This is a genomic window from Pseudomonas medicaginis, from assembly GCF_965119365.1.
Lineage (GTDB): Bacteria > Pseudomonadota > Gammaproteobacteria > Pseudomonadales > Pseudomonadaceae > Aquipseudomonas.
This window is the reverse complement of record NZ_OZ221631.1, coordinates 282476-339282: the sequence shown is the minus strand read 5'-3', so window position 1 is coordinate 339282 and position 56807 is coordinate 282476. Positions and strand designations below refer to the sequence as shown.

General features: G+C 60.2%; 52 protein-coding genes (2 of these 52 running past the window's edge). 28 read left to right on the top strand and 24 right to left on the bottom strand.

The features are described from left to right. From ACMTA2_RS01545 to ACMTA2_RS01525, 5 genes are all read right to left on the bottom strand, one after another. Positions 1-1187, bottom strand: the 5' portion of a protein-coding gene (locus ACMTA2_RS01545; RefSeq protein WP_413793432.1) for a M16 family metallopeptidase. 205 nt of this gene lie to the left of the window's left edge; only the first 1187 of its 1392 coding nucleotides appear in the window; its start codon is at positions 1185-1187; its stop codon lies beyond the left edge, outside the window. Between the two features lie 186 nt (positions 1188-1373). Further along, positions 1374-3032: a Na/Pi cotransporter family protein gene (locus ACMTA2_RS01540; protein ID WP_413793431.1), complete on the bottom strand. Its 1659-nt coding sequence runs from the start codon at positions 3030-3032 to the stop codon at positions 1374-1376. A 337-nt stretch (positions 3033-3369) separates the two neighbouring features. Further along, entirely contained in the window at positions 3370-4137 is a 768-nt protein-coding gene (locus ACMTA2_RS01535; RefSeq protein ID WP_413793430.1) for a TerC family protein, read from the bottom strand. Between the two features lie 60 nt (positions 4138-4197). Continuing rightward, the gene (locus tag ACMTA2_RS01530; protein WP_413793429.1) at positions 4198-5505 is read right to left on the bottom strand and encodes a CitMHS family transporter; all 1308 of its coding nucleotides are present in this window, start codon (positions 5503-5505) and stop codon (positions 4198-4200) included. A gap of 449 nt (positions 5506-5954) precedes the next feature. Next, complete coding sequence (locus ACMTA2_RS01525) at positions 5955-6293, bottom strand: DOPA 4,5-dioxygenase family protein (protein WP_413793428.1); 339 nt, start codon at positions 6291-6293, stop codon at positions 5955-5957. An 84-nt stretch (positions 6294-6377) separates the two neighbouring features. Between ACMTA2_RS01525 and ACMTA2_RS01520 the strand changes: the two genes are divergently transcribed. Then, positions 6378-7037 (top strand): NAD(P)-dependent oxidoreductase, encoded by a 660-nt coding sequence (locus tag ACMTA2_RS01520; RefSeq protein WP_413793427.1) that lies wholly within the window; start codon positions 6378-6380, stop codon positions 7035-7037. A gap of 60 nt (positions 7038-7097) precedes the next feature. On the opposite strand, the gene ACMTA2_RS01515 is transcribed toward ACMTA2_RS01520, so the two are convergent. Then, the gene (locus tag ACMTA2_RS01515; protein ID WP_014335842.1) at positions 7098-8048 is read right to left on the bottom strand and encodes a choline sulfate utilization transcriptional regulator; all 951 of its coding nucleotides are present in this window, start codon (positions 8046-8048) and stop codon (positions 7098-7100) included. Positions 8049-8162: 114 nt separating this feature from the next. On the opposite strand from ACMTA2_RS01515, the gene betC reads away from it, so the two are divergent. The 3 genes from betC to ACMTA2_RS01500 all read left to right on the top strand — a co-directional run bounded on the left by betC (position 8163) and on the right by ACMTA2_RS01500 (position 12341). Beyond that, on the top strand, positions 8163-9677 hold the full coding sequence (gene betC, locus ACMTA2_RS01510; protein WP_413793426.1) for a choline-sulfatase: 1515 nt from the start codon (positions 8163-8165) through the stop codon (positions 9675-9677). Between the two features lie 16 nt (positions 9678-9693). Next, complete coding sequence (gene choX, locus ACMTA2_RS01505; RefSeq protein WP_014335844.1) at positions 9694-10614, top strand: choline ABC transporter substrate-binding protein; 921 nt, start codon at positions 9694-9696, stop codon at positions 10612-10614. A 158-nt stretch (positions 10615-10772) separates the two neighbouring features. Further along, positions 10773-12341 (top strand): SulP family inorganic anion transporter, encoded by a 1569-nt coding sequence (locus ACMTA2_RS01500; RefSeq protein ID WP_413793425.1) that lies wholly within the window; start codon positions 10773-10775, stop codon positions 12339-12341. A 138-nt stretch (positions 12342-12479) separates the two neighbouring features. On the opposite strand, the gene aroE is transcribed toward ACMTA2_RS01500, so the two are convergent. Beyond that, positions 12480-13301, bottom strand: coding sequence for a shikimate dehydrogenase (gene aroE / locus ACMTA2_RS01495; RefSeq protein ID WP_413793424.1), 822 nt, complete (start codon positions 13299-13301; stop codon positions 12480-12482). A 13-nt stretch (positions 13302-13314) separates the two neighbouring features. After that, complete coding sequence (hemF, locus tag ACMTA2_RS01490) at positions 13315-14229, bottom strand: oxygen-dependent coproporphyrinogen oxidase (RefSeq protein WP_413793423.1); 915 nt, start codon at positions 14227-14229, stop codon at positions 13315-13317. Between the two features lie 164 nt (positions 14230-14393). Here hemF and ACMTA2_RS01485 point away from each other — a divergent pair, with 164 nt between their 5' ends. Continuing rightward, positions 14394-15371 (top strand): NADPH:quinone reductase, encoded by a 978-nt coding sequence (locus ACMTA2_RS01485; RefSeq protein ID WP_413793422.1) that lies wholly within the window; start codon positions 14394-14396, stop codon positions 15369-15371. Between the two features lie 43 nt (positions 15372-15414). Here the strand turns inward: ACMTA2_RS01485 and tsaC are convergent, their stop codons facing one another. The 3 genes from tsaC to ACMTA2_RS01470 form a co-directional block, all read right to left on the bottom strand. Then, complete coding sequence (gene tsaC, locus ACMTA2_RS01480) at positions 15415-15972, bottom strand: L-threonylcarbamoyladenylate synthase type 1 TsaC (protein ID WP_014335849.1); 558 nt, start codon at positions 15970-15972, stop codon at positions 15415-15417. A 61-nt stretch (positions 15973-16033) separates the two neighbouring features. After that, a complete protein-coding gene (gene dprA, locus ACMTA2_RS01475; protein WP_413793421.1) occupies positions 16034-17128 on the bottom strand; it encodes a DNA-processing protein DprA in 1095 nt (364 codons plus the stop codon). Positions 17129-17208: 80 nt separating this feature from the next. Next, the gene (locus ACMTA2_RS01470; protein WP_413793420.1) at positions 17209-18234 is read right to left on the bottom strand and encodes a LysM peptidoglycan-binding domain-containing protein; all 1026 of its coding nucleotides are present in this window, start codon (positions 18232-18234) and stop codon (positions 17209-17211) included. A gap of 153 nt (positions 18235-18387) precedes the next feature. On the opposite strand from ACMTA2_RS01470, the gene def reads away from it, so the two are divergent. From def to trkA, 4 genes are all read left to right on the top strand, one after another. Next, on the top strand, positions 18388-18894 hold the full coding sequence (gene def / locus ACMTA2_RS01465) for a peptide deformylase (RefSeq protein ID WP_042731214.1): 507 nt from the start codon (positions 18388-18390) through the stop codon (positions 18892-18894). 71 nt (positions 18895-18965) lie between these two features. Further along, on the top strand, positions 18966-19925 hold the full coding sequence (gene fmt, locus ACMTA2_RS01460) for a methionyl-tRNA formyltransferase (RefSeq protein ID WP_413793419.1): 960 nt from the start codon (positions 18966-18968) through the stop codon (positions 19923-19925). Then, complete coding sequence (gene rsmB, locus ACMTA2_RS01455) at positions 19922-21232, top strand: 16S rRNA (cytosine(967)-C(5))-methyltransferase RsmB (protein ID WP_413793418.1); 1311 nt, start codon at positions 19922-19924, stop codon at positions 21230-21232. The genes fmt and rsmB overlap by 4 nt, the downstream gene beginning before the upstream one ends. Positions 21233-21256: 24 nt before the next feature. Next, complete coding sequence (gene trkA / locus ACMTA2_RS01450) at positions 21257-22630, top strand: Trk system potassium transporter TrkA (protein WP_413793417.1); 1374 nt, start codon at positions 21257-21259, stop codon at positions 22628-22630. A gap of 157 nt (positions 22631-22787) precedes the next feature. On the opposite strand, the gene katE is transcribed toward trkA, so the two are convergent. Next, on the bottom strand, positions 22788-25004 hold the full coding sequence (gene katE / locus ACMTA2_RS01445) for a catalase HPII (RefSeq protein ID WP_413793416.1): 2217 nt from the start codon (positions 25002-25004) through the stop codon (positions 22788-22790). A gap of 186 nt (positions 25005-25190) precedes the next feature. On the opposite strand from katE, the gene ACMTA2_RS01440 reads away from it, so the two are divergent. The 4 genes from ACMTA2_RS01440 to ACMTA2_RS01425 all read left to right on the top strand — a co-directional run bounded on the left by ACMTA2_RS01440 (position 25191) and on the right by ACMTA2_RS01425 (position 29606). Next, positions 25191-26198, top strand: a complete 1008-nt coding sequence (locus ACMTA2_RS01440) for a methionine ABC transporter ATP-binding protein (protein ID WP_413793415.1) — start codon at positions 25191-25193, stop codon at positions 26196-26198. Continuing rightward, a complete protein-coding gene (locus ACMTA2_RS01435; RefSeq protein WP_003196204.1) occupies positions 26198-26872 on the top strand; it encodes a methionine ABC transporter permease in 675 nt (224 codons plus the stop codon). The genes ACMTA2_RS01440 and ACMTA2_RS01435 overlap by 1 nt, the downstream gene beginning before the upstream one ends. Positions 26873-26951: 79 nt before the next feature. Then, entirely contained in the window at positions 26952-27722 is a 771-nt protein-coding gene (locus ACMTA2_RS01430) for a MetQ/NlpA family ABC transporter substrate-binding protein (RefSeq protein ID WP_413793414.1), read from the top strand. Between the two features lie 1332 nt (positions 27723-29054). Next, entirely contained in the window at positions 29055-29606 is a 552-nt protein-coding gene (locus ACMTA2_RS01425) for a hypothetical protein (RefSeq protein ID WP_413793413.1), read from the top strand. A 182-nt stretch (positions 29607-29788) separates the two neighbouring features. Here the strand turns inward: ACMTA2_RS01425 and ACMTA2_RS01420 are convergent, their stop codons facing one another. After that, positions 29789-30148: a DUF6124 family protein gene (locus ACMTA2_RS01420; RefSeq protein WP_413793412.1), complete on the bottom strand. Its 360-nt coding sequence runs from the start codon at positions 30146-30148 to the stop codon at positions 29789-29791. A gap of 695 nt (positions 30149-30843) precedes the next feature. Here ACMTA2_RS01420 and ACMTA2_RS01415 point away from each other — a divergent pair. Together ACMTA2_RS01415 and ACMTA2_RS01410 are read left to right on the top strand one after the other, a co-directional pair. After that, positions 30844-31482, top strand: coding sequence for a YajG family lipoprotein (locus ACMTA2_RS01415; protein ID WP_413793411.1), 639 nt, complete (start codon positions 30844-30846; stop codon positions 31480-31482). Positions 31483-31845: 363 nt separating this feature from the next. Next, on the top strand, positions 31846-32220 hold the full coding sequence (locus tag ACMTA2_RS01410; protein ID WP_033062452.1) for a lysozyme inhibitor LprI family protein: 375 nt from the start codon (positions 31846-31848) through the stop codon (positions 32218-32220). A 76-nt stretch (positions 32221-32296) separates the two neighbouring features. Here the strand turns inward: ACMTA2_RS01410 and ACMTA2_RS01405 are convergent, their stop codons facing one another. Next, positions 32297-32992, bottom strand: a complete 696-nt coding sequence (locus tag ACMTA2_RS01405; protein ID WP_413793410.1) for a glutathione S-transferase — start codon at positions 32990-32992, stop codon at positions 32297-32299. 151 nt (positions 32993-33143) lie between these two features. Between ACMTA2_RS01405 and ACMTA2_RS01400 the strand changes: the two genes are divergently transcribed. The 4 genes from ACMTA2_RS01400 (at position 33144) to ACMTA2_RS01385 (ending at position 36173) form a co-directional block, all read left to right on the top strand. Further along, positions 33144-33707, top strand: coding sequence for a TetR/AcrR family transcriptional regulator (locus tag ACMTA2_RS01400; protein ID WP_413793409.1), 564 nt, complete (start codon positions 33144-33146; stop codon positions 33705-33707). Between the two features lie 209 nt (positions 33708-33916). Next, positions 33917-35041 (top strand): GGDEF domain-containing protein, encoded by a 1125-nt coding sequence (locus ACMTA2_RS01395; RefSeq protein ID WP_413793408.1) that lies wholly within the window; start codon positions 33917-33919, stop codon positions 35039-35041. 390 nt (positions 35042-35431) lie between these two features. Beyond that, complete coding sequence (locus ACMTA2_RS01390) at positions 35432-35851, top strand: organic hydroperoxide resistance protein (protein WP_030139009.1); 420 nt, start codon at positions 35432-35434, stop codon at positions 35849-35851. Positions 35852-35882: 31 nt separating this feature from the next. Then, a complete protein-coding gene (locus ACMTA2_RS01385; RefSeq protein ID WP_413793407.1) occupies positions 35883-36173 on the top strand; it encodes a hypothetical protein in 291 nt (96 codons plus the stop codon). A gap of 116 nt (positions 36174-36289) precedes the next feature. On the opposite strand, the gene ACMTA2_RS01380 is transcribed toward ACMTA2_RS01385, so the two are convergent. From ACMTA2_RS01380 to ACMTA2_RS01365, 4 genes are all read right to left on the bottom strand, one after another. Continuing rightward, a complete protein-coding gene (locus ACMTA2_RS01380; protein WP_413793406.1) occupies positions 36290-37078 on the bottom strand; it encodes an SDR family NAD(P)-dependent oxidoreductase in 789 nt (262 codons plus the stop codon). A 269-nt stretch (positions 37079-37347) separates the two neighbouring features. Continuing rightward, complete coding sequence (locus ACMTA2_RS01375) at positions 37348-38073, bottom strand: hypothetical protein (RefSeq protein ID WP_413793405.1); 726 nt, start codon at positions 38071-38073, stop codon at positions 37348-37350. A gap of 349 nt (positions 38074-38422) precedes the next feature. Next, entirely contained in the window at positions 38423-39310 is an 888-nt protein-coding gene (locus ACMTA2_RS01370) for a lysophospholipid acyltransferase (protein WP_003196168.1), read from the bottom strand. A gap of 43 nt (positions 39311-39353) precedes the next feature. Further along, complete coding sequence (locus tag ACMTA2_RS01365) at positions 39354-39911, bottom strand: DNA-3-methyladenine glycosylase I (RefSeq protein WP_413793404.1); 558 nt, start codon at positions 39909-39911, stop codon at positions 39354-39356. An 81-nt stretch (positions 39912-39992) separates the two neighbouring features. Between ACMTA2_RS01365 and glyQ the strand changes: the two genes are divergently transcribed. From glyQ to ACMTA2_RS01345, 4 genes are all read left to right on the top strand, one after another. Then, the gene (gene glyQ, locus ACMTA2_RS01360) at positions 39993-40946 is read left to right on the top strand and encodes a glycine--tRNA ligase subunit alpha (protein WP_003177094.1); all 954 of its coding nucleotides are present in this window, start codon (positions 39993-39995) and stop codon (positions 40944-40946) included. Beyond that, positions 40943-42997 (top strand): glycine--tRNA ligase subunit beta, encoded by a 2055-nt coding sequence (glyS, locus tag ACMTA2_RS01355; protein WP_413793403.1) that lies wholly within the window; start codon positions 40943-40945, stop codon positions 42995-42997. Before glyQ ends, glyS begins: the two co-directional genes overlap by 4 nt. 3 nt (positions 42998-43000) lie before the next feature. Next, the gene (gene gmhB / locus ACMTA2_RS01350; protein ID WP_413793402.1) at positions 43001-43534 is read left to right on the top strand and encodes a D-glycero-beta-D-manno-heptose 1,7-bisphosphate 7-phosphatase; all 534 of its coding nucleotides are present in this window, start codon (positions 43001-43003) and stop codon (positions 43532-43534) included. Between the two features lie 80 nt (positions 43535-43614). Continuing rightward, positions 43615-44394 carry a lysophospholipid acyltransferase family protein gene (locus tag ACMTA2_RS01345; RefSeq protein WP_413793401.1) on the top strand — a complete coding sequence of 260 codons (780 nt, stop codon included), beginning with the start codon at positions 43615-43617 and terminating at the stop codon, positions 44392-44394. A gap of 169 nt (positions 44395-44563) precedes the next feature. On the opposite strand, the gene ACMTA2_RS01340 is transcribed toward ACMTA2_RS01345, so the two are convergent. Then, on the bottom strand, positions 44564-46078 hold the full coding sequence (locus ACMTA2_RS01340) for a sensor histidine kinase (RefSeq protein WP_413793400.1): 1515 nt from the start codon (positions 46076-46078) through the stop codon (positions 44564-44566). A 217-nt stretch (positions 46079-46295) separates the two neighbouring features. On the opposite strand from ACMTA2_RS01340, the gene ACMTA2_RS01335 reads away from it, so the two are divergent. Beyond that, positions 46296-47030 carry a response regulator transcription factor gene (locus ACMTA2_RS01335; RefSeq protein ID WP_413793399.1) on the top strand — a complete coding sequence of 245 codons (735 nt, stop codon included), beginning with the start codon at positions 46296-46298 and terminating at the stop codon, positions 47028-47030. A 149-nt stretch (positions 47031-47179) separates the two neighbouring features. Here the strand turns inward: ACMTA2_RS01335 and gabP are convergent, their stop codons facing one another. The 5 genes from gabP to dnaA all read right to left on the bottom strand — a co-directional run bounded on the left by gabP (position 47180) and on the right by dnaA (position 55091). Then, positions 47180-48574: a GABA permease gene (gene gabP / locus ACMTA2_RS01330; RefSeq protein ID WP_413793398.1), complete on the bottom strand. Its 1395-nt coding sequence runs from the start codon at positions 48572-48574 to the stop codon at positions 47180-47182. 300 nt (positions 48575-48874) lie between these two features. Then, positions 48875-51292 carry a DNA topoisomerase (ATP-hydrolyzing) subunit B gene (gene gyrB / locus ACMTA2_RS01325; protein WP_413793397.1) on the bottom strand — a complete coding sequence of 806 codons (2418 nt, stop codon included), beginning with the start codon at positions 51290-51292 and terminating at the stop codon, positions 48875-48877. Positions 51293-51297: 5 nt separating this feature from the next. Further along, a complete protein-coding gene (gene recF / locus ACMTA2_RS01320) occupies positions 51298-52401 on the bottom strand; it encodes a DNA replication/repair protein RecF (protein WP_003196148.1) in 1104 nt (367 codons plus the stop codon). 20 nt (positions 52402-52421) lie between these two features. Further along, positions 52422-53525: a DNA polymerase III subunit beta gene (gene dnaN / locus ACMTA2_RS01315; protein ID WP_003196145.1), complete on the bottom strand. Its 1104-nt coding sequence runs from the start codon at positions 53523-53525 to the stop codon at positions 52422-52424. 39 nt (positions 53526-53564) lie between these two features. Continuing rightward, on the bottom strand, positions 53565-55091 hold the full coding sequence (gene dnaA, locus ACMTA2_RS01310) for a chromosomal replication initiator protein DnaA (RefSeq protein ID WP_413793396.1): 1527 nt from the start codon (positions 55089-55091) through the stop codon (positions 53565-53567). A gap of 566 nt (positions 55092-55657) precedes the next feature. Between dnaA and rpmH the strand changes: the two genes are divergently transcribed. The 4 genes in view from rpmH to yidC are tightly spaced (at most 16 nt apart) and all read left to right on the top strand, a layout consistent with a single transcriptional unit that may run on beyond the window. Then, on the top strand, positions 55658-55792 hold the full coding sequence (rpmH, locus tag ACMTA2_RS01305) for a 50S ribosomal protein L34 (protein WP_003213577.1): 135 nt from the start codon (positions 55658-55660) through the stop codon (positions 55790-55792). A gap of 16 nt (positions 55793-55808) precedes the next feature. Further along, positions 55809-56210, top strand: a complete 402-nt coding sequence (gene rnpA, locus ACMTA2_RS01300; RefSeq protein ID WP_003207107.1) for a ribonuclease P protein component — start codon at positions 55809-55811, stop codon at positions 56208-56210. Continuing rightward, the gene (yidD, locus tag ACMTA2_RS01295) at positions 56203-56448 is read left to right on the top strand and encodes a membrane protein insertion efficiency factor YidD (RefSeq protein ID WP_010465488.1); all 246 of its coding nucleotides are present in this window, start codon (positions 56203-56205) and stop codon (positions 56446-56448) included. The genes rnpA and yidD overlap by 8 nt, the downstream gene beginning before the upstream one ends. A gap of 2 nt (positions 56449-56450) precedes the next feature. Further along, positions 56451-56807, top strand: the 5' portion of a protein-coding gene (gene yidC, locus ACMTA2_RS01290) for a membrane protein insertase YidC (RefSeq protein ID WP_413793395.1). Its footprint extends 1326 nt past the window's final position; the window shows 357 of its 1683 coding nt (coding positions 1-357); its start codon is at positions 56451-56453; the stop codon falls past the right edge of the window.

Below are 56807 nucleotides of genomic sequence, written 5' to 3'. Positions count from 1 at the left end.
GGGTTGGCGAAGCGGCCGTCTTCATAGTCGCCCAGGGCGCCCCAGTAATAATCGGCCAGTGCGCTGTTGCCTTGAACCGCCCAGGACTGATGGGCGATGGCCGCTCGTTTGATGCGCACGAAACTGGCGGGGTCCAAGCCATCCTTGAGCAGGGTCTTGCGCAGTGCTTCGAGGGCCTGTTCGGCTTCGGGCAAGTCTTCGCGGGACAGGTCGGCGTTCAGGCTGAAGAAGCCGACCCCGCCGAACACTTCGCGCTCGGTCCACGGCCCGTAGGACAGGCCGCGGGCCAGGCGCAGCTGGCGATACAGCGCCCAGTCCAGGTAATCCTTGAGCAGGTCGAAGGTCTCGTCATGCTGTTCATCCAGCACTGGCTCCGGGAACAGCCAGTGCAACTTGGCGCTGTCGCCGGCCAGGCCACGGATCAGGTTGCGCTTGGTGACCGCCTTGTAGCGGATCTGCGGCAGCGCCTCGTGGGCACTGGGCTCCACCGGCTCGAGTCGGCCGAAGGTACGCTCCAGATAGGCGGGCAGCAGTCGGTCGAGATCCCCGACCACGATCAGCGTCATGTTGTTCGGTGCGTACCAGGTCTTGCGCACGTGTTCGAGGCGGGCGAGGGTATGGCGCTGGACCTCGGCCCGCTCCGCGCAGCGCAGGCCCAGCTCAACGGCCAATTGGTTGCTGGCCTTGTGGCCCAGTTCCTGGTGATCGAGCCAGCGTTGCAGATGGGTGTAGTGGCCACCGTCCTCGCGCTCCACCACTCGCTTGGCGGCTTCCAGCGCTTTTTCGTCGATACGGGTGCGGGTCAATAGCGCCAACAGCAGGTCCAGGACTTTGCGTTGATTGCGCGCCGGCGCCTCGATGACGAACGTGGTGTCGGCGTTGCTGGTGAAGGCGTTCCATTCGCCACCCAAGGCCTGCATGCGCTCTTCCAGGCCGCCCTCACCACTGTCATCGAGGCCGCTGAACAGCAAGTGTTCGAGCAGGTGGGGCAGTTCCTTATCGTCGCAACTGAAGTCGTCCAGGCCCACGCCGACCACCAGCCGGATCGCCACGTGCCCGCGCTCGGTGCCGGGCTTGAGCATCAGTTGCATGCCGTTGCGCAGCGTATAGCCTTCGACCTGGAACCGGTCCAGGGCGACCACCGGCAGTGAGCCGAGCAAAAGAAAGGCGAGCATCAGACAACGCATAAGGGCTTCCTGGCGGCTGAGTGGCGGTCCATGGTGCCGGGCAGGCCGTCATCGGCGGAGCATCGCCCGGACTCGGCTCGCTCCCCCTATCGAATCTATGCGGTGTTCATGACAACGGGAGCTGGCGGGCCGGTGAACGGTTTCAGGCCCGAGCCATTGTTACTGACTGACCAATGCGCCAGTCGTTCACGGCGAATGGGTAATGTCGGAGATTTCATCGACCGCCAGCGCGCCGATCTCGGACGTCTCCAGCACCACGTAGGCACTGCCGCAAAACAGCGAATTGAGACGTCTCATGTCGGCGATGAGCTCCAGGTGCAGGGAACTGGTCTCCAGGCTTTGTACGACTTTGCGTTGCAAACGGCTGACATGGGCATGGGCCATGCGCCGTTCCTGCGCCCGAAAGCGACGTTTCTCACGCAGCAACTGGCGGGCGCTTTCCCGGTCGGCACTGAGGAATACCGACAATCCCAGACGCAGGTTGGCGATCAAGTGGCTGTGCAGCCCCGCCAACTCTTCCAGGCCCACATCGGAAAAGGAGCGGCGTTGCGAGGTCTTCTGCTGCTGGACCTTGCGCAACATGCGTTCGATAAGGTCGCTGGCCAGCTTGAGGTTGATCGCCAGCTCGATGATTTCCGCCCAGCGGCGGCTGTCCTGTTCGCTGAGGTCTTCACGGGGCATTTGCGCCATGTACAACTTGATCGCACTGCACAGTGCCTCGACGTCATCACTCATGCGCCGTACATCCTGGGTCACCGCCGTTTGCGCACCGCGCAGCACGTCCAGCATGGCTTCGAGCATGTTTTCGATCAGGTCGCCAATGCGCAAGGTTTCCCGGGCCGCGTTTGCCAGCGCCAGGCTCGGGGTGGCGAGAGCCGCGGGGTCCAGGTGACGGGGCTTGGCCGTGCCGTTGGTCTCGGGCCGTTCCGGCAGCAGCCAGGCACAGAGCCTGGCCATCGGTGCGACGCTGGGCAGCAGCACCAGGCACCGCACGGTGTTGTAGAGCAGATGAAAACCGATCACCGTTTCCTGCGGGCTGAAATCCAGGCTGTCCAGCCAGCCCACCAGCAGATCGAGTACCGGAATGATCAAGACCAGCCCGATCAACTTGTACAACAGGCTGCCCAGCGCCACCTGGCGCCCGGCGGTGTTCTGCATGTTGGTGCTGAGAAAGGCCAGTATGCCGCTGCCGATGTTCGCACCGATCACCAGGCCGATGGCCACCGGCAGGCTGATCACCGCGGCCCCGGCCAGTGTCGCGGTCAGCAGCACGGCGGCCAGGCTGGAATAGGAGATCATTGCGAACAGCGCACCGACCAGCGCATCGAGCAGGATGTCGCCGGTCAGCGACGCAAAGATCACTTTCACACCTTGGGCATGGGTGATGGGCGCGGCGGCCTCGACGATCAATTGCAGGGCCAGGATGATCAGGCCCAGGCCGATACCGACCCGGCCCATTTGCCCGGCGCGGGTCTGTTTGCGCGAGAGGAAAAAAATCACCCCGAGGAAAATCAGCAGCGGCGACAGCCACGACAGATCGAGGGTCAGCACCCGGGCCATCAGCGCGGTGCCGACATCGGCGCCGAGCATGGTCGCCAGGGCCGGGGTCAGCGCCATCAGGCCCTGGCCGACGAACGAGGTGACGAGCATGGCCGTGGCGTTGCTGCTCTGGACCATGGCCGTGACCATGATCCCCGCGATGAACGCCAGCCAGCGCCGGGACATGTTCTGGCCGATGACATGGCGCAGGTTCGAGCCATAGACCCGCAAGATGCCGGTACGCACGATGTGCGTGCCCCAGATCAGCAGGGCCACGGCGGAGAGCAAATTCAGCAGGGTCAGCATGAGAGGCCCCCTGTTAGCGTCCCAAAGGAACAAATTAACAATGCCACATTCTTCTTTCTTGTACTTAAGCTGTAGTTGGCGAACGGTTCGGGCGCCAGCATTGCACAGCTAAAGAATCGATTGAAACAAAACTGTCATGAAAAATGCCCCCTCGAAAACACTCACCTCCCTGTGGGAGCGAGCTTGCTCGCGATAGCGGCCTGACAGCCACCGAAGATGCCAAATGTCAGGCCATCATCGCGAGCAAGCTCGCTCCCACAGGTTTTGTATCCGGCCCCTTTTTCGCAGGCATGAAAAAGGGGCTCCAAGAGCCCCTTCATTCATCGTCCCAATGCCGTTACTGCCCCGGCATGTCCTTGCGCAGTTTCACCGGATCCTGCTGCTTGCGCTTGCGTGCAATCGCGGTGCGCATCTTGATGTTGATCGCTTCCACCGCCAGGGAGAACGCCATGGCGAAGTAGACGTAGCCTTTTGGCACGTGCACGTCGAACGACTCGGCGATCAGCACGGTGCCGACCACCAGCAGGAACGACAGCGCCAGCATCTTCAGCGACGGGTGCTTGTCGATGAACGTGCTGATGGTGCCCGAAGCCAGCATCATCACCAGCACGGCGACGACGATTGCCGCCACCATCACCGGGACATGGGAGACCATGCCGACTGCGGTAATGACCGAGTCCAGGGAGAACACGATGTCGATGATCGCGATCTGGATGATGGTGTAGATGAAATTGCCGCCCTTGCCTGACGGTTCTTCGTTGGTTTCATCTTCGCCTTCCAGGGCGTGGTACATCTCCTGGGAGCTTTTCCACAGCAGGAACAGGCCACCGAAGAACAGGATCAGGTCACGACCGGAGATGCCCTGGCCGAACACTTCGAACAAGTCTGCCGTCAGGCGCATGACCCAGGTGATGGACAGCAGCAACAGGATCCGCGTGACCATGGCCAGCGCCAGGCCGAAGATCCGGGTGCGCGCCTGCATGTGCTTGGGCATGCGGCTGACCAGGATCGAGATCATGATGATGTTGTCGATGCCCAGGACGATTTCCAGGGCGGTCAGGGTAAAGAAGGCAACCCAGATTTCCGGGTTGGTCAGCCATTCCATGTGAGTTCCTTTGAGCGAGTGTTAGGCCGCGCCGCCGAGACGGCGCAGCGGGCATTGCTTTTATAGAGTGCTGAACAGCGGAAAAATCCCCATCAGCAAGGCGGCGAACATTATGCATAGGCAAACCAGTACTGCCCACTTCAGGGTGAAGCGCTGGTGGTCGCCGAACTCGATCCCGGCCAAGGCTACCAGCAGGTAGGTCGACGGAACCAGCGGGCTTAACAGGTGGACGGGCTGGCCGACGATGGAGGCACGGGCCATTTCAACGCCGGTGATACCGTAATGGCTAGCTGCCTCGGCGAGAACCGGTAACACCCCGTAATAAAATGCATCGTTCGACATGAAGAATGTGAACGGCATGCTCACCAGCGCGGTAATCACTGCCAGGTAGGGGCCAAGGAAGTCCGGGATCACTGCGAGCAAGCTCTTGGACATGGCGTCGACCATGCCGGTGCCGGACAGGATGCCGGTGAAGATCCCCGCCGCGAAAATCAACCCGACCACCGCCAACACGCTGCCGGCGTGTGCTGCGACGCGGTCTTTCTGCTGTTGCAGGCACGGGTAGTTGACGATCATCGCGATACTGAAGGCCACCATGAACAGTACCGGCAGCGGCAACAGACCGGCGATCAGAGTGCACATCAGCACCAGGGTCAGCGCGCCGTTGAACCAGATCAGCTTCGGACGACGGGCGTCCGGGAACTGGGACACGCTGATTTCGCTGTGGTCGATCTCGTCGCCCGCCAGGTGCAATTCACCCAAGCGTGCACGCTCGCGTTTGCCGTACATGTAGGAAATCGCCAGGATCGCCACGACCCCGGCCAGCATTGCCGGAATCATGGGCACGAAGATGTCGGAGGGGTCCACATGCAGCGCACTGGCCGCCCGGGCCGTCGGGCCGCCCCACGGGGTCATGTTCATCACGCCGCCGGCGAGGATGATCAGGCCAGCCATGATGCGTGGGCTCATGCCGATGCGGCTGTAGAGCGGCAGCATCGCGGCCACGCAGATCATGTAAGTGGTCGCGCCGTCACCATCGAGGGAGACGACGAGCGCCAGAACGGCGGTACCGACCGAAACTTTCAACGGGTCGCCCTTGACCAGCTTGAGGATCTTGCGCACGGCCGGGTCGAACAGGCCGGAGTCGATCATCAGGGCGAAATACAGAATCGCAAACATCAGCATGACCCCGGTCGGGGCGAGCTTGGTGATGCCTTCGAGCATCATCGGGCCGATTTTCGGCGCGAAGCCACCGAACAGGGCGAACAGGATCGGGATGATGATCAGGGCAATCAGCGCGGACAGGCGCTTGGTCATGATCAGGAACATGAACGTGATGACCATGGCGAAGCCAAGGAAAGTCAGCATGGGAAATACTCCAGGCGTAGCGCGGCTATGAAAGGCGAACCGGACAGGTCAGCGCAGGATGCAAGGCTCGGGACGGACGGATGGAGTGGGTGCAGCGGGGTGAGAAGCAGCGGACATCGGAATCACCATTGTTGTTGTTAAAACGGCCATGCGAGCATCAGAAAACTCGCATCTGGCCACCGGTCTTTTGCCGGTAGGTGGGGCGATCCTAATCGCGCAAGCTTTCAGCAGCCTTTCGCAGGGTAAATGGACGACGAGCGCAGATGATGACCTGTCTAGCAGCACTCCTGTGGCGAGGGGATTTATCCCCGCTGGGGCGCGAAGCGGCCCTGAAACCCGTCATCCTGCAATATCTGGAGAGTGCATTCTGTCCCTTCGGGCCTGCTGCGCAGTCCAGCGGGGATAAATCCCCTCGCCACAGAACCATGTCTCTGGTCTAAACAAAGCAATCAGGTGCTTGCCTTAAACGCTGAAAGATCCAACGGCCGCACCGCGCCCATCCAGATCGCATGCTCGGTGTGGTCGATCAGGTCGTCGCCGGTGTCCGGGTGCAGGAAAATCACCAGACCCTTGCGATTGAGGGCCAGCCACGGCAAGACCACGCCAATGTATTGCGGATCGAACGCCAGCTGACAGCTCCAGTCCGGATGCGGGCCGACCGGGCGTTCATGGACGCGCCCCATTTTCAGCGGGAACAGTTGCGCCGCTTCCTCGCACAGGGCCCGCGCCTGGTCGAGGGTGTTGGCGTCGAAATACACGTGGGCGTGGTAACCCTTGATCCGTTGCATCGGACACTCCTTGAAAAGAGGCCGAACCCTCGCCATTTGCCGCGGGTCAGAGCCTTTACATGGGGGATAAAGAGGAAAACAGCCATGAAAAACGCCGAAACCCCGGTCATCAAAGTGGTGCTTTATGGTGCCATGAGCAGCCTCGGCAGTGCGTTGATGGCTGAACTGCTGCGGCGCCAGCATGAAGTCATCGCCATTCTCGACGATCTTACCGCCCTGGCTCCACGCCCCGGCCTGCGGACCAAGGCCGGCGATCTGTTCGACCCCGAGCGGGTCAAGCAAAGTGTCGCCGGTGCCAGCGCCGTGGTGTGCCTGTTGAACGCGCCGGGGTTGCCGATGAACAGCGAACACGTGGAACACACGTTGATTCCTGGCCCGGTGGAGCAAGTCCTGGCGGTGGACGCACTGATCGCCGGCATGCAGGCGGTGAACATTGCACGGCTGTTCCTGGTGGGCGACTTTGCGATGCTCGACGAAGAACAGGCCGACGACGATTTACAGCGCCATGCCGCCGAAGAAGTGCTCGACGCCCTGAAGAACAGCACGCTGCGGTGGACCTTGATCAACGCGCCCTATGCCGCGCCTGGCCTGGGCATCGAGCATTTCAGCCAGGTCAGCACCAGCCTCGAACCTGGCGTGGCTGAATCCTTGGAGCGTCTCAACCGTGTGGCGGTTGGCATTGCCGATGAGCTGCGCCTGAACCTGCATGTGGGCGAGCACGTCAGTTTTGTCGCGGCCGAGTAGCGCGCGGTGGTTATCCACAGCCCCGGAAGACGGCTGAGCACTGGCTTCCTCGCCACGGACTCAAACGGCAATCGACGGCAGCGGCAACCCCGTGAGTGACTCCGCACTGTTGGCTTGTTCTTCCATCAGCCAATCGACGAATTGCCTGATCAACACACCGCGCCGTTTACGCTGGGGCAAGACCACGTAATACCCCAGCCGCGACAACACCGTTTCAGCGATGGGACGGCACAGCAGCCCTTGCGCCAATAAGTTATCCACAAGGTGTCGCCAGCCGATGGCGACGCCTTGGCCGCCAATCGCAGCCTGGATGAGCAGCGTGTAATTGTCGAAACGCAGTTGCCCAGGCGCTGGTGGCGAGGTGATGCCCAGCTCGCGGAATACGCCACTCCAGTCGAACCAGCTGTTGCTGTTGCCCGCACGCAGGTGCAGCAATGGGAATTCCGCCAAGGCCTGGGCGGACAAGGGCAGGGGACGCTCCTTGAGCAGCAGCGGGCTGCAGACGGGGAAGACTTCTTCGCTGAACAACCAGCGACTTTCGCCCTGTTTGAAGCGACCGTCGCCGAACAGCACGGCAACGTCGATATCGGTGCGCAGCATGTTGTGGTTGCGTTCGCTGGTCACCAGGCTGACGTCCACCTGCGGGTTGGCGGCGTGGAAACGATGCAGGCGTGGCATCAGCCAATAGGCGGCGAAGGCGAAGTCCGTGGCCACTTGCAACACCTCATGCTGGTGTTGGGCGGTGATCGCGCTCAGCCCGGCATCGATGCTCTGCAAACCGGCCTGCACCTGCTCGAACAGGATCGTCCCGGCCTCGGTCAGTTCAATGCCGCGGTAGATGCGGTCGAACAGCCGGGTACCCAGTTGTTCTTCCAGGCGCTTGATCTGCTGGCTGATGGCCGGTTGCGTGGTGCCCAGCTCAATCGCCGCCGCCGTGAAGCTCTGTTGGCGGGCCGCGGCTTCAAAGGCACGGAACAGTTCGAGGGACAGGTTACCCAACGCGTCATACATAAGCTGTGCTTATCCTAGTCATTATCCTGCATGGGCTTTACCCCAAAACCCTGGGGCTACATGCTCAATCGCAGCAATGTCGCATAACTGCCTACTATGGAATGCCGCGAATACATGAAGCGCAAGAACATTCTTTTCATCATGGCCGATCAAATGGCCGCGCCAATGTTGCCGATCTACGGTCCTTCGCCGATCAAGCTGCCGAACCTGTCGCGCCTGGCCGACGAGGGCGTGGTGTTCGACGCCGCCTATTGCAACAGCCCGCTGTGTGCGCCGTCGCGGTTTACCCTGGTGAGCGGCCAGTTGCCGAGCAAGATCGGCGCGTACGACAACGCCGCGGACTTTCCCGCAGACGTGCCGACCTACGCCCATTACCTGCGCCGCCTCGGCTACCGCACGGCATTGTCCGGCAAGATGCACTTTTGCGGCCCTGACCAACTGCACGGCTACGAAGAGCGCCTGACCAGCGACATTTATCCGGCCGATTACGGGTGGGCAGTGAACTGGGACGAGCCGGACGTGCGGCCGAGCTGGTACCACAACATGTCGTCGGTGCTACAGGCCGGCCCTTGCGTGCGCACCAACCAGCTGGATTTCGATGAAGAGGTGGTGTTCAAGGCCCAGCAGTACCTGTTTGACCATATCCGCGAGGACGGTGACCAGCCGTTTTGCCTCACCGTGTCGATGACCCACCCACACGACCCGTACACGATTCCCAAGGCATTTTGGGATCTGTATGACGACAACGACATCCCTTTGCCACAGACCCCGGCGCAAACAGACCTCGACCCCCATGCCCAGCGGCTGCTGAAGGTCTATGACCTGTGGGACAAGCCACTGCCTGTGGATAAGATTCGTGATGCCCGCCGCGCCTATTTCGGCGCGTGCAGCTACATCGACAGCAACGTCGGCAAGCTGCTGCAGACCCTGGAAGACACCGGTCTGCTGGACGACACGATCATCGTGTTCTCCGGTGATCATGGGGACATGCTCGGCGAAAAGGGCCTCTGGTACAAAATGCACTGGTTCGAAATGGCCGCCCGCGTGCCGTTGTTGATCAGCGCACCGGGGCAGTTCGCCAGCGGCCGGGTGGGCGCGGCCGTGTCCACTGCCGACTTGCTGCCGACCCTGGTGGAACTGGCCGGCGGTACGCTGGAGCCGGGCTTGCCGCTGGACGGTCGCTCGTTGGTGCCGCACCTGCAAGGGCAGGGCGGGCATGATGAAGTCTTCGGCGAATACATGGCCGAAGGCACCATCAGCCCCTTGATGATGATTCGTCGTGGCCCGTGGAAATTCATCTACAGCGAAGATGACCCTTGCCTGCTGTTCGACGTACGCAACGATCCGAAGGAACTGGAAGATCTCAGCCGATCTGCGGAGCATCAATCCGTTTTCGCCGATTTTCTCGCCGAAGCCCGCGCCAAGTGGGATATTCCGACGATTCACCAACAGGTGCTCGCCAGCCAGCGACGCCGCCGTTTCGTCGCCCAGGCGCTGACCCTGGGCAAACTCAAGAGCTGGGACCACCAGCCGCTGGTGGACGCCAGCCAGCAGTACATGCGTAACCACATCGACCTCGACGATCTGGAGCGCAAGGCCCGTTATCCACAACCCTGCCAAAACCAATAACGTAAGGGGCACGCACATGCAAAAGTTATCCACAGTACTGACCGCCGGGCTGTTGGCATTGAGCAGTGTTTCGGCTTGGGCCGAGCAAAGCTGCGAAACCGTGAAGATGGCCGATCCGGGCTGGAGCGACATCGCCGCGACCAATGCCATCACCGGTTTCCTGCTGGACGGGATGGGCTACAAGGCCAAGGTCGACACCCTCGCGGTGCCGATCACCTTCGGTGGCCTCAAGGACGGCCAGGTGGATGTGTTCCTGGGTAACTGGATGCCGGCGCAGCAGGGTTTTTATGACAAGTTCGTGGCCAATGGCGACGTCACGCAACTGGCCAAGAACCTGGACGGCACCGAGTTCACCCTGGCGGTCCCGGATTACGTCTGGGACGCGGGTGTGCATAACTTTGCCGATTTGAACAAGTTCGCCGACAAGTTCGATAAGAAGATTTATGGCATTGGTTCCGGCGCCCCGGCCAACCTCTCCCTGAAAGAAATCATCAAGACCAATGACTTCGGCATGGGCGAGTGGAAACTGGTGGAGTCCAGCGAGCAGGCGATGCTGGCGGAAGTCTCCCGGGCGGTGAAAAAACAGAAGTTCGTGACCTTCCTGGGCTGGACACCGCACCCGATGAACGTGCAATTGAAAATGCACTACCTCAAGGGCGGCGAGAAATACTTCGGCGACACAGGCAGTGTCTACACCCTGACCCGCAAGGGTTATGCACAGGCCTGCCCGAACGTGGGCAAACTGCTGACCAACCTGAGTTTCACCCAGGAGATGGAAAACAGCATCATGGCTGAGGTGGTGAACAACAAGGTCAGCAATGCCGATGCGGCCAAGGCCTGGATCAAGGCCAACCCGGCGGTGCTGGATAAATGGCTGGACGGCGTGAAGACCCTGGATGGCAAGGATGCGTTGGCGGCGGTGAAGGCCAAGCTCTGACAGCCCCGCTGTTTTGCGTGTTCTTTCTGAGGGCGCGGAGCACGGTCACGAGGCAATTTATGTGGGAGCAAGCTTTGCTCCCACATAAATCCCCTCGCCACAATGAGAGCAGTGCCTTGTCCTGATACTCTTGCGCCAAACCCCATCCTTGAGGCCCCATGGCATTCCCCACGCGCCATTCACTCTTGCCTTTCCTGAGCTGGCTGCCCCGGCAGACCCGCGCCAGTGTCGGTCGAGACCTGATCGTCGGCCTGAGCGGCGCGATTCTCGCGTTGCCGCAGTCCATCGCCTACGCCCTGATTGCCGGTTTACCCCCCGAGTACGGTTTGTATGCGGCAATCGTACCGGTACTGATCGCCTGCCTTTGGGGCTCCTCCTGGCACCTGATTTGCGGTCCCACGGCGGCGATTTCCATCGTCCTGTACGCCACCGTCAGCCCTTTGGCCGTGCCTGCCAGCCAGGACTACATCACCTTGATCCTGCTGCTGACGGTGCTGGCGGGTATCTTCCAATGGTTGCTGGGCTTGCTGCGTTTCGGTGCTTTGGTGAATTTCGTCTCGCACTCGGTGGTGCTGGGTTTCACCCTGGGCGCGGCGGTGGTCATCGCCCTGGGGCAGTTGCCGAACCTGCTGGGCCTCGACCTGCCGAATGAGGCGACGGCGCTGAGGGGCCTGCTGATGCTGGTCGACCACCTCGGGGCTGTGGATAAACCCTCGCTGCTGTTGGGGGTGGGCACGCTGATGCTGGGCGTCGTGCTCAAGCGCTTGCTGCCGCGCTGGCCGAGCCTGTTGATCACTTTGGTCATCAGCAGCCTGGTGGCCTGGTTATGGCCGGCGATGTTCGGGCATGTGGCGCTGGTCAGCGCCTTCACCGGGCGCCTGCCGCCGTTCACGCTGCTGCCGCTGGACCTGGAACTGATCCTGCGCCTGCTGCCCGGGGCCGTCGCGGTGGGCATGCTCGGGTTGGTCACCAGCTTGTCCATCGCCCGCTCGTTGTCGGTACGTTCCGGGCAATTGCTCGATGCGAATCAAGAGGTGAGGGCGCAAGGGCTTTCCAACATCGTTGGCGGATTCTTCTCCGGATCGTTGTCGGCCGGTTCCTTTACCCGCTCCGGCCTCAGCTATGAAGCCGGGGCCTGCTCGCCTCTCGCCGGGGTGTTCTCGGCCTTGTGGGTGGCGTTGTTTGCCGTCGCCGGGGCGAGACTGATCGCGCATATCCCGATTCCGGCCATGGCCGGCAGCATCTTGTTGATCGCCTGGGGGCTGGTGGACCACCGGGGTATCCGGGCGCTGTTCCGGGTGAGCCGCGCCGAATTCATGGTGATGAGCCTGACCTGCCTGGCCACGCTGCTGCTGGAGCTGCAAACCGCGATCTACGCAGGGGTGCTGGCCTCGCTGTTCTTCTACCTCAAGCGCACCTCACAGCCGCGGGTGCAGCACGTTCGCGAGGGGGAGGCAGAGATCCTGCGGGTGGGGGGCTCGATCTTTTTTGGCGCCAGCCATTACCTGCAAGTGCGCCTGCAACGGTTGCAGGCGCAGCGGGTGGTTATCGAGGCCCAGCAGATCAACTTCATCGATTATTCCGGGGTGGAAATGCTCCACCAGGAAGCCCGGCGCCTGCGCAGCCAGGGCCGAAGCCTGACCTTGCGCCAAGCCCGGCCCCAGGTGGTCGAGGAGTTGTTGAAGCTGGAGGGGGCGCAGAAGTGCCCGATTCACTTCGAGGATTAAAAACTGTAGGGGACTTGAGGCAGACACATACCTGTGGCGAGGGGATTTATCCCCGTTGGGACGCGAAGCGGCCCTGCTTTTTTGGGACTGCTTCGCAGTCCAACGGGGATAAATCCCCTCGCCACAACAGCCTGAAGCCTACAGCGCGAGCTGGCGGCGCAACTCGGCCAGCACCGGCGCGGTATCCGGGCGCACCCCACGCCACAGGTAGAAGGCTTCGCCCGCCTGCTCGGCGAGCATGCCCAGGCCATCCATCGCCACCGCCGCCCCGTGTTCGCTGGCCCAACGGCAGAATGAGGTCGGTTCCTTGCCGTACATCATGTCGTAGCAGAACGTCTTGCCGGGCTCGATCAGGCTCGCGGCAATCGGCGGTACATCCCCTGACAGGCTCGCGGACGTGGCGTTGATGATCAGGTCCACCGGCTCTTGCAGCCAGTCGAACCCACTGGCCGAGACCGGGCCCAGGTCGGCGAACAACTCGGCCAGCCGTTCGGCTTTTTCCACCGTGCGATTGGCGATGATCACCGAGGCCGGCGCTTCGGCGAGCAACGGTTCCAGGGCACCGCGCACCGCGCCACCGGCGCCCAGCAACAGGATGCGCTTGCCCTTGAGGCTGAAGCCGGCATTGACGGTCAGGTCCCGGACCAGCCCGGCGCCGTCGGTGTTGTCCCCCAACAGGAGACCGTCGGCCAGTTTGCTCAACGTGTTGACCGCCCCGGCCCGCTGGGCTCGTTCGGTCAGGGTGTCGGCCAGGCGGAAGGCGTCTTCCTTGAACGGCACCGTGACATTCGCCCCACGCCCCTCGCGGAAAAATGCCCGGGCGCAACCGGAGAAATCCTCCAGGGGTGCCAGCAGCGTGCTGTAGTCCAGGGTCTGCCCCGTCTGCTCGGCAAACAGGCGATGGATCAACGGCGACTTGCTGTGGCCGATCGGGTTACCCATTACAACGTAGCGGTCCATGGACAATCCTCGTTCAGGCCGTCGCCAGCCAATCGCGATCCTGCAGGAAGTACTCCGTCAGCCGCGCTTCTTCGCTGCCCGGCTCGGCTTTCCAGTCATATCCCCAGCGCACTTGTGGCGGCAGGGACATAAGGATCGATTCGGTACGCCCGCCCGATTGCAGCCCGAACAGGGTGCCACGGTCGTAGACCAGGTTGAATTCCACGTAGCGCCCACGGCGAAACTCCTGGAATTCCCGTTGCTGGGCGGTGAACGCATCGTGCTTGCGGCGGCGCACGATCGGCAGGTAGGCGTCGATGTAGGCGTCGCCGATGGCGCGGATGAAGGCGAAGCAGGTGTCGAAATCCCACTCGTTCAGGTCGTCGAAAAACAGGCCGCCGATGCCCCGGGGTTCGTTGCGATGCTTGAGGTGGAAGTAGCTGTCGCACCAAGCCTTGTAGCGCGGGTACACGTCGGGGCCGAACGGCGCGCAGGCCTGCTCGGCGACGCGGTGCCAATGCACGCAATCTTCCTCCACGCCGTAATAAGGCGTCAGGTCGAAACCACCACCGAACCACCAGACGGCTTCTTCGCCTTCCTTTTCGGCGATGAAGAAGCGCACGTTGGCGTGGGAGGTCGGCACGTGGGGATTGTGCGGGTGAATCACCAGCGACACGCCCAAGGCTTCGAAGCCGCGACCGGCCAGTTCTGGTCGATGGGCACTGGCTGAGGGGGGGAGACCGCTGCCGAAGACGTGGGAAAAGTTGACGCCGCCCTTTTCGATCACCGTGCCGTTCTCGATCACCCGCGTGCGACCGCCGCCCCCGGCCGGCCGGGTCCAGGCATCTTCGACAAAGCGCGTGCCGCCGTCCTCGGTTTCCAGGGCGGCGCAGATTCGGTCTTGCAGGTCGAGCAGGTAGGCTTTCACGGCCTCGGTGCGGGTGGACATGACATCACCTTGATCAGGGCTACGCTACGCGGCGTATAGCGGGCCGGTGGCAAATGGGCGCACAGGATACCACCCCACTTGCCCACGCCACAGTTGACGACGGTCAAGCTTAGGAGTCCGATAGCAGGCTTGGTAAAAAGCCCTGCGACAAGGAGAAAGTGAAGATGGCCAAACGTATCCAGTTCAGTTCCCACGGCGGTCCCGAAGTGCTCGAGTACATCGACTACCAGCCGGCCGAGCCGGGCCCGCAGCAGGTGCGCGTCAGCAACAAGGCGATCGGCCTGAATTTCATCGACACCTACTACCGCAGCGGTCTGTATTCGCCGCCGGCGCTGCCTTCGGGCCTGGGTGCCGAGGGCGCGGGCGTGGTCGAGGCGGTCGGCTTGGACGTCACGCGGTTCAAGGTCGGCGACCGGGTGGCGTACGGCAGCGGCCCGCTGGGGGCCTACAGCGATGTGCATGTGTTGCCCGAAGCCAACCTGGTGCACCTGCCGGACTCCATCAGTTTCGAACAGGCCGCCGGTGTGATGCTCAAGGGCCTGACCGTGCAGTATCTGCTACGCCAGACCTATGAGCTCAAGGGCGGCGAAACCATCCTGTTCCACGCCGCCGCCGGTGGCGTGGGTTCCCTGGCCTGCCAGTGGGCCAAGGCCTTGGGTGTGAAGCTGATCGGCACCGTCAGCTCGCCGGAAAAGGCCGCCATCGCCAAATCCCACGGCGCTTGGGAAACCATCGACTACAGCAAGGAAAACGTCGCACAGCGAGTGCTGGAACTGACTGACGGCAAGAAGGTGCCCGTGGTGTACGACGGGGTTGGCAAGGACACTTGGTTGACGTCGCTGGACAGCGTCGCCCCCCGTGGCCTGGTGGTGAGCTTCGGCAATGCCTCGGGTGCGGTGGACGGTGTGAACCTGGGGATTCTCTCGGCCAAGGGCTCGCTGTACGTCACCCGACCGACCCTGGCGACGTACGCCAACAACGCCGAAAACCTGCAGCGCATGGCGGATGAGCTGTTTGGGATGATCGCCAGCGGCAAGCTCACGGTGGACATCAACCAGCGTTATCCACTGGCCGAAGCGGCCAAGGCCCAGACCGAACTGTCGGCGCGGCGGACGACGGGATCGACCATCCTCCTGCCATAAGCCAACAGCTTTTGTGGGGGCTCCCTTACCTCACCACAAAGACCTAGTCCGGGCGCACGACCTTGCCGGTCGCCAAGTCGCGAATCACGCTGGGGTTCTTGCGCCCGCCCAGGTTGCCGCCGAGCACCAGATCGATCTGCCCGCGGAAATACTGCTCGACACGAATCCGCGTGCGCGCCGCCGGGCGGCCCTGGGGGTTGGCCGAGGTGGACACCAGCGGGCCCACCAGCGAGCACAGGTCGCGCACGGTGGGGTGATCGCTGACTCGCAGCGCGACGGTGTCGTGCACGCCGGTGATCCATTCCGGCAGCAGGTTCTGGTGTGGCACCAGCCAAGTGTTGGGCCCCGGCCAGGTGCTGGCCATGCGGTCCATCCAGGTTTCCGGGAAGTCCTCGAACAGAAAGTCGAACTGGTGAATGTTGTCCGCCACCAGGATCAGGCCTTTGTCGGGCAGCCGCGACTTGATCGCCAACAGGCGCTCCACCGCTTCCTCGTTCCACGGATCGCAGCCCAGGCCCCAGACCGCTTCGGTTGGATAGGCAATCACCGCCCCGGCGCGAATTTCTCGCGCGGCTTGTTGCACACGCCAACTGTTGACCATGAAAGATTCTCCCGCAACGCAAATAAGGCTGTGGGCAGTTTACCGATCTTGCACATAAAACCTAGCGGGCAAACCACCGTCCGCTGTCGCAGATGGCGCGGCCCTCCATTTCCAGCTCGGTCAGCGCCGCCAGCACCTTGGGCAGGCCCCAGCCACTGGCATCGGCCAGCGCCTCGCTACTCAGTGGTGCGGCGTGGAGCAGGCGCAGCAGCGGATGAGTGACCGGCGTGGGCTGTGCGACCACGGGTAAGCGCTGCCAGCCGCGCAACGCCTCGAGGATGTGCTCGACGGTCTCGACCAACGCCGCACCGTCACGGATCAGCTGATGACAGCCGCGGGCGCCGGGGTGATGGATGGAGCCGGGAATCGCATAGACCTCGCGCCCCTGTTCCGCGGCCAGTCGTGCGGTGATCAACGAGCCGCTGGCGACACTGGCCTCCACCACCAGCACCCCCAGGGACAAGCCACTGATGATCCGGTTGCGGCGCGGAAAGTTGCTGGCATGGGGCGGCGCGTCCAACGGGAACTCCGACAGCACCGCACTGCCCTGGGCAATCATCGCGTCCGCCAGCCGACGATTGCGCTGTGGATAAAAATTTTCCAGGCCGGTGCCCAGCACCCCGACGGTGCGTCCGCCAGCGTCCAGCGCCGCCTGATGGGCCGCCGCGTCGATGCCCAGGGCCAGGCCGCTGGTGATGACAAAACCGGCCCCGGCCAGGCTGCGGGAAAACGCTGCCGCAGTGTCCATGCCCGGCCGTGATGCCCGGCGGCTGCCGACCATCGCCAACTGGGGTTTTTCCAGGATCGAGGCGTCGCCGGCGGCGAACAGCAGCGGCGGCGCGTCGCTGATCTGCGCCAGCAACGCCGGGTAGTCGGGCTGGTCCCACATCAGTAAATGCTGGCCCGCACGCTCAAGCCAGGCCAATGCATGGGCGGCGCCGTCACGCACATCCGGGTTGCGCCGTGCCTCGGCGCAGGCCACGGGCAGGCCCAGCGCTCGCCAGGCGCTGGCCGGTGCACTGATGGCCTTGGAGGCCGAGCCGAAGGCCTCCATCAGGTTCATGAAGCGCTTGGGTCCCAGCTCCGGCAAGCGGTGAAGGCGTAGCCGGGCCTCCAGTTCCGCAGGGGAAACCGGAGCAGATTCAGGTAATGACATGCGATCATCCTTGACCGTTACAAGCCCCGTTCAAACGGGAACAAGCTGTGGATAACTCTGTTGGTAACTTGTGAGACCCGTTAAGGATTACGGACCTTGTCGAGCACCGACAACGAGCGTGAGGCGTACAGCACCAGACCGTAGCTGAGCTTGTCGTAAGTGCGGAACACCATCAGCAGGCCGGCCCGCTCATCGGGGATTTTCACCGGTTCGCCGGTGATGCGGTCACGCACGGTTTCACCGGTCTTCATCACCGCCAGCACGTTGCCTTCGACCAGCCCGTCGCGACGGCCCTTGTTCAGGGTGACCACGTCAAGCGCGCCGATCTGGGTCACGCCCCGAGGCACGTCGAGGATCAGCCCGTTGATGTCCGATTTCGGCGCGCTGGGCATGAAGGTCGAGTTGATCGAGCGCTCTTCGCCGCTGAACAGGCGATCACCCAGGCGCACTTCCTGGGTGGTGCGTTGCAGGGCCAGGGTGGTGACATCACCCTCGGTGGCGACCACTTCGCCGCCGCCGATATCGTCGGCGTTGATGCCCAAGAATTCCTTGGTCTCGGGGTCGGTGTAGACCTTGCCCTGGCGAAAGATGCCGTAGGCCGACTGGTTCGAGTCGAAGGTGCCGCGGGCAAAGACCCGGTCCCCCATGCCGCTGAGCACACGCTCGGCATTGCCGGCGACGACGTAGGGGGCCTTGTTGAAATCCTCAGGCGTGTCGACGATGCGGTTGCTCAGCAGGAAACTGTTGATGGCTTGCAGTGGAATGCTCGGGATGGCGTCGGCCACTGGCGAACTGCGAATGCGCGGTGACAGCTTGATGGTGCCCCGCGAGGCGCCGCGATTGAGGGTCAGGCGCGGCTGGCCGTTGACGTAGACCAGCGACAGGGTATCGCCCGGATAGATCAGGTTGGGGTTTTCGATCTGCGGGTTGGCCTGCCAGAGTTCGGGCCATTTCCACGGCTCGCGCAGGTATTTGCCGGAAATGTCCCACAGTGTGTCCCCCGTCACCACTGTGTATTGCTGGGGAAAACCTTCCCGAAGTTGCACTTGCCCATGCGCGATACCGGCCGAGGCCAGGAGCAGCAGGGCGAGTAGTGATTTCCTCATGCGGTGAATCCCTTTATTATGTGCGTTCGCGTAAAACGCCAGAGCTCCCGTGGCTCGCTCCGTGAGGAGCTACGTTTTACAACGGTAGCCTGCATCCCAAGACACGCCAGGCCAGCCACCCGACTTTACTTCACACGTGCATTTATCAAGCTTATGGCCATTTTGAACATTCTCGAATTTCCGGACCCGCGCCTGCGCACGATCGCCAAACCGGTGGCCGTAGTGGACGACGAAGTGCGTCAGTTGGTCGATGACATGTTTGAAACAATGTATGAGGCGCCAGGCATCGGCCTCGCCGCGACCCAGGTCAACGTGCACAAGCGTATCGTCGTGATGGACCTTTCCGAAGACCGCAGCGAGCCGCGGGTGTTCATCAACCCCGAGTTCGAAACCCTGACCGACGAGATGGAGCAATACCAGGAAGGCTGCCTCTCGGTACCGGGTTTCTACGAAAACGTCGACCGCCCGCAGAAAGTCAAGATCAAGGCCCTGGACCGTGACGGCCAGCCTTATGAACTGATCGCCGAAGGCTTGCTGGCGGTGTGCATCCAGCACGAGTGCGACCACCTCAACGGCAAGCTGTTCGTGGATTACCTGTCTACGCTCAAGCGTGACCGGATCAAGAAAAAACTGGAAAAACTTCATCGCCAGAATGCTTGATGCCCCCCTTCAAAGGCTTGCCGCGGCAAGCCTTTTTCTTTTTGCGACTGCTTTGTAATTGAGAGCTTCCCATGACTGAGCCCCTGCGCATCGTCTTTGCCGGCACTCCCGAATTTGCCGCCGAACATCTCAAGGCCCTGCTGGCCAGCCCCCACGACATCGTTGCGGTCTACACCCAGCCGGACCGGCCGGCCGGTCGCGGGCAAAAACTGATGCCCAGCCCGGTCAAGCAGCTGGCCCTGGAGCACGGCATCGAGGTGTTGCAGCCGCCGACCCTGCGTGATGCCCAAGCCCAGGCCGAACTGGCGGCGCTGCAGCCGGACTTGATGGTGGTGGTCGCCTACGGCCTGATCCTGCCCCAAGTGGTGCTGGACATCCCTCGCCTGGGTTGCATCAACAGCCACGCCTCGCTGCTGCCGCGCTGGCGCGGTGCGGCGCCGATCCAGCGCGCCGTGGAAGCGGGCGACGCGATGAGCGGCGTGACCGTGATGCGCATGGAAGCCGGCCTGGACACCGGGCCGATGCTGCTCAAGGTCAGCACCCCCATCAGCGCCGAAGACACCGGCGGCAGCCTGCACGACCGCCTTGCGCTCATCGGCCCGCCGGCCGTGGTCGAGGCCATTGCCGGCCTGGCTGCCGGCACGCTGGAAGGTGAAGTGCAGGATGACAGCCTGGCCACTTACGCCCACAAGTTGAACAAGGACGAGGCCCGCATCGACTGGAGCCGCCCGGCCGTCGAGCTGGAGCGCCTGGTGCGCGCCTTCAATCCGTGGCCGATCTGCCACAGCACCTTGAACGGCGAAGCCCTGAAAGTGCTGTCGGCCAGTTACGCCGAAGGGAAGGGCGCACCCGGTGAAATCCTCGGCGCCAGCAAGGACGGTCTCGTCGTCGCCTGCGGTGAGCAGGCGCTGTGCCTGACACGTCTGCAATTGCCCGGTGGCAAGGCGCTGAACTTCAGCGACTTGTTCAACAGCCGCCGTGAGAAATTTGCCGTCGGCACCCTTCTGGGCCAAGCGGCGGACGCCTCATGAACCCGCGTCTGGCCGCCGCGAAGGCCCTGGCCGCTGTCCTCGGTGGGAAAGCCTCGCTGAACAGTTCCCTGCCGACGCAATTGGACAAGGTCGACGACCGTGACCGCGGCTTCACCCAGGACCTGGCCTTCGGCACCGCCCGTTGGCAGCCACGGTTGTCGGCCCTGGCGGCCAAGCTGTTGCAGAAGCCGTTCAAGGCTGCCGATGCCGACGTCCAAGCGCTGCTGCTGGTGGGGCTCTACCAACTGCTCTACACCCGCGTCCCGGCCCACGCCGCCATTGGCGAAACCGTGGGCTGCGCCGACAAGCTGAAAAAGCCCTGGGCCAAGGCCCTGCTCAATGCCGTGCTGCGCCGCGCCCAGCGGGAGAGCGAAGCCCTGCTGGCCGAACTCGAACACGACCCGGTGGTGCGCACCGCCCACCCGCGCTGGTTGCAGAAATCCCTGAAGGCTTTCTGGCCCGAGCAATGGGAAGCGATCTGCGCGGCCAACAATGCCCATCCGCCGATGATCCTGCGGGTCAACCGTCGCCACCATACCCGCGACGCCTACCTGGCGTTGCTGGGCGAGGCAGGCATCCCGGCCATCCCGTGCCAGTACAGCCGCGACGGCATCGTGCTCGAAACCCCAGGTGACGTACGCGCGCTGCCGGGTTTCGCCGAGGGCTGGATCAGCGTCCAGGACGAAGCCGCGCAACTGGCCGCCGACCTGCTGGAGCTGGCGCCCGGGCAACGGGTGCTGGACGCCTGCTGCGCGCCGGGCGGCAAGACCTGTCACATCCTCGAGGTCGAGCCGAAACTGGCCGGCGTGGTGGCGGTGGACCTGGAAGCCAAGCGTTTGGTACGGGTGAAAGAAAACCTCGAACGCCTGGGCCTGGACGCCGAACTGATCGCCGCCGATGGCCGCGACACCGCGACCTGGTGGGACGGCAAGCCGTTCCAGCGCATCCTCCTGGACGCGCCGTGCTCGGCCACCGGCGTAATCCGTCGGCACCCGGACATCAAGCTCACCCGCCAGCCGGACGACATCGCTGCATTGGCCGTGTTGCAAGGTGAACTGCTCGATGCCCTATGGCCAACCCTGGACGTGGGCGGCATGCTGCTCTACGCCACCTGCTCGACCTTGCCGACCGAGAACACCGAAGTGATCGAGGCCTTCCTCGCCCGCACTCCGGGCGCCCGGGAACTGGACATCGCCAGCCAGGCCGGCCTCAAGCAGCCCCATGGTCGCCAGTTGCTGGCCCAGGAAGGCGGGCACGATGGTTTCTACTACGCCAAGTTGATCAAAATAGCCGCCGCACGCGGTTAAAACCGATTCGATAGGAGTGACTGGATGAAAATCATCATCCTCGGTGCAGGGCAGGTCGGCGGTTCGCTGGCGGAACACCTGGCCAGCGAGGCCAACGACATCACCGTGGTCGACACCGACGGCGAACGCCTGCGCGACCTGGGCGACCGACTCGACATCCGCACCGTGCAAGGCCGTGGGTCGTTGCCGACGGTACTGCGCCAGGCCGGTGCCGACGATGCCGACATGCTGGTGGCCGTCACCAACAGCGATGAAACCAACATGGTCGCCTGCCAGGTCGCCCACACGTTGTTCCACACCCCGACCAAGATCGCCCGGGTGCGCGAAGCGGCCTACCTGACCCGTGCCGACCTGTTCGACAACGAAGCGATCCCCGTGGACGTGCTGATCAGCCCCGAGCAGGTGGTGACCAACTACATCAAGCGCCTGATCGAGCACCCCGGCGCCTTGCAGGTGATCGACTTTGCCGAGGGCAAGGCGCAACTGGTGGCGGTCAAGGCCTACTACGGCGGGCCGTTGGTGGGCCAGCAACTGCGTCAATTGCGCGAGCACATGCCGAATGTGGAAACCCGGGTCGCGGCGATTTTCCGCCGTGACCGGCCGATCCTGCCCCAGGGCGACACGGTGATCGAGGCCGACGACGAGGTGTTTCTCATCGCCGCCAAGGCGAACATTCGCGCGGTCATGAGCGAAATGCGTCGCCTCGACGAGAACTACAAACGCATCGTCATCGCCGGTGGCGGGCAGATCGGCGAGCGCCTGGCCGAAGCCATCGAAAGCCGTTACCAGGTGAAGATCATCGAGATGAACCCGGCTCGCTGCCGCTACCTCTCGGACACCCTCGACAGCACCGTGGTGCTGCAAGGCAGTGCCTCGGACCGTGACCTGCTGCTGGAAGAAAACATCGCCGACGCCGACATCTTCCTGGCCCTGACCAACGACGACGAAGCCAACATCATGTCCTCGCTACTGGCCAAGCGCCTGGGGGCGAAGAAGGTCATGACCATCATCAACAACCCAGCCTACGTCGACCTAATCCAGGGCGGCGACATCGACATCGCCATCAGCCCGCAACTGGCGACCATCGGCACCTTGCTCGCCCACGTGCGTCGCGGCGACATCGTCAGCGTGCACTCCCTGCGCCGTGGCGCGGCCGAAGCCATCGAGGCCATTGCCCACGGCGATGCCAAGTCCAGCAAAGTGATCGGCAAGGCCATCCGCGACATCGGCCTGCCCCCCGGCACCACCATCGGCGCGATCATCCGCGACGAACAAGTGCTGATCGCCCACGACGACACCACCATCCAGACCGGCGACCATGTGATCCTGTTCCTGGTGGACAAGAAACACATTCGCGATGTCGAGAAACTGTTCCATGTGGGGTTGAGCTTCTTCTGACCCTGGATGTGCGGTGATGCCAAAGCCTCATCGCGAGCAGGCTCGCTCCCACGAGATTCGCTGTCGCTCACAAAATTGTGAGCCATGGCGATCCCCTGTGGGTGCGAGCCCGCTCGCGAAAGCGTCCTATCGGTCGCCCAACCTTTTCAGGCGGCCATCAAGCCGGGATCGCCTTGGCCTTGGGCTCCCGCGCCCACATGCGGTGTTGGGCAATCGCATCGAAGAATGCCGAAAACGTGTTGGCATCCGCATCGGGAATCAGCCCGGCATCCGCCTCCAGCTTCAACAGCACCAGCAACTGCCGGGCCTCGCCATTCAGCGCAATGGCCTTCAGGTGCTTGTAGGCTTCCAGCAAGTAATGCAACGCCACGCCATCGTTACTCAGCGCTTGGATGGACTGCGCGCCGCCCGGGACAAACACTGCGTCAAAGGCAATCGACGGCATCCCTTCCATGGACGCATCCACCGCCAGCGTCTGCCCGTCGGCCGTGGTGACCGGCGCCGAGGTCGGCCCCAGCACTTTGGCGTGAGCGCCCTCAGCTTCGAGGGCCTGCTTGAGCGCATCGATGATCGCCCCATCGACCCCGTTGGCCACCAACACCGCCACCTTGCGCGTCTTGATGTCGCCGGACAGCAGGTTCGCCTGGCTCAAGGCCGGCGATTGTTCCAATGAGGGCTTCGGTACGTCGACGGTACCAGCGGTAGGTGCCGGCAACCCCAGGTTCTTGGCGACACGCCCGGCCAGCTCCAAGTCGATGTTGGCGAGGATCTCATTGACCTGCCGTGCCCGGATGAATTCCCGCTCCACCTTGCCCAACTCAAAGCTGTAGGCGGCGATGATGTGCTCTTTTTCGTGGGGGCTCATGCTCTTGTAGAACAGTCGCGCCTGGGAGAAATGATCGGCGAACGAATCGCTGCGTTGGCGGATCTTGTAGGCGTCGATACGCTCTGGATAACTCTCGAAGCCACCGTCTTCCGGGCCCGGCGGGGTTTCCTTCGGCCAGCCACCGTCAATGGAGTTCGGCTCATAGGACGCACGCCCCTTGTCGATGGTGGTGCGGTGCATCGCATCCCGCTGGCCATTGTGCACGGGCGTGATGGCACGGTTGATTGGCAGCTCATGAAAATTCGGCCCACCGAGTCGGCTGATTTGCGTATCGGTGTACGAAAACAGCCGGCCCTGCAGCAACGGATCGTTGGAAAAATCAATGCCCGGCACGATGTGCCCGGGGCAGAACGCAACTTGCTCGACTTCTGCGAAGAAATTGTCCGGGTTGCGATTCAGCACCATTTTGCCCAGGGGCGTGATGGGCACCAGCTCTTCAGGGATGATCTTGGTCGGGTCGAGCAGGTCGAAGTCAAACTTATGCTCGTCCTCCTCGGCAACAATCTGCACGCCAAACTCCCACTCCGGGTAGTCGCCCATCTCGATCGACTCCCAGAGATCGCGACGGTGGTAGTCCGTATCTTTACCCGCCAGCTTCTGGGCTTCGTCCCATACCAACGAGCAGGTGCCGACCGTAGGGCGCCAGTGGAATTTGACGAAGCTGCTTTTGCCTTCGGCGTTGATCATGCGGAAGGTGTGCACACCGAAACCCTGCATCGTGCGTAGGCTTTTTGGAATGGCCCGGTCGGACATCGCCCAGATCACCATGTGAGCCGATTCCGGCACCAGCGAGACAAAATCCCAGAACGTGTCGTGGGCCGAGCCGCCTGTAGGAATTTCGTTATGGGGCTCGGGTTTGACCGCGTGGACAAAGTCCGGAAACTTCACCGCGTCCTGAATGAAAAACACTGGCATGTTGTTGCCCACCAGGTCGAAGTTGCCCTCTTCGGTAAAGAACTTCACCGCAAAGCCGCGCACATCCCGCACCGTGTCGCCGGAGCCCCGCGGGCCTTGCACAGTGGAAAAACGCACGAACACCGGGGTTTTCTTACTCGGATCCTGTAGGAAACCGGCCTTGGTCAGCGCCGAATGCGCCTCATAGCTCTGGAAGTAGCCATGGGCGCCGGTCCCGCGGGCGTGCACGATACGCTCGGGGATACGCTCATGGTCAAAGTGCGTGATTTTTTCACGCATGATGAAGTCTTCCAGCAGCGAGGGCCCGCGGGGGCCGGCGCGCAGGGTGTTCTGGTTATCGGCGATCTTCACGCCCTGGTTGGTGCGCAACGCCTGTTCGGTGGCATCGGAACGGAACTGTTCCAGGCTTTCGAGCTTGGCGTTGGTGTTGCCGCGATCCAGGGTGTCGGTCCCGGCCAGTTGGCTCTTGTTGACCGTGGGCTTGTTGATACTCATCAGGCATGACTCCTCTTTACGTTCCTCGCCGTGGCCAGGACTCTTGAGTTCGATGCCGCAGGCACATGACCTCGGCATTTCAAGTGGCTTAATGAGTGACCGACGCCGTTTGGCCGTGTTCCTTTTTTATGTCCTTTGATCGCGTTATTGCCAAATGACTGGTCCGATCGCAAATAAATGCTAAGAACCTCTATACGGACAGGCTAAAATGCGCGCCCGGCTAACCGCTGATCCTTTTCCAACGCGCCCCACAAGGTTCGCTACGTGATCGAGTTTCAAGACGTCCATAAAACCTACCGAGTCGCCGGTAGGGATATTCCCGCCCTGCATCCGACCAGTCTGACGATTGAGAACGGTCAGGTCTTCGGCCTGATTGGCCATTCCGGAGCGGGAAAAAGTACCCTGCTGCGCCTGATCAATCGCCTGGAAGAATCCACTGGCGGCAAGATCATCGTCGATGGCGAAGAAGTCACCGCCCTGGACGCCAGCGGCCTGCGCCGCTTCCGCCAACAGGTCGGGATGATCTTCCAGCACTTCAACCTGCTGGCGTCCAAGACCGTGGCCGATAACGTGGCCCTGCCACTGACGTTGGCCGGCGAATTGTCCCGCAGCGAAATCGACCAGCGCGTCGCCGAGTTGCTGGCGCGGGTGGGGCTGTCCGACCACGCCCGCAAATACCCGGCGCAATTGTCCGGCGGCCAGAAGCAACGCGTCGGCATCGCCCGCGCCCTGGCGACCCAACCCAAGATCCTGCTGTGCGACGAAGCCACCAGCGCCCTCGACCCGCAGACCACCGCCTCGGTCCTGCAACTGCTGGCGGAAATCAACCGCGAGCTGAAGCTGACCATCGTGCTGATCACCCATGAAATGGACGTGATCCGCCGCGTTTGCGATCAAGTGGCGGTGATGGACGCTGGCGTCATCGTCGAGCAAGGCCCGGTGGCCGAGGTGTTCCTGCACCCCAAGCACCCGACCACCAAGCGTTTTGTCCAGGAAGACGAGCAGATCGACGAAAGCGAACAGCGCGACGATTTCGCCCACGTCCCAGGGCGCATCGTGCGTCTGACATTCCAGGGCGAAGCGACCTACGCGCCGCTGCTCGGCACCATCGCCCGGGAAACCGGCGTGGACTACAGCATCCTGGCCGGTCGCATCGACCGCATCAAAGACACCCCCTACGGGCAACTGACCCTCGCCATCACCGGCGGTGACATGGAGGCGGCGTTTGCCCGCTTCACCGCGGCCGATGTCCACATGGAGGTGCTGCGCTAATGGAACTGTTGAGTTCGTTCTTCTCCAACATCGACTGGCTGGAAATCTGGCTGGCCACCGGCGACACCTTCCTGATGCTGTTCGGTTCGCTGCTGTTCACCGTGCTGCTTGGCTTGCCCCTGGGCGTGCTGCTGTTCCTGTGCAGCCCGCGCCAGTTGCTCGAAGCCCGGGGCGTGTATGCGCTGCTGTCGCTGATCGTGAACATCCTGCGTTCGCTGCCGTTCATCATCCTGTTGATCGTGATGATCCCGTTCACGGTATTGATTACTGGCACCTCCCTGGGGGTGGCCGGCGCGATCCCACCACTGGTGGTCGGCGCCACACCGTTCTTCGCCCGCCTGGTGGAAACCGCCCTGCGCGAAGTCGACCGCGGCATCATCGAAGCGACCCAGGCCATGGGCGCCACGACGCGGCAGATCATCGTCAACGCCTTGCTGCCGGAAGCCCGCCCAGGCATTTTTGCAGCAATTACGGTGACAGCGATCACGCTGGTGTCCTACACCGCCATGGCCGGTGTGGTCGGCGCCGGTGGTTTGGGCGACCTGGCGATCCGCTTCGGCTACCAGCGTTTCCAGACCGACGTCATGGTGGTCACGGTGGTGTTGCTGCTGGTGCTGGTCCAGGTCCTGCAAACCGTGGGCGACAAACTGGTTGTGCATTTCTCTAGAAAATAAGGCCTCGCGCCTCATAAACCATGAGCCAGCCATTCGCTGGCAGGCGCCGAGAGCGGGCGCCCAAAAAGGAGTTAGCTGAATGAAGAAGTTACTGGTTGCCTTCGCTGCCGCTGCAGCGTTTTCCGCCCACGCCGACACCCTGACCGTCGCCGCAACGCCGGTGCCGCACGCGGAAATCCTCGAATTCGTCAAACCGGCATTGGCGAAAGAAGGCGTCGACCTCAAGGTCAAGGTCTTCACCGACTACATCCAGCCGAACGTACAGGTCGCGGAAAAGCGCCTGGACGCCAACTTCTTCCAGCACCAGCCGTACCTGGATGAGTTCAACAAAGCCAAGGGCACACATCTTGTGAGTGTGGCCGGTGTGCACCTGGAGCCCCTGGGCGCGTATTCCAGCAAGTACAAGAAGCTCGACGAACTGCCAGGCGGCGCCAACGTGGTGATCCCCAACGACGCAACAAACGGCGGTCGTGCGCTGTTGCTGCTGGCCAAGGCCGGGGTGATCAAGTTGAAGGATTCGAACAACATCCTGTCGACCACCAAGGACATCACCGAGAACACCAAGGACCTGAAATTCCGTGAGCTGGAAGCCGCGACCATCCCGCGCGTGCTGACCCAAGTGGATCTGGCGTTGATCAATACCAACTATGCGTTGGAAGCCAAGCTTGATCCTTCCAAGGATGCGCTGGTGATTGAAGGTAACGACTCGCCTTATGTGAACATCCTGGTGGCTCGTGAGGATGACAAGGACAGTGAGGCGATGAAGAAGCTGGTTGCGGCGTTGCATACGCCGGAAGTGAAGGCTTTTATTCTTGAGAAGTACAAAGGCGCGGTTTTGCCGGCGTTTTGATCTGATCAGGTGGTGAAAAAACGGGGCTGCGTGGGAATGCAGGCCCGTTTTTTTATGCTCGGAATGTCGAGAAGCTCATGGATAGCTCACTTTCGCCGTCGAGAGAGCGAACCGATTAGCTTCATAGTGCTATTGCAGCCTGTGCAATTGGCCATGTGTGGACAGTGGACAAGGTGATGGCAAATGGATAGCATCATTATCAGCTAGCAAGGCTTGTCGTCATCTATCTCGTGTTTCTTCCCTGACTAATGTCACGTTTGCCAGGGCCAGCTTCGAGCTAGACAGGGTGTTGTAGAAAAAAGACACTTTTTACGAGCGCGCCATCAATGACAAGAACACAACAATCACATACCGCCCAGTAGTGGTTGTAAACCGGTGAGATGTGGTAATAATCACCGCGCTGTTAGAAGAGGCCCTAGAAAAAATCATGTTATTTTATTTGACACGATTGTTTTTACATCACCTTCCTGACGCGCTCTTCCAGCTCCATCTATAGTATTACGCTCAACATACACCGCTCGCTCCGCTCAAGGTATTCGCAAAGCTATAATTTTGTTCGTCTGTAGCTCGACCGTAAAAAAATAGGAGTTCCAGTGAAAAACTTTGATCCATTCATGAAAAAATCATGGCTCATCCTAGTAACTAGCGGGGTGATGATTAGCATTCTACCCTCAACAATATCCTACTCAGTAGGTTTTCTTTTAATAAGTTCAGTCTGGTTAGCCATCTACATTGCCTTTGTTATATTTTCATTGAATAAATTAGCCACCGAAGACGGTCTTCTAAAAACAAAAAAACCTATAACGATTTGGGGCTATATTTGGCGTTCAATTATTGTGTACTGGACTTCATGGATTCTAGCCATGTTCCCAGCCCTCATGATCATTGGGACACAACCGTACCCGTCAAACCCGTCAATTCCTGCTTTCCTTTTTATAAGCACACTTCAAGCGCTGTTCTCCATAATCGTGATATGGGCCATTTTTTCGAACGATAGAAAGTCTCAGATTCGGTGGCTTATCTCGTTGGGTCGTGGTTATTGATTTTTACTGGATAAAGTCGTTTCGCTTCGTTTAATGGGGCTGGATAAAGCCAGCCCACGGCAAAGTAGTTATCTCCTAGAGAATTTTTCCCGCAACCAGTTTTATAAAAAAGGCTAGTGGCTTTATTGGAAGCGATTGAACTCGGATAAAAGCCTGCTTTGAGGAACGATGACTTAGAATTGCTTGTGGGGAGGGAATAAGTTATGAACTTGATTATCAAAAAACTCCGCATTTGTCTGAGCAATTGAGGGCTGTTTATGCTACGACATATAAAAACAAGGAGCGACAAATGAAGAATAGTAGCTTTCAAAGAGTTGTACTAAAATCGCTATCAGGCCTAGAATATTTAAGACCATTGTATCGCCAGGCACTTCAGCTGAATGTCATTTTTTTGTTTTCGCTTCTTATATCGGGTTGTTTGAGCGCCGAGCATATAGACCCCTATATTTCCGATGAAGTTCGACAACACCCTATGTCGGATACGGCCGTTTTTTCAGCGGTTCAATTCTCTGGAAATATCTTGGGGCAAATAATTAGTGTAGACGGTGTTGAGACAAGCTGTTGGAGGGCTGGTTGCCCTGGTTGGGTACGGGTAACGCCGGGTGATCACGTATTCAAGGTAAGATTTAGCATTTTTTACGGTATCAACTCATACAAGCACGGAGAGGACGATTTGCATATAACGCATATGGAAGCTAAGCACGTCTATGACACTGTGTTTACCTATCAAGACAATCAGTTTTCCGTGGCGCCTAGAGACTTGGGTGAGGAACCTGAGTACGGAATGAATGTCGGGCTCAAGGGAGTCAACCAACGATATGTTCCGGTGCGTTTTAAGTGATTCCAGAATTTCCATGTTATTTACACCCTAATTAAAGAACGGATTGTAGAACAATTAAAAAACGTGACGGATTTATTCCCACCCTAGAGCAAATGCATTATTGAGTTATGCGGGCTGTCGGCGCCAAATAACAAACCCGCCACGAGGTGTCGGGTTCGCTTTTATCGACAGATGTCTATCTGCTATCGCGGATCAACGTTATCCAACACCCGGTTCGCCAGCAATGAACTCAATTCAATCAACTGCTGGATGCCGAGGAGGATGTGACGGCGAGGGCCTTCCAGGTCGAAGGCCAAGTTGCTGACCATCGCGTCGGCTGCCGCCAGGGTTTCGCTGAGGTTGGCGAGGAGGGATTCGTTATCGGCGTTTTTTGCGACGGTGAAGAGCTGGCCCGGTTGGGACGCATCCTCTGATTTTTCCGATTTTGGTAGCAGGTAATAATCCAAGACGCGATTGGTGGCTTCGTCGTGTTTCTTGGCTTTGGATTTGGTTCGCGAGGAAGCTTGGTCCGCCTCTGGCGGATTCGGTGTAGGTTTGAACATGTGCTGATTACTCCATGGTTAAGCCGCAACCTCTTCCCTACTAAAAGAAGGGTGGCGGCTGTACGCAGGTTAGTAGACCGGGGAGATCAGCATTGCCGGCGCGCCGAAGCGCCCTGCGCACAGCCACCATCAAGGGCAAAGTGAGAACCTGCCTGGATGGAGAGCTCATGCATCTTACTGACACAACCGCGGGCTACTAAACCCGACCACTGATGGGCAGTGGCAGGAAAACGATAGAGCCCAGGGGCAAGGTGCACAAGCGGGCGGATTCTGGCGTAGTTGTAGGTAATGGCGCAAGGTTGGGTAGCCTGGTGGACGGTTAGCGGCGGGAGGATAAACAGGGCTTGGTTTTGGCCTGTAAATCGGGACTAGGCGGGTTTGCGGGTGGGGTTTGAAGTGGCTGTTGCGGGTTTTGTCTGTAGGAGTTTTTCGGGGTGGTTGGGGCTGCTTTGCAGCCCAGCGGGAGCAAGCTCCCTCGCCACGGGGTGTGGGTTGTTCAGAGGATTGGGGCTGCAATGCAGCCGACGGGGATAAGTCCCCTCGCCACGATTGATCTCATTGGATTGGCTGTCACCGGCAGCGGTAATTCGGTTGTTTGTGCTGATGGCACGATGCCACAATGGCTTTGGTTTACCAAGATTCGCCGGGCCATGTAGAAGCCTGGCATCCAGGACAAGCACAACTCAGGAGCAACCATGTCTTATTTCAAAGCAACCGCCGTCGTTATTGCCTTTGCCTCGCTGGTGGGATGCGCGACAAACCGATCCGAGGTCGACGTAACCGGCCCCGCGCCGCAAGCGGGCATGTCGGGCCAAGGTCAGCAGGTGTACATCAACGCCTTGGACGAACGGGTCTTCCAGATCGACCCACCCAGCGCCGATATCCCTTCGCTGAAAAACGATGAAGAAGTGAACGATACCAGCGTCACTCATCGCGCTATCGGCCGAAAGCGCAACGGCTTCGGCAAAGGGCTGGGCGATGTGGTGCTGCCCTCGGGTCGTACCGTTTCGCAACTGGTGGGCAATGCAGTGGCGACGGCCTATCAGCAGGCCGGCTATCAGGTTGTGACAACGCCAACGCCGAGTGCCGCAGCGGTGAATGTGCACATTATCGAGTACTGGTCGTGGTTCTCTCCCGGTGCGTTCACCGTGGCGGTGAACAACAAGGCCCACTTGAAAATCGAAGCCCCTGGCGCAGCGCCGCTTGAGGTGATTACCACTGCGCGCGACAGCATGCAGATAGCCACCGACGGTGACTGGAAAAAGATCAACGAGCAGGGCCTCAATACCATCGTCGCCGAGACCGGCAAGCAACTGGGCAAAGCCAAGCCATAAGGCTACACGACAGCCAGAATCAATCTGGCGCGCCGATACGTAGCGTTGCTCTAAAAGAGGGGCCAAGGGCAAATTGCAGTCGCGAATGAACTTGCCCCTTTTTATCCCGAGTGCCGGCATGATACGGACCACGTAAGGGCGTTCGGATTCTCTTGGTGCGGAAACTACATCGTTGCGGCGTGCGGCAGTGATTTCGATCTTTGGTCGAGAAATTCCAAGCTGTAGCGACTGGCCGTCGCGGCTGATTGTGGGCCGTGAAAAACAGGAAGGATCCCCAGGATCTGCTTCATTGTTCTCCAACCCTCATGATAAATTCCCCGCCGCGACCTCTAATCAATAGAGGGCATTCAGGGAGAGAAGTAAGTGATCAAGTCTTTGTTGGTTGGGGCATTGCTGGCAATGGCATCAGCATCGGCATCTGCGATGAGTTGCGATAACCCAAGAAACGCCTATGACAGAACCTATTGCGCGTCGCTGAAAATGGTTCAGTCAGATCAGGACATCAATGATCAATACAAGAAGACCATGAGTGCCCTGAACCCGGATCAAAAGAAAAAAGTGAAAGCCGCTCAAATCCAGTGGATCAAAAATCGTGACAGCGCCTGCTCCAACGATGGCCTGCTCTACCTGGACTGCGCCAATGAGAAAACCGAGGCGCGTATCGTCATACTCAAAGCTGTCGAGCGCGAGTGCCGTGCTGCCGGTTGCGACGACGCCAAGCTGTCGCAAGTCGAGTAACCCGTAAACAACGTCGGCTTGCAGTCGTATCCCACGAAAAACCCGACGTAAAGCGTCGGGTTTTTCATTATCAGTGCTACGCAGCGCCACGCTCGACCATGGCACGCCATGTCTGGACGCTGGGGCGTTCCTGCATCCTGGCGTGCCAGGCTCGAAGCGCCACGCATTCTTCAGGCACGGGAAGTTGCACCAGCGAGGCGAAGATCATGCCGCCCAATACCGCAATGTCGGCCATCGAAAACTTGTCGCCCGCCACAAAGAGCCGGTCTTTGAGAAGGTTATCGAAATAGCGCATGCCCCTGATCGCCTTATCGCCCATCCGGGCGCCCCACTCGGCATTCTGGTACAGCTCGACATCTGGGCCGAGGCCCGGCGTGGCATGGTGGAAGTAGGTGCTGACGGCATCGAGAAACTCGATTTCGGCACGCTTGGTCATCATGTGGATGATGCCTTTTTCAACAGGCGTTTCGCCCGTCAGCGTCGGATGACCGTCCAGGCTATCCAGGTATTGGGTGATCGCCGTGCACTCGGCGATCCGCGTCCCATCGTTCAGCTCCAGCACGGGCAGTGTCCCGGAGTAATTGATGGCCAGGAACTCGGGTTGCTTGTGCTCACCGACCCAAAGATTCACCGGTACGAATTCGATGTTCGGCAGCAATCCTTTTTCCGCCAGCGCAATGCGGACGCGGGCGGGGTAGGGGCCGTTGAACCAATCGTAGATTTTCATCGTAGGAACAGTGGAAACGTCAACGCGCTGCTGTGAAGAAGTCATGATTCAATCACCTGCCTGTCAATTGGTAGGCAAAGATTGAGCCGACACTCAGGGGCTGTCAACCCCCTACCTGTCAATTGGCAGGTAAATGGATCTGCGCGTAGAATCGCGGCTACCTGAGTGAACCGAAATCTCGAAACGAGGCTGCAACGTGAACGAAAATGCTCGAGAAGCCATCTTGGCGGCAGCGAAAGCCGCTGCCCAACAGCACGGTTACAGCGGTATCAATTTCCGTAGTATTGCCGACCAAGTGGGCATCAAGAACGCCAGCATTTACTACCACTTTCCAAGCAAGGCAGGCCTGGCTGCGGCGGTTGCTGAACGCTACTGGCAGGACGCACTGCGCATGCTTGAAGAGATACGCGCCGCCCATTCCGATCCGAAGGCGTGCGTGCGGCTGTATCCCTCCATTTTTCGAAAGTCGCTTGAGGACGGCAACAGGCTTTGTCTGTCCAGCTTCATGGCAGCCGAATACGAAGATCTTCCCGATGAAGTGTCGCGAGAGATCAGGGCTTTTGCGGACGTTAACGTGGAGTGGCTCGCCCAGGTGTTGGCAGATGCCGGAGTGGGCAGCGCAGCAGAATGTGAACGCCGAGCGCGGGCCATTTATACCGCTGTTGCGGGAGCTCAGTTGATTGCGCGGACTCGAGCGGATCTCGGCCTGTTCGATGATTTGATATTGAGCTACCGGGAAGCGGGGTTGATTCCAGCCTGATTGCTCGTTTCTTAAACAAATGACACGGTTGGTCTGTTGGAATGCTTGGGGCTGCTTCGCAGCCCAGCGGGAGCAAGCTCCCTCGCCACGGGGGTGTTCCTGCATAGCGTTTGGGGATAAATCCCCTCGTCACAGTAATTCAGTTGTTTACGGTAATGGCGGGGTGCCACAATCGTTTTTTTTTGTTGCGTCATACCCAGGTGGTTCAAATGTATGGCCCAAGATTGCGCAATGGCCAGGATTTTGTAATAGCCGAGCAGGTGCGCACCGACCGATTGCAGCAGCTGTTTCGTCAATCCGTTTCTGCGGTTTTTGGTAGTTACCTTGCTGCCATCATGCTGAGTTGGCTGTGTTGGGATCGTTTTGAGCACAGCGCTATTTTTTGGTGGATGGCCATCCTGACCGCATCGACGCTATTGCGTATCGCGATGTTCGTTGCCTATTTCCGCAGCGACGAAAGTCAGCGCACGCCTCAACATTGGGAGCGTAAATACTGGGTCACACTGGTGCTATCCGCCAGTATCTGGGGCGGCGGGGCGTTCGTTCTCATGCCGGCGGACGATCTGTTGTCCCAGGCGTTGGTCATGCTCTTTACGGTCGGCATGTCCGTCAGCGCGGTGTCCTGCTACTCGGCCTATCGCGATATGACCCTGGTCTCCATTGGCGTGGTGCTGTTGCCGTGCACGATCTGGCTGCTGTTTCAACCGTCCCCGATTCAAGTCGGCATGGCCCTTTCGATTCTGGTGTTCGCAGCATTTGCGGCCCGCGCCACGCACAAAATGTCCCAGGCACTGGAAATCGCCTTTCGACTCACCCGTGAAATGGAACAGGCGAACAGCATTTCAACCCGCGCCGCTCAGACCGATGAACTGACCGGCCTGAAGAGTCGACGGGCGTTTTTCGAGCATGCCCAGCAGCTTTACGACGAATGCAAGGCCAAGCGGCAAGGGTTGTGCGCGGTCATGTTGGACATGGATCACTTCAAGCACATCAACGACACCTACGGCCATCAGGTCGGCGATCAGGTTTTGCGCCAGATGGGAGCGGTCATCAGTTCGTCATTTCGGGCAACGGATATCCACGGTCGGCTCGGGGGCGAAGAGTTCGCCATTCTGCTCCCGGACACTTCCATCGAGGTTGCCACCCAGATTGCAGAACGGCTCATCGATACGATCGCGGGCTTGATGATCGAGCCTGTTCACCATATATCAGCCAGCCTCGGCGTCGCGTCGACGGAGGCCTGCAATAAGGATCTTCACAGCTTGATGAACGATGCGGATAAAGCCCTGTATCGTGCGAAGGCGTTGGGGCGCAATCGAGTGGCTGTTGCTTAGTCGGATTGGCTTTGCATCATTAGCCAGAATTTGATCACCCCCGCGCTCTACCTCACATCCCAGAAGCGTCCCTGGCGGCGTTCCCACGCGGGGGCGCGGGAACGATCGAGAACCCCGAACGCCCTCTCTTCGAAGGCCAGCAATTGCGCGGGCACTGATTCCCTGACATCTCCTTCCTCCTTGGCTCACCCAGCGGTGGGTGATGATGCGCTTTCAGAAAAATAAATTCCCTTATGGATCAATTGGTTAATTCAGTACCGATAATTTATTGAAAATTTATCTTGCGCGCAAAGTATTTGAGCGTTAACTTTATCGCAACTGGTTAGCGCGCAAACATTTAGCGCAAACCAAAACCAAGCTCGATCAGCCCATTCAGCAAGAGGAAACACCATGAACGTTCTCTATACCGCAGTCGCAACCTCTACCGGTGGCCGTGATGGCCGTGCTGTTTCCAGCGACAAGATTCTCGACGTGAAACTGGCCACGCCAAAAGCCTTGGGTGGTGCCGGTGGTGAAGCCACCAACCCTGAGCAACTGTTCGCAGCCGGCTACTCGGCCTGCTTCATCGGCGCACTGAAATTTGTCGCCAGCCAGAGCAAACGCAGCATTCCTGCCGACGCCTCGATCACGGCACACGTCGGCATCGGCCAGATCCCTGGCGGTTTCGGTCTGGACATCGACCTGCACATCAGCCTGCCAGGTCTGGATCAAGCCGATGCCCAGGCGCTGGTCGACGCGGCTCACCAGGTTTGCCCGTACTCCAACGCCACACGCGGCAACGTCGACGTCCGTTTGCACGTCACCGTCTAACTCACCCACATACGAATAAAAGGATCAGGACATGAACACTTTCCGCAAAACACTCGTTGGTTCGCTTCTGGCACTGTCCCTCGGCAATGCGTTCGCGACTTCTTTTGTTCAACCTACGTTCGCTGAGGGTGGTTCGGATCGACTGATCGAAAAACGCGTAGCCGAAGGCGGCTCGGATCGCCTGATCGAAAACCGCGTAGCCGAAGGCGGCTCGGATCGCCTGATCGAAAACCGCGTAGCCGAAGGCGGCTCGGATCGCCTGATCGAAAACCGCGTAGCCGAAGGCGGCTCGGATCGCCTGATGGAAAACAGAGTGGGCTGAACAATTCCTTCACCCCTCCAAAGCCGGTCGAATCAACCCATGTTGCTTCCAAAACAAAAAACGCCGCTTATCTCTCATGAGAAAGCGGCGTTTTTTTGTAACGTGTCATAGGCACCCTAAACGATGCTATCCACCACACCTCCATCAACACGCAACGCCGCACCCGTGGTGGCCGAGGCCTGCTCCGAGCTGGCGTAGATGATCATGTTGGCGACCTCCTCGACACGCGCCGCGCGCTGGATGATCGAGGTGCTGCGGTGCTGGTTGACGAAATCTGCCGCGACCTTTTCCAGGCTGTCCCCGGTGCGCTCGACGTCTGCCTGGAGCATCTGGGCAACGCCTTCGGAAAGCGTCGGCCCAGGCAGCACCGAGTTTACCGTCACGCCCGTGCCGGCGAGACGCTTGGCCAGGCCGCGAGCGATTGAGAGTTGGGCGGTTTTAGTGAAGCCGTAGTGGATCATGTCAGCGGGAATGTTCACCCCGGATTCCGACGAGACAAACACAATCCGCCCCCAACCGCGCTCAACCATGCCCGGCGCGTAGGCCCTGGAAACACGCACGCCGGACATCACGTTGGTTTCGAAGAAGCGCTGCCATTCGCTGTCCGGCGTTTCGAAGAAGTCTTCCAGCTTGAAGATGCCCAGGTTGTTGATGACGATATCGAAGCGTGGATATTTGGCGACCAGTGCCTGGCAGCCCGGCGCGTTGCTCAGATCGCCAACAAATCCATCGGCCCTTGAAGCGAGGGCGCCCAAGCGCTGCAACGCGTCCTCCACGCTGCTCCCGCTGCGACCGTTGATGACCACGTGGGCGCCGGCTTCCAGAAAGCCTTTGGCGGTTGCAAAGCCGATCCCACTGGTGGACCCGGTGACCAACACGTGACGGCCGGTGAAGTCGATGTTCATGAGGGGACTCCTTGATTAATGAACCAGAGGAAGTGCGATATTTCTGACTGGACGGTAGTCCGACGGATTTAGGGATGACTTTGCCATCCCAGCGTCGCCGATATCGCAGGCCCTTAATCATGGACACGATTGAGGCTTTGCGCCTCCTCGTGATCAATCAACCATCAGGAAGCCGACCACACGGCCAGCTCATAGCTGGTCATGGGGAAGGACTGCTACGCAGCCCGGCGGGAGCAAGCTCCCTCGCCACACGATTTGGTAGACCCGGCTTAGGCCTGCGCGCTGAATCGCTGCGCAGCACGCCGTTCAAGCATCGCGGCTTCCGTCTCTTGGGTCGCCAGTTCGCCTTTGTGCGCCAATTGATTGAAGAACAGCCCGTCCGAAAACTCCTGGGGCGGCACCGAGCCGGAGCGCTTGAGCAGCGGTGCCAGGTCGATGGTGCTGGCGAAGTTTTCCTTGGTCAGGTTGTAGCGGCCCAGGTAGCTGCCAGACCAAGGCGAGTCGGCATCCACCATGTCGATGGAAGCATCGCGGAAGGCGCTGGCGGCGGCCTTCAGGTCACTGGAGTCATTGAGCAAAGCGGAGAGCCGCTGGGTTTCCGAGCTGCTGAGCTGGCCGGCCGTGTTGAGCACTTTCAGCTTGCCATCGGCCTCGACGGTGAAGCCGTATTTCTTGCTGGCCAAATCCGGGTGGGTCGCTGACAACGTTGATTGGAATGTCTCGAAGGAGGTTTTCAACGTGTTTTTCGCGCTCTCGGTGATCGCGACATAGCGAGGAAAATCTGGCGATTGGGATCGACCGACCCAGGTGGTAATAGCCACCAGCGGTTGCTCCACGGTCTGGGTTTCTTCATTCGGGTGGTAGATGGCCGCTGGGCCAGCGCTTGCCAGTTCCTTTACGGAGCCCGTTGGAGGATGAGTGACCAACTTCTGATCGGAACGGGTGAGATGGGTGTTGGCGGGTGCAATAGAGGTAGCGCTAAGGGAGAGTTCCATTTCATCGGTCCATGATTGGCGGATACATCGGGTTATCGACAGCCGGGGGCCGAGCTTTAGGAGGGGAGATGGCGTGGGGTGAAGTCAGTTAGTGATGTGGCGGCTGTTAGGGCGCTATCGCGAGCAAGCTCGCTCCCACAGGAATTTATGATGAACCAATGTCTGTAAACAGCCCGGAAACATGGTGGGAGCGAGCTTGCTCGCGATAGCGGTCGGTCTGCTTGCATCGACGTTGGGTGTGCCGCCGTCATCGCGAGCAAGCTCGGCTCCCACATGGGTACTTGGGTGCTCACAGATCCCGCATCCACGACAAACCCAAGCACCCCCGCTCATATGAAACAACAAGTCTTCAGTACCACCGCGCCTCGCCCGGCGGGCGTTTCTTGAAGCGTTTCATGCTCCACATGTACTGGCTCGGGTAGGCGCGCACGTAGCGTTCGACCACTTGGCTCATGGCCGCGCAGGCGGTTTCGGTATCGGTGCTGTACATGGCCTCTGGCGCGGCTTCGAGTATGACCTTGTAACCCGAGCCGTCCGGCAGGCGCAGGGCATGGAGGAAGACGCCGACCGCTTTGCCGCCGGCGAGCATGTTAGGCACGAACTTGCTGGTCAGGGCCTGGGTGGCAAAGAAGGGCACGAAGATACCGGCGGATTCGGCCGGTTCCGGATCGGCGGGGATGCCCACCTGGCCGCCCTTGCGCACTTCCTTGATGACGCTGAGGATGCCTTCCTTGGTCGATGCGGCGACTTTGTTGCCCAGTTGCACGCGCTGTTTGCGCAGCAATTCATCCACCGCCTTGAGCTTGGGCGGACGGTAGAAAATGATCGGTTTGCACTGGCTGCAATAGAAGTGGTTGAGCACTTCCCAGTTGCCCAGGTGGCTGGTGATGCCGACCACGCCTTTGCCGGAGGCCAGCGCTTCTTTCAGCACCTCCAGGCCTTCGACTTCACGCACCAGGTCGATGGAGCGCTGGGCCGGCCAGATCCAGGCGCAGGCGCTTTCGGTCAGGGATTTGCCGATGTCCTTGAGGCTCTGGCCCACCAGGCGTTCACGCTCGGCCGGGTCCATCTCGGGAAAACATTTGGCGAGGTTGATCCGCACCACGTCGCGGGAGCGGTTGGGCAGCTTCCACATGAACCAGCCAATGGCCGAGCCCACCGCTTGCACCGCCCGCCAGGGCAGCAGCGCAAACAACCGCAGAGCGCCGACCAGCAAGGCGCCTTTCAACTTATCCACAGGTCACTCCTGAATGTATGGGCCGTGTTGCGAGCCGGCTATTCTAACCGCCGTTTACCAACTCGGCGTAGCGGTCGCAATCCTGGGTGTGGTCCATGACCATGCCCGAGGCCTGCATCAGCGCATAACAGATGGTCGGCCCGACGAAAGTGAACCCGGCTTTTTTCAGGCCTTTGCTCATCGCCAATGCCTCGGGCGTGATGGCCGGCACTTCGGTGCGGTCCTTGAAATGGTTGACGATGGGTTTGTCGCCCACGAACGACCAGAGGAACGCCACCGGGTCTTCCAGCGCCAGCCAGGCCTGGGCGTTGCGGCGGGCGGCCTTGAGCTTGAGGCGGTTGCGGATGATGCCGGGGTCGAGCATCAGCTCATCGATTTCGGCGTCGCTCATCTGCGCCACGCGCTGCACGTCAAAGCCGTACAACACTTCCCGGTAGCGCTCGCGTTTGCGCAAAACGGTGATCCAGGACAACCCGGCCTGGAACCCTTCAAGCAAAAGCAACTCGAACAAACCCTGCGCATCGCGCAGCGGCGTGCCCCACTCCTGATCGTGATAAGCCATGTACAACGGATCGTCAGAACACCAAAAGCAGCGTGGCATAAGGCTCCAGGGGGCGTGCGCACGAACGAATCGGGTATACTCCCGCTCTTTAAATCGCAGCCCAAGAAACAGGTGAATTTCGTGAGCCAGCCTACGCCAGCCGTGCGTACCTTCCAAGACTTGATCCTCGCCCTCCAGCAATACTGGGCCGAGCAAGGTTGTGTGGTACTTCAGCCCTACGATATGGAAGTAGGCGCCGGCACTTTCCACACTGCCACGTTTCTGCGTGCCATCGGCCCGGAAACCTGGAACGCCGCTTATGTGCAGCCCAGCCGCCGCCCGACTGACGGCCGCTACGGCGAAAACCCGAACCGCCTGCAGCACTACTACCAGTTCCAGGTGGTCCTGAAGCCGAACCCGGAAAACTTCCAGGAACTGTACCTGGGCTCCCTCAAGCATGTCGGCCTCGACCCGCTGGTGCACGACATCCGTTTCGTCGAAGACAACTGGGAGTCGCCAACCCTGGGCGCCTGGGGCCTGGGCTGGGAAGTCTGGCTCAACGGCATGGAAGTGACCCAGTTCACCTATTTCCAGCAAGCGGGCGGCATCGAGTGCTACCCGGTCACCGGCGAGATCACCTACGGCCTCGAACGCCTGGCCATGTACCTGCAGGGCGTGGACTCGGTCTACGACCTGGTCTGGGCCGACGGGCCGTTCGGCAAGGTGACCTACGGTGACGTGTTCCACCAGAACGAAGTGGAACAGTCGACCTACAACTTCGAACACGCCAACGTCGAGAAGCTGTTCGAACTGTTCGATTTCTACGAAAGCGAAGCCAAGCGCCTGATCGAGCTGGACCAGCCGCTGCCGTTGCCGAGCTATGAAATGGTGTTGAAGGCGTCCCACACCTTCAACCTGCTGGATGCACGCCGGGCGATTTCCGTGACCGCGCGCCAGCAATACATCCTGCGTGTACGCACCCTGGCGCGCTCCGTTGCGCAAGCCTACCTGCTGGCCCGTGCCAAGCTGGGCTTCCCGATGGCGACCCCGGACCTGCGTGATGAAGTGTTGGCTAAGCTGGAGGCTGCACAATGAGTGCTCAAGATTTCCTGGTTGAATTGGGCACCGAAGAACTGCCACCCAAAGCCCTGAACACCCTGGCCGATGCGTTCCTGGCCGGTATCGACAAAGGCCTGCAAGCCGCCGGCCTGAGTTACGAAGCCAAGCAGGTGTACGCCGCGCCGCGCCGCCTGGCCGTGATGATCACCGCCCTGGCGACCCAACAGCCGGACCGCAGCATCAACCTCGACGGCCCGCCACGCCAGGCCGCGTTCGATGCCGACGGCAACCCGACCCAGGCCGCCCTGGGCTTCGCCAAGAAGTGCGGCGTGGACCTGAGCGAAATCGACCAGAGCGGCCCGAAGCTGCGCTACAGCCAGAGCATCAAGGGCAAGCCGACCGCCAGCCTGTTGCCAACCATCGTCGAAGACTCCCTCAATGACTTGCCGATCCCCAAGCGCATGCGCTGGGCCGCGCGCAAGGAAGAGTTCGTGCGTCCGACCCAATGGCTGGTGATGCTCCTGGGCGACCAAGTGATCGATTGCACGATCCTGGCCCAGAAGGCCGGTCGCGACTCCCGTGGCCACCGCTTCCATCATCCGCAGAGCGTACGCATCACCTCGCCGGCCAACTACCTGGCCGACCTGCGTGCCGCCTACGTGCTGGCCGACGCCAACGAGCGCCGCGAGCTGATCAGCAAGCGCACCGAAGAGCTGGCCACCCTGCAGGAAGGCACCGCCATCGTGCCGGCCAACCTGCTGGACGAAGTGACCGCGCTGGTGGAATGGCCGGTGCCGCTGGTGTGCTCGTTCGAGGAACGTTTCCTCGAAGTGCCGCAGGAAGCGTTGATCACCACCATGCAGGACAACCAGAAGTACTTCTGCCTGCTGGACGCAGACGGCAAGTTGCTGCCGCGCTTCATCACGGTCGCCAACATCGAAAGCAAGGACCCGCAGCAGATCATCGCCGGTAACGAAAAAGTCGTTCGCCCGCGCCTGACCGATGCCGAGTTCTTCTTCAAGCAAGACAAGAAACAGCCCCTGGAAAGCTTCAACGAGCGCCTGCGCAACGTGGTGTTCCAGGAAAAGCTCGGCAGCGTCTACGACAAGGCCGAGCGTGTTTCCAAACTGGCGGCATTCATCGCCCCCCGCATCGGCGGCGATGCCCAGCGCGCAGCCCGTGCCGGCATCCTGTCCAAGTGCGACCTGTCCACCGAGATGGTCGGTGAGTTCCCGGAGATGCAAGGCGTCGCCGGTTACTACTACGCCCTCAACGATGGCGAGCCGCAAGACGTGGCCCTGGCCCTGAACGAGCAGTACATGCCCCGCGGTGCCGGCGCTGAACTGCCGACCACCCTGACCGGCGCGGCCGTGGCGATCGCCGACAAGCTCGACACCCTGGTCGGCATTTTCGGCATCGGCATGCTGCCCACCGGCAGCAAAGACCCGTATGCCTTGCGGCGCGCGGCGCTGGGCGTGTTGCGGATCCTGATCGACAAGCAACTGGACCTGGACCTGGATGACGCCGTGGCATTTGCCGTCAACGCGTTCGGCAGCAAGGTCAAGTCTGCCGGCCTGGCCGATGCGGTGCTGGAGTTCATCTTCGACCGCCTGCGTGCGCGCTATGAAGATGAAGGCGTCGACGTCGCCACCTACCTGTCGGTGCGTGCCCTGAAACCGGGTTCGGCCCTGGATTTCGACCAGCGCGTACAAGCGGTGCAGGCGTTCCGCAAGTTGCCGGAAGCCGCCGCGCTGGCGGCGGTGAACAAACGCGTATCGAACCTGCTGAGCAAGGCCGAAGGCAACATCGCGGCCACCGTCGAAGCCAAGTACTTCGACAACGCCAACGAGTTTTCCCTGTACTCGGCTATCCAGCAGGCGGACCAGGCGGTCCAGCCGATGGCAGCGGCGCGTCAGTACAGCGAAACCCTGGCCCGCCTGGCGGCACTGCGCGAGCCGGTGGATGCGTTTTTCGAAGCGGTGATGGTCAATGCCGAAGACGCCAACGTGCGGGCCAACCGCTACGCGCTGCTGGCGCGCCTGCGTGGGCTGTTCCTCGGCGTCGCCGATATTTCGTTGCTGGGGTAACGCTTGAAACTGCTGATTCTCGATCGGGACGGGGTGATCAATCACGACTCCGACGCTTACATCAAATCGGTGGAGGAGTGGTTGCCGCTGCCTGGTTCGATCGACGCCATCGCGCAGTTGAGCAAGGCCGGCTGGACGGTGGCAGTCGCCACCAACCAGTCGGGCATTGCCCGCGGTTATTATGACCTCGCCGTCCTGGACGCCATGCATGAGCGCTTGCGCGCCCTGGTGGCGGAGCAGGGCGGGGAAGTCGGCTTGATCGTCTATTGCCCACACGGGCCGGACGACGGCTGCGATTGCCGCAAACCCAAGCCGGGCATGTTGAAAACCATTGCCGCGCATTACGATGTGGCCTTGGCAGGTGTGTGGTTCGTCGGTGACAGTCTCGGTGACCTGGAGGCGGCCAAGGCCGTCGATTGTCAGCCAGTTTTGGTAAAGACCGGGAAAGGCGAGAAGACTCTGGGCAAGACCCTGCCGGTGGGCACCTTGATTTTTGACGACCTGGCGGCGATTGCCGCTGAACTTATCCACAATTAGAGCTCCCAAGACATCCTGATCAAGGACTGTTCGGGAAGCGCTTGAACAGGCGGGCATTGCCCGCAACGGTAAACGCCGCTATGTCGATATTGCAGGCCATCCGAAGCTTTCTCTTTTACCTGCTGTTGGGCACCAGTTCCTTGTTGTGGTGTTCCTTGAGTTTTTTTATCGCGCCTTTTCTGTCGTTCAGGGCGCGCTACCGTTTCATCAACGTGTACTGGTGCCGCTGCGCACTGTGGCTGAGCAAGGTGTTCCTGGGTATCCGCTATGAGGTGAAGGGTGCCGAGAACGTGCCGGACCGGCCCTGCGTGATCCAGTCCAACCATCAGAGCACCTGGGAGACGTTCTTTCTCTCGGCCTATTTCGAGCCGTTGAGCCAGGTCCTCAAGCGTGAACTGCTGTTCGTACCGTTCTTTGGCTGGGCCATGGCGATGCTGCGCCCGATTGCCATCGATCGCGACAACCCCAAAGTGGCCCTCAAGCAAGTGGCGAAAAAGGGTGACGAGCTGCTCAAGGACAATACCTGGGTGCTGATCTTCCCCGAGGGCACCCGTGTTCCTTACGGGACGGTTGGCAAATTTTCCCGCAGCGGATCGGCATTGGCGGTGAACGCGAACCTGCCGGTGTTGCCGATTGCACACAATGCCGGCAAATTCTGGCCCAAGGCGGGCTGGATCAGAACACCGGGGGTCATCACCGTTGTGATCGGTGCGCCGATGTATGCCGAAGGCACGGGGCCCCGCGCCATCGCCGAGCTCAACGACCGCGTACAAGCCTGGAATGAACAGACACAACGGGAAATGGGCTCGCTTCCTCCCGGTCCTGTCGCAGAAGTACCCACAGAACACGCTGCTGTTTGATATCTGTGGATAACCTGTGTACCGTTTTTTCGAAACCCGTTGTTTTTATGCTGTAGGTATATGTTTTTAATACATATTTCCTAAACACATAAAACCCGCGGCCAGGTGCATAAGTTTTTATAGCAGCACAAAATCGCAGCCTGAGGCGCTACCGAAGGCTGCAATCTGTTCAACTTTCCAATAACGGAAAGCGCAGAGTGAACGTCGTCCCCTGACCTACCACGCTGCGGCATTCGATTTTCCCCTCGTGATGATCCACCACGGCCTTGACCATCGATAAGCCCAGGCCAATTCCATCGACCCCCTGGGCCGACGAAAACCGTCGGTACTGACTGAACAGATCCGGCAGTTCTTCGGCGCTGATGCCCTTGCCTGGGTCGGCGACATTGCAGACTAACCAGCCCGAGGCGCAATGCACCTGCAGGGAGATGCGGGCCCCGGGCGGACTGTACTTGATGGCGTTTTCCAGCAGATTGAACAGGGCACGGGTCAACAACGACTGATCCGCCCTCACCATCGCCTCTTCATCCTCTATTTCATGGACCAACTGGATGCGCTTTGCCTGGGCGATGGGCAACGCCTGGTCGAGCACGTCCAGCACCAGCATGGCGAACAGCGTCGGCTGGAATTGGTACGCCTCGGACTCGGCCTTGGCCAATTGCACGAAGCCCTCGGTCAGCTCCAAGGCGCGTCGTACCTGGCGCTCGATCTGGTCGAACAACGGATGATCGCCCGCCTGGTGTCGCTGCACATCGAGCAACGCAAGGATCGCCGAATGAGGGGCGCGCAAATCATGGGAGAGGAACCGTAGCATGACGCTGCGCTGCTCTTGTGCCTCACGTTCAGCGCTCAGGTCCGTGAGGCTCAGCAACCAGCCAATCGGCGCATCGCCATCAACTGGCAACAACGCAGCCCGTTCCAGGCGCAAGCAGCGCTCGCGAAAATCGCGAAACTCCACCAAAGGCAACGTGGACAAGCGGTGATGCCCCCCATGCTCCAACCCTGGATAACCCAGTTGCCCAAGATGTTCCAGCAGGTCGCCACCCGCCAGGTCACGGCCGAACAATTCTCGCGCCTTGCGATTACCGAGCAGCAGCTTGCCTTGGGGATCGCTGATCATGGTCGCCACGGGCAGGTATTCCAGGCCGTCGGCAATGAAGCGCCGGGTGTCGCGGGTTCGGCTCATGGCTTGTTCCAAGGCCATGATCTGGCCCTGCAAACGATCGCCGCCGGTGTAGGAGGCTCGACGACGCTCCGGGAAGACTTTGGGCTCCGCGTCCAGGCGGGCCAGCTCCCAGCCGAAATAGGCCAACACCACACTCAAGCGCCGCCAATTCCAGATCAGGTAGCCGAACATGATCCCCAGCACACTGGCCATCGGCGACCACCACCACCCCCGCGCGCCCAGCACGGCGCTGATCAACAGGGCCAGGCTCATGCCGCCCACCGTTGTCCACAGGGCCAGGCGCGGGCGCAACAGCAGCAAGCCCAATACACACCCCACCAGGCACACCGACAACAATGCGGCGCCCGAATGGTTGCCCGTGGATTGGCTGCTCAAGGACAGCAAGGCCGTCAGCGGCAATAGCAGCAGACTTATCCACAACCACTCCCGCACCAATTGTCGAAACAACCGCTGAACTTGGGTAGGCTCACGACTTTCACGGCGACGCTGGTTACTCATAGGCTTCCTGGCCAAACTCAAGGACTGGGGTTTCTTCACAGGCCTGCATCAAGCCCGCGACTATAACGAACTCGAAGGGTGGCGCGCTGCTGCCTTTCCCTCTGTGCCGCGAGCCGGTATTGTCGCAGCCAGCGACAGGTCCCTGAATCAGCCCCTGGCGGCGTTTCATTGCCACCTGAAGATGTCCGTTATTCTCGAGATCAAGGAATCGCATTCCATGCGTGTCGCCATACTGGACGATGAACCGGCCGAACTGCGCCGGGTAGAACAGACACTGCAACAAATCCCTGGCAGGAGCGAGCGAGCCTGGACCCTGCACAGCTTTGACAGAGGCGAAGACCTGTTGCGGCAATTGCGCCGGGAAACCTTCGACTTGTTGATCCTCGACTGGCAGTTGCCCGACATCAGCGGGCTTTCGCTGCTGCGCTGGACCCGCGAGCACATGGATTCGCCTCCGGCCGCCATCATGCTGACCAGCCGCGACGGCGAGCACGACATCGTCCAGGCCCTCAACGCAGGTGCCGACGACTACGTGAGCAAACCCTTCAGGCCCAATGAGCTCAAGGCCCGGGTCACCGCCGTATTGCGCCGTCATAACCTGCAGCGCGCGCCCACCAGCGACGTATTGGTGTTCAACGACCTGGCATTCGACGACGCCGAGCTGACCATCACCCGCGCCGGCATCCCCATCAGCCTGACAGAACGGGAATACCGCCTGGCCCGTTGCCTGTTCGCCAACCTGGGCCGGCCGCTGTCCCGGGAATACTTCTACGAACGCTTCTGGACCCACGAGGAAATGACCTCGTCACGCCCGCTCGATACCCACATCTATCGCCTGCGCAACAAGCTCGGGCTGACGGCGGATCGGGGCTGGCAATTGCTGACGATCTACGGGTATGGGTATCGGTTGGAGAGTGTGGCGGCGGGGAGCGAAGCGTCTGTCGCGAGTTAGGTATTGGATACATCCGTGGCGAGGGGATTTATCCCCGCTGGTCTGCGGCAGCCCCAACCAGGCAACTCGGTGTGCCTGGAAGATAGGGCTCGCTGCTTTAGGGCTGCTGCGCAGCCCAACGGGGATAAATCCCCTCGCCACAACAAGTATCACCCGATCGTCGGTACCAAGCTTCCTGCTTTTGCGATCCGGCGACGCTGTACCAGCACGCCGGATGCCACCACCAAGACACTCAGCAGGCCGGTCGCCAGGATCTCCACACGGTGGGCTTCCTGGAACAACATGATGGTCAAGGCCGCGACGATGAAAATGATCACCGCATAGGTCAGGCCCGGGAACAGCCACATGCTGAAGGCGATTTTTTCTCCACGCGCCATGCGTTGTTTACGCATGCGCAGTTGCGAGAACGCAATCACCAGATACACCAGCAATGCGATCGCGCCGGAGCTGGCCAGCAGGAATTCGAAGACCGCCGCCGGTGCCACGTAGTTGGCGAACACCGCCAGGAAGGCTGCCCCGGTCGACAACATCACCGCCCAGTGCGGTGTACCGCTCTTGTTGGTGCGCCGGGAAACGGCCGGCGCATCGCCACGCTTGCCCAACGAGAACATCATGCGCGACGCCGTATACAGTGCCGAGTTCAGGCAACTGGTGACCGCCACCAGCACCACGATATCAACGATCAGCTTGGCATTGGGGATGCCCATGCGTTCCAGCACTGTCTGGTAGGAACCGACGCTGGCCAGGAGCGGGTCGTTCCACGGCACCAGGGCGACGACGATGAAAATGGAGACGAGGTAGAACAAACCAATCCGCCAGATCACTGAGTTGGTTGCCTTGGAAATCTGCTGGCCAGGGTTCTTCGATTCAGCTGCCGCGATGGTCACGATCTCGGTACCCATGAACGAAAACATGGTGGTCAGGATCGCCCCCAGCACCGCGCCCATACCGTTGGGCAGGAAGCCCTGAGTGTCGAACAGATGCGAAACACCGCTGACCTGGCTGGTGGGCAGCACGCCGAAGATCGCCATCACACCAAGACCGATGAAGCCAATGATTGCCACGACCTTGACCAAGGCGAACCAGAATTCGAACTCCCCGTAATTTTTCACGCTGAACAGGTTGGTGACCGTCAGCAGCAGGGTGATGACGAGCGTGAAGAGCCAGATCGCCACGTTCGGAAACCAGGCATGCAGAATCGTTGCGGCAGCGTTGGCCTCCAGCGGTATCACCAGGACCCAGAACCACCAGTAGAGCCAGCCGATGGTGAAACCGGCCCAGTGCCCAATCGCCCGGTCCGCATAGGTCGAGAAGGAGCCGGTGTCCGGTGACGCCACCGCCATCTCACCCAGCATCCGCATTACCAGCACCACCAGGGCCCCCGCGGCAGCGTAGGCCAGCAGCACAGCCGGGCCGGCCGCGGCGATCGCATGACCGGAGCCGACGAACAGACCGGCGCCAATCACACCGGCGATGGAAAGCATCGTCACATGACGGGGCTTGAGCCCCTGTTCCAGATTATCGGAAGTTTGCGTACCGCTCATTGAGACGTTCCTTGGCATTTGGATTGATTCGTACCACCTCGACCCATCGCTTCTGTCAATTTAAAGAAACGATGTGTAATTTATTAAACACGCAAGTTTTGCGCCAGAAAAGGTGAGGTGCCCGTCATCCGGGGCTCTCCTAAGATTGCTAACCCATTGAGAATGAAGGCTTTGTGCCAGGATGTTACCTCGTTACCCGTGCATGAAAGAGCGGGTCGAAGGGAGGCAGCAATTTTCAATCGTAAAAAAAAGCCAACGCATGAGCGTTGGCTTTTTGTTGGAGCGGGTGCTGCCGAAGGATCAGAAATCCAGGTTGGATACCGCCAACGCATTGCTCTCGATGAAGTCACGACGAGGCTCGACCGCATCACCCATCAGGGTGTTGAAGATCTGATCCGCGCCAATGGCGTCTTCGATGGTGACCTTCAGCATGCGACGCGAGCCCGGGTCCATGGTGGTTTCCCACAACTGATCCGGGTTCATTTCACCCAGACCTTTGTATCGCTGGATGGTGTGGCGCTTGGTGCTTTCCGCCATCAGCCATTCCAGCGCTTCCTTGAACTCGGTCACGGACTTCTTGCGCTCACCACGTTGGATGTACGCACCTTCGTCCAGCAGCGTGCTCAACTGCGCGCCGAGGGAAACAACGGTCTTGTAGTCGTTGCTGCCGAAGAAGTCGCGGTTGAAGGTGACGTAGTTCGACAGACCGTGGGAGATCAGCTCGACCTCCGGCAGCCAGACGTTACGTTCACGGTCTTCGCGCAGGCTGGCTTTGTAGACCAGGCCGGATTTTTCGACGGTGCGCAAGCGTACTTCGTACTGGGCCAGCCAGTCCTGCATCGCAGCGTGATCGGACAGTTGCTCCAGGCTCACGGCCGGCAGGTAGATGAAGTGCTCGGTCAGTTCCTGTGGGTACAGGCGCGACAGGCGCTTGAGGGTCTTCATCACCAGGCGGAAGTCGTTGACCAGGCGCTCGAGGGCTTCACCGGAAATGCCCGGGGCATCTTCGTTCAGGTGCAGGCTCGCGTCTTCCAGGGCCGACTGCGTCATGTACTCTTCCATGGCGTCGTCGTCTTTGATGTATTGCTCTTGCTTGCCTTTCTTGACCTTGTACAACGGCGGCTGGGCGATGTAGATGTAGCCGCGCTCGATCAGCTCCGGCAACTGACGGAAGAAGAAGGTCAGCAGCAGGGTACGGATGTGCGAACCGTCGACGTCAGCATCGGTCATGATGATGATGTTGTGATAGCGCAGCTTGTCGATGTTGTACTCTTCGCGGCCAATGCCGCAGCCCAGCGCGGTGATCAAGGTGCCGACTTCCTGAGAGGAAATCATCTTGTCGAAGCGCGCCTTCTCGACGTTGAGGATCTTGCCCTTGAGCGGCAGGATGGCCTGGGTGCGACGGTTGCGGCCCTGCTTGGCGGAACCGCCAGCAGAGTCACCTTCCACGAGGTACAGCTCGGACAGGGCAGGGTCCTTTTCCTGGCAGTCGGCCAGTTTGCCCGGCAGGCCGGCGATGTCCAGCGCGCCTTTGCGGCGGGTCATCTCACGGGCCTTGCGCGCCGCTTCACGGGCACGGGCGGCGTCGATCATCTTGCCGACCACCAGCTTGGCTTCGTTCGGGTTCTCCAGCAGGAAGTCGGAGAAGTACTTGCCCATTTCCTGCTCGACCGCGGTCTTCACTTCGGAAGACACCAGCTTGTCCTTGGTCTGGGAACTGAACTTCGGATCCGGCACTTTCACCGAAATGATCGCCGTCAGGCCTTCGCGGGCATCGTCACCGGTGGTGGCGACTTTATGCTTCTTCGCCAGGCCTTCCTGTTCGATGTAGTTGTTCAGGTTACGGGTCAGCGCCGAACGGAAGCCCACCAGGTGGGTACCACCGTCGCGCTGCGGAATGTTGTTGGTGAAGCACAACAGGTTCTCGTTGAAGCTGTCGTTCCACTGCAGGGCGATTTCCACGCCGATGCCGTCTTCACGCTGGACGTTGAAGTGGAACACCTGGTTGACCGCGGTCTTGTTGGTGTTCAGGTACTCAACGAACGCACGCAGGCCACCTTCGTACTTGAACAGTTCTTCCTTGCCGCTGCGCTCGTCCTTGAGGACGATGCCGACACCGGAGTTGAGGAAGGACAGTTCACGAATCCGCTTGGCCAGGATGTCCCAGCTGAAGTGGATGTTCTTGAAGGTTTCGCTCGATGCCTTGAAGTGGATCTGGGTGCCGGTGGTCTCGCTGTCGCCAACGATGGCCATCGGTGCCTGAGGTACGCCGTGGACATAGGTCTGTTCCCAGATCTTGCCACTGCGGCGAACGGTCAGGACCAGTTCTTCGGACAGTGCGTTCACCACCGATACACCTACGCCGTGCAGACCGCCGGAGACCTTGTAGGAGTTATCGTCGAACTTACCACCAGCGTGGAGGACGGTCATGATGACCTCGGCGGCGGAAACGCCTTCCTCCTTGTGCACGTCCACTGGGATGCCACGGCCGTTGTCGCGAACGGTGATGGACTCATCCGGGTGGATGATGATGCTGATGTCGTCGCAATGGCCGGCGAGGGCTTCGTCGATGGAGTTGTCGACCACCTCGAACACCATGTGGTGCAGACCGCTGCCATCGTCGGTGTCACCAATGTACATACCGGGACGTTTGCGTACGGCATCCAGGCCTTTCAGCACTTTAATGCTCGTTGAGTCGTACGTATTTTCTTCGCTCAATGCCTTCACTCCCGATGGTCGTGGGTCTGGGTGATACGGCCCTGTTCCACGTGGAACAGGGCGACTGGCGTTTCCGTCTGCCAGCCTTCCCTCAATAATTCGTGGTCTACACAGGTGATGAACACCTGGCAGCGTAAGTCTTCCAGCAAGCGGCACAGCGCGCGACGGTGCGCTTCGTCCAGCTCGGACGGCAAGTCATCCACCAGATAAATACACTGACCACGCCGGGCCTGGCTGACCAGGTGCCCCTGGGCGATACGCAAGGCACACACCACCAACTTCTGCTGCCCCCGGGACAAGATGTCCGCGGCGTTATGTGCGCCCAATCTGAGGCGCAGGTCAGCGCGTTGTGGTCCAGCCTGGGTATGACCCATTTGCTGGTCCCGCTGCAGCGAGCCGGCCAGCACGGTACTCAGTTCCCGGTCCTTGTCCCAGCCTCGGTAATAGCTGAGCGTCAGGCCCTCAAGCTCAACCAGTTCGCTCAAGGTCTGCTCGAAGACCGGTTTCAAGGCTTTGATGTAAGCGCGGCGGTATTCATCGATTTCAGCGCTGGCCTGGCACAGCTCCCTGTCCCAAACCGCTTGCGAAACGGCGTCAAGTGTACCATGTCGCAGCCAAGAGTTTCGCTGGCGCAGCGCCTTCTGCAAGCGCTGCCAAGTCGTCATGAAGCGCGGTTCCACGTGGAACACGCCCCAGTCGAGAAATTGCCGGCGAATCTTCGGTGCGCCTTCCAACAGACGGAAGCTGTCCGGGTTGATCAACTGCAATGGCAGGATCTCGGCCAGTTGCGCGGCACTGCGAGCGTTCTGCCCATCAATACGAATCTGGAACTCGCCTTGCCGGTCACGGGATATCCCCAAGGCGCTATGACCGCCTTCCGCCAGTTCCACCTGCCCAAACACCGTACACGCCAGTTGATCGTACTGGATCACCGGTAACAAGCGGGTGCTGCGAAACGAACGGGCAAGCCCAAGCAGGTGCACGGCTTCCAGGACGCTGGTTTTGCCGCTGCCGTTGGCGCCGTAAAGGATATTGATGCGGGGGGAAGGGGAGAAGGTCACCGGGTGCAGATTGCGCACCGCGGTGACCGAGACGCGACTTAAGGACATCTAGCTTCTGCTGGGCATGATTACAGACGCATCGGCATGACGACGTAAGCCGAATCGTCGTTATCGGACTCTTGCACCAGCGCACTGCTGTTGGAGTCAGACAGGATCAGACGCACTTGCTCGGTGGTCATCACGCCCAACACGTCGAGCAGGTAGCTGACGTTGAAGCCGATTTCCAGGGAGCCGCCGTTGTATTCAACGCCTACTTCTTCTTCCGCTTCTTCCTGTTCCGGGTTGTTCGCCTGGATCTTCAGCTGACCGTTGGCCAGTTGCAAACGAATGCCGCGGTACTTCTCGTTGGACAGGATCGCGGTACGGCTGAAGGCTTCGCGCAGTGCTTGGCGATCGCCCAATACCAGCTTGTCGCCACCTTTTGGCAGCACGCGTTCGTAATCCGGGAACTTGCCGTCCACCAGCTTCGACGTGAAGGTGAACTCGCCGGTGGTGGCACGGATATGGTGCTGGCCCAGTACGATGCTGACGTTGCCATCCGGCTCGGTCAGCAGGCGGGCCAACTCCAGGATACCTTTACGCGGCACGATCACCTGATGGCGATCCGGTTGACCGATATCGGCCTGCATCGAGCACATGGCCAGTCGGTGGCCGTCGGTGGCGACCGCACGGATGACCCCGGCGGACACTTCCAGGAGCATGCCGTTGAGGTAATAACGCACGTCCTGCTGGGCCATGGCGAAACTGGTGCGCTCGATCAGGCGACGCAGCTTGCTTTGATCCAGGCTGCAGGTCAGCGAGCCCGGACCTTCTTCAACGGTTGGGAAATCGTTGGCCGGCAGCGTGGACAAGGTGAAGCGGCTGCGACCAGCCTTGACCACGAGCTTCTGCTCATCGACCTTGATGTCGATCAGCGCATCGTTGGGCAGGCTCTTGCAGATGTCCATCAGCTTGCGCGCGGGCACGGTGATGGAACCCGGATCGGCCGGCTCCTCCAGTTGCACACGACCGACCAGCTCGACTTCCAGGTCGGTACCGGTCAGCGACAATTGCTGGCCTTCGACAACCAGCAGCACGTTGGAAAGTACCGGCAAGGTCTGGCGGCGTTCGACGACGCCTGCGACCAGTTGCAGGGGTTTCAACAGGGCTTCGCGTTGAATGGTGAAATGCATGGTCTAGTCCCTTGCCTTAATAAGCTGCGCTGGTGGTCATCAAGTGGTCAGTGTACGCAGCAGGTTCTTGTAGTCCTCGCGGATGTCCGCGTCGGATTCCTTAAGTTCGTTGATCTTGCGGCAGGCGTGCAGCACGGTGGTGTGGTCCCGTCCACCAAACACATCACCGATTTCCGGCAGGCTGTGGTTGGTCAGTTCCTTGGACAGGGCCATGGCCACCTGACGCGGACGGGCTACCGAACGCGAACGGCGTTTGGACAGCAGGTCGGAAATCTTGATTTTGTAGTATTCCGCAACGGTTCGCTGAATGTTATCCACAGAAACCAATTTGTCCTGAAGCGCCAACAAGTCCTTCAAGGATTCACGAATCAACTCGATGGTGATGTCGCGGCCCATGAAGTGCGAGTGAGCGATCACCCGCTTGAGGGCACCTTCGAGCTCACGCACGTTGGAGCGAATACGCTGTGCGATGAAGAATGCGGCGTCGTGAGGCAGCTCGACCTTGGCCTGGTCGGCTTTCTTCATCAGGATCGCGACCCGGGTTTCCAGCTCCGGCGGCTCGACGGCCACCGTCAGGCCCCAGCCGAAACGCGACTTGAGGCGTTCCTCGAGGCCTTCGATCTCTTTCGGGTAACGGTCACTGGTAAGAATGACCTGCTGCCCGCCTTCGAGCAATGCGTTGAAGGTGTGGAAAAACTCTTCCTGGGAACGCTCCTTGCGGGCGAAGAACTGAATATCGTCGATCAGCAAGGCGTCCACCGAACGGTAGAAGCGCTTGAACTCGTTGATGGCGTTCAGTTGCAGCGCCTTGACCATGTCGGCCACGAAACGCTCGGAATGCAGGTACACGACCTTGGCATTCGGGTTCTTCTTGAGCAGGTGGTTGCCCACGGCGTGCATCAAGTGGGTCTTACCCAAGCCTACACCGCCGTAAAGGAAGAGTGGGTTATAGCCGTGCTTGGGGTTGTCCGCAACCTGCCAGGCCGCCGCACGGGCCAGTTGGTTGGATTTACCTTCGACGAAATTCTCGAAGGTGAAGGTCCGGTTCAGGTAGCTGGTGTGCTTGAGCGCGCCTTCTACCTGGACGGTGCGCTGTTCGGCCCGCACCGGAGCCTGCTGGGAGCTGGCGCCGGCCATGGGGTCGAAGCTGTCCCGCGAAGGTTCTTCGCTGACTTCGGCAACTTTTTGTGTGTTGCGCTTGCTCGGGGCAGACGCGGGAGCCGGAGCGGCATGGTTGTTGACCGGTGCCGGGGCTGCCTGCTGGGCCTGTGACGCGGCGGCGGCGAGCGGCGCATTGGGGGCGGCGCGGGGTGCCGAGCTGCGTTTGCTGCCTATTAATAAGGACAACGCAGGCGCCATGCCATTGCCATGCTCGTCGAGCAGTTCCATGACCCGCCCCAGGTACTTTTCGTTGACCCAGTCGAGAACGAAACGGTTCGGTGCATAGACACGCAACTCGTCGCCTTCGGCTTCGACCTGTAGTGGACGGATCCAAGTGTTGAATTGTTGGGCAGGCAGCTCCTCGCGCAAAAGCTCCACGCACTGCTGCCAAAGTTCCACTGACACGGATATCCCCTAAGTTGAAAGCCGGTGAGGCAAAAACAAGCGGCCATTGTAGCGAGCGGACGTGCACTTATCCACACGCAGGTTGCTCATCGCCCATGATTTATCAATGCGTTAAGCCTGAGAAAGACGACCAGCGGTCAGTGGATAAGCTCTGTGGATAACTGCTCCTGAGGTCGTTGTACAAGTGGGGGTGAAACTCGGTGGATAACCATCCTGTGGATAACCATGCATTCCACCCACAGCTTATCCGACAGTGCAGCACAGGCTGGTCACTGCTTTCCCGCCTAGTTGTCATTCTCTGTACATGGCGGATTACAAGGCCTTGGCATGGTTATCCACAGACAGGCGACGCACTTGCTTTTATAAGCTTTACAGAAAAGCTTTAAATAATTCCCTTCTTTATTTCTATATCTACCGGCGTGTGAGCAATCCCTCGAAGCGGCTGGATATCTATTTAAAGGAAACGCTGGTTGGAAATTGACCTAGAGGCTTGCTTTCTCTAGAATCCCCGGTCTCTTAAAACGGGGGCCATTCCGGCCCGTTGTGGACGAACCAGGTAACACGACATGAAACGTACTTTCCAACCAAGCACTATCAAACGCGCTCGTACCCACGGTTTCCGTGCTCGCATGGCTACCAAGAACGGTCGTGCCGTCCTGTCGCGTCGTCGCGCCAAAGGTCGTGCGCGTCTGGCAGTTTGATAATCCGGCACTGGAGGTGAGTCAGGACTTCAGTCGGGAAAAGCGTCTGCTTACACCCCGGCATTTCAAGGCGGTCTTTGACTCCCCTACCGGCAAGGTTCCGGGGAAAAATCTCCTGCTCCTTGCGCGCAGCAACGATCTCGATCACCCCCGCCTAGGGCTGGTTATCGGGAAAAAGAGCGTCAAGCTCTCCGTTCAGCGCAATCGCCTCAAACGTCTGATGCGCGAATCGTTTCGCCTGAACCAGGATTCACTGGTTGGATGGGACATTGTTATCGTCGCGCGCAAAGGTTTGGGTGACGTAGAAAACCCCGAATTGATTCAGCATTTCGGCAAGCTCTGGAAGCGTCTGGCACGCAACAAGCCAGTACCAGCAGTCAACACCGAAACTGTAGGGGTAGACAGTCCCGATGCGTAAACTGGCACTCGTTCCGATCCAGTTTTATCGCTACGCCATTAGTCCTTTGATGGCCAGTCACTGTCGTTTCTACCCCAGTTGTTCCTGCTACGCGTACGAAGCCATAGAAAATCATGGTCTCCTGCGCGGTGGCTGGCTGACCTTTCGTCGTTTAGGTCGCTGTCATCCGTGGAATCCCGGCGGTTATGACCCGGTTCCGCCTATCCCTACCTCCCGTTCTTCTTCGATGGCCGAGTAATCATGGATATCAAACGCACGATCCTGATCGTCGCCCTGGCAATCGTGTCCTATGTCATGGTCCTTAAATGGAACCAGGACTATGGCCAGGCTGCCTTGCCGACTCAGAATGTTGCAGCCAGCAATACCGCACCGAGCCTGCCGGATGCTCCCGTTGGCAACAACGCTGTCAACAATGACGACATCCCGCGCGCGGCAAGCGATACCAGCGCTCCCGCCGAAGCCCCAGTGGCCGTAAGCAAAGATCTCATTCAGATCAAGACGGACGTGCTCGAGCTGGCAATCGATCCACAAGGTGGTGACGTCGCCCAGCTGAAGCTGCCGCTGTACCCGCGTCGCCAGGATCATCCGGAAATCCCG

What these genes read in the sequence shown, in the direction of transcription:
- ACMTA2_RS01540 (WP_413793431.1), bottom strand. Translation starts at nt 3,032, where the DNA reads ATGCTGACCCTGCTGAATTTGCTCTCCGCCGTGGCCCTGCTGATCTGG.
- ACMTA2_RS01535 (WP_413793430.1), bottom strand. Translation starts at nt 4,137, where the DNA reads ATGGAATGGCTGACCAACCCGGAAATCTGGGTTGCCTTCTTTACCCTG.
- ACMTA2_RS01530 (WP_413793429.1), bottom strand. Translation starts at nt 5,505, where the DNA reads ATGCTGACTTTCCTTGGCTTCGCCATGGTCATCACGTTCATGTTCCTG.
- ACMTA2_RS01525 (WP_413793428.1), bottom strand. Translation starts at nt 6,293, where the DNA reads ATGCAACGGATCAAGGGTTACCACGCCCACGTGTATTTCGACGCCAAC.
- ACMTA2_RS01520 (WP_413793427.1), top strand. Translation starts at nt 6,378, where the DNA reads ATGAAAAACGCCGAAACCCCGGTCATCAAAGTGGTGCTTTATGGTGCC.
- ACMTA2_RS01515 (WP_014335842.1), bottom strand. Translation starts at nt 8,048, where the DNA reads ATGTATGACGCGTTGGGTAACCTGTCCCTCGAACTGTTCCGTGCCTTT.
- betC (WP_413793426.1), top strand. Translation starts at nt 8,163, where the DNA reads ATGAAGCGCAAGAACATTCTTTTCATCATGGCCGATCAAATGGCCGCG.
- choX (WP_014335844.1), top strand. Translation starts at nt 9,694, where the DNA reads ATGCAAAAGTTATCCACAGTACTGACCGCCGGGCTGTTGGCATTGAGC.
- ACMTA2_RS01500 (WP_413793425.1), top strand. Translation starts at nt 10,773, where the DNA reads ATGGCATTCCCCACGCGCCATTCACTCTTGCCTTTCCTGAGCTGGCTG.
- aroE (WP_413793424.1), bottom strand. Translation starts at nt 13,301, where the DNA reads ATGGACCGCTACGTTGTAATGGGTAACCCGATCGGCCACAGCAAGTCG.
- hemF (WP_413793423.1), bottom strand. Translation starts at nt 14,229, where the DNA reads ATGTCCACCCGCACCGAGGCCGTGAAAGCCTACCTGCTCGACCTGCAA.
- ACMTA2_RS01485 (WP_413793422.1), top strand. Translation starts at nt 14,394, where the DNA reads ATGGCCAAACGTATCCAGTTCAGTTCCCACGGCGGTCCCGAAGTGCTC.
- tsaC (WP_014335849.1), bottom strand. Translation starts at nt 15,972, where the DNA reads ATGGTCAACAGTTGGCGTGTGCAACAAGCCGCGCGAGAAATTCGCGCC.
- dprA (WP_413793421.1), bottom strand. Translation starts at nt 17,128, where the DNA reads ATGTCATTACCTGAATCTGCTCCGGTTTCCCCTGCGGAACTGGAGGCC.
- ACMTA2_RS01470 (WP_413793420.1), bottom strand. Translation starts at nt 18,234, where the DNA reads ATGAGGAAATCACTACTCGCCCTGCTGCTCCTGGCCTCGGCCGGTATC.
- def (WP_042731214.1), top strand. Translation starts at nt 18,388, where the DNA reads ATGGCCATTTTGAACATTCTCGAATTTCCGGACCCGCGCCTGCGCACG.
- fmt (WP_413793419.1), top strand. Translation starts at nt 18,966, where the DNA reads ATGACTGAGCCCCTGCGCATCGTCTTTGCCGGCACTCCCGAATTTGCC.
- rsmB (WP_413793418.1), top strand. Translation starts at nt 19,922, where the DNA reads ATGAACCCGCGTCTGGCCGCCGCGAAGGCCCTGGCCGCTGTCCTCGGT.
- trkA (WP_413793417.1), top strand. Translation starts at nt 21,257, where the DNA reads ATGAAAATCATCATCCTCGGTGCAGGGCAGGTCGGCGGTTCGCTGGCG.
- katE (WP_413793416.1), bottom strand. Translation starts at nt 25,004, where the DNA reads ATGCCGAGGTCATGTGCCTGCGGCATCGAACTCAAGAGTCCTGGCCAC.
- ACMTA2_RS01435 (WP_003196204.1), top strand. Translation starts at nt 26,198, where the DNA reads ATGGAACTGTTGAGTTCGTTCTTCTCCAACATCGACTGGCTGGAAATC.
- ACMTA2_RS01430 (WP_413793414.1), top strand. Translation starts at nt 26,952, where the DNA reads ATGAAGAAGTTACTGGTTGCCTTCGCTGCCGCTGCAGCGTTTTCCGCC.
- ACMTA2_RS01425 (WP_413793413.1), top strand. Translation starts at nt 29,055, where the DNA reads ATGAAGAATAGTAGCTTTCAAAGAGTTGTACTAAAATCGCTATCAGGC.
- ACMTA2_RS01420 (WP_413793412.1), bottom strand. Translation starts at nt 30,148, where the DNA reads ATGTTCAAACCTACACCGAATCCGCCAGAGGCGGACCAAGCTTCCTCG.
- ACMTA2_RS01415 (WP_413793411.1), top strand. Translation starts at nt 30,844, where the DNA reads ATGTCTTATTTCAAAGCAACCGCCGTCGTTATTGCCTTTGCCTCGCTG.
- ACMTA2_RS01405 (WP_413793410.1), bottom strand. Translation starts at nt 32,992, where the DNA reads ATGACTTCTTCACAGCAGCGCGTTGACGTTTCCACTGTTCCTACGATG.
- ACMTA2_RS01395 (WP_413793408.1), top strand. Translation starts at nt 33,917, where the DNA reads ATGTATGGCCCAAGATTGCGCAATGGCCAGGATTTTGTAATAGCCGAG.
- ACMTA2_RS01390 (WP_030139009.1), top strand. Translation starts at nt 35,432, where the DNA reads ATGAACGTTCTCTATACCGCAGTCGCAACCTCTACCGGTGGCCGTGAT.
- ACMTA2_RS01385 (WP_413793407.1), top strand. Translation starts at nt 35,883, where the DNA reads ATGAACACTTTCCGCAAAACACTCGTTGGTTCGCTTCTGGCACTGTCC.
- ACMTA2_RS01380 (WP_413793406.1), bottom strand. Translation starts at nt 37,078, where the DNA reads ATGAACATCGACTTCACCGGCCGTCACGTGTTGGTCACCGGGTCCACC.
- ACMTA2_RS01375 (WP_413793405.1), bottom strand. Translation starts at nt 38,073, where the DNA reads ATGGAACTCTCCCTTAGCGCTACCTCTATTGCACCCGCCAACACCCAT.
- ACMTA2_RS01365 (WP_413793404.1), bottom strand. Translation starts at nt 39,911, where the DNA reads ATGCCACGCTGCTTTTGGTGTTCTGACGATCCGTTGTACATGGCTTAT.
- glyS (WP_413793403.1), top strand. Translation starts at nt 40,943, where the DNA reads ATGAGTGCTCAAGATTTCCTGGTTGAATTGGGCACCGAAGAACTGCCA.
- ACMTA2_RS01345 (WP_413793401.1), top strand. Translation starts at nt 43,615, where the DNA reads ATGTCGATATTGCAGGCCATCCGAAGCTTTCTCTTTTACCTGCTGTTG.
- ACMTA2_RS01340 (WP_413793400.1), bottom strand. Translation starts at nt 46,078, where the DNA reads ATGAGTAACCAGCGTCGCCGTGAAAGTCGTGAGCCTACCCAAGTTCAG.
- ACMTA2_RS01335 (WP_413793399.1), top strand. Translation starts at nt 46,296, where the DNA reads ATGCGTGTCGCCATACTGGACGATGAACCGGCCGAACTGCGCCGGGTA.
- gabP (WP_413793398.1), bottom strand. Translation starts at nt 48,574, where the DNA reads ATGAGCGGTACGCAAACTTCCGATAATCTGGAACAGGGGCTCAAGCCC.
- recF (WP_003196148.1), bottom strand. Translation starts at nt 52,401, where the DNA reads ATGTCCTTAAGTCGCGTCTCGGTCACCGCGGTGCGCAATCTGCACCCG.
- dnaN (WP_003196145.1), bottom strand. Translation starts at nt 53,525, where the DNA reads ATGCATTTCACCATTCAACGCGAAGCCCTGTTGAAACCCCTGCAACTG.
- rpmH (WP_003213577.1), top strand. Translation starts at nt 55,658, where the DNA reads ATGAAACGTACTTTCCAACCAAGCACTATCAAACGCGCTCGTACCCAC.
- yidD (WP_010465488.1), top strand. Translation starts at nt 56,203, where the DNA reads ATGCGTAAACTGGCACTCGTTCCGATCCAGTTTTATCGCTACGCCATT.